Source organism: Microbacterium binotii, assembly GCF_021398715.1.
Classification (GTDB): Bacteria; Actinomycetota; Actinomycetes; order Actinomycetales; family Microbacteriaceae; genus Microbacterium; species Microbacterium binotii_A.
The window spans coordinates 2544062-2601732 of record NZ_CP090347.1; the positions used below are offsets into that span (position 1 = coordinate 2544062).

General features: G+C 70.3%; 46 protein-coding genes, 1 tRNA gene and 1 pseudogene (2 of these 48 running past the window's edge). 15 read left to right on the forward strand and 33 right to left on the reverse strand.

The features are described 5' to 3' along the window. Window positions 1-2634, reverse strand: the 5' portion of a protein-coding gene (locus tag LXM64_RS12545; RefSeq protein WP_419144839.1) for a cation-translocating P-type ATPase. 81 nt of this gene lie to the left of the window's left edge; the window shows 2634 of its 2715 coding nt (coding positions 1-2634); the start codon lies at window positions 2632-2634; the stop codon falls past the left edge of the window. Between the two features lie 131 nt (window positions 2635-2765). Between LXM64_RS12545 and LXM64_RS12550 the strand changes: the two genes are divergently transcribed. Next, window positions 2766-3731, forward strand: coding sequence for an acetylxylan esterase (locus LXM64_RS12550; RefSeq protein ID WP_234073488.1), 966 nt, complete (start codon window positions 2766-2768; stop codon window positions 3729-3731). A 35-nt stretch (window positions 3732-3766) separates the two neighbouring features. Here the strand turns inward: LXM64_RS12550 and LXM64_RS12555 are convergent, their stop codons facing one another. The 4 genes from LXM64_RS12555 to LXM64_RS12570 all read right to left on the reverse strand — a co-directional run bounded on the left by LXM64_RS12555 (window position 3767) and on the right by LXM64_RS12570 (window position 9652). Then, a complete protein-coding gene (locus LXM64_RS12555; RefSeq protein WP_234073489.1) occupies window positions 3767-5578 on the reverse strand; it encodes an ABC transporter ATP-binding protein in 1812 nt (603 codons plus the stop codon). Further along, window positions 5575-7383, reverse strand: a complete 1809-nt coding sequence (locus LXM64_RS12560; RefSeq protein ID WP_234073490.1) for an ABC transporter ATP-binding protein — start codon at window positions 7381-7383, stop codon at window positions 5575-5577. The genes LXM64_RS12555 and LXM64_RS12560 overlap by 4 nt, the downstream gene beginning before the upstream one ends. Before the next feature lie 290 nt (window positions 7384-7673). After that, window positions 7674-8165, reverse strand: coding sequence for a methylated-DNA--[protein]-cysteine S-methyltransferase (locus tag LXM64_RS12565; protein WP_137416266.1), 492 nt, complete (start codon window positions 8163-8165; stop codon window positions 7674-7676). Continuing rightward, on the reverse strand, window positions 8162-9652 hold the full coding sequence (locus tag LXM64_RS12570) for a DNA-3-methyladenine glycosylase 2 family protein (protein WP_234075479.1): 1491 nt from the start codon (window positions 9650-9652) through the stop codon (window positions 8162-8164). The genes LXM64_RS12565 and LXM64_RS12570 overlap by 4 nt, the downstream gene beginning before the upstream one ends. 236 nt (window positions 9653-9888) lie before the next feature. On the opposite strand from LXM64_RS12570, the gene LXM64_RS12575 reads away from it, so the two are divergent. Next, the gene (locus LXM64_RS12575; protein ID WP_234073491.1) at window positions 9889-11313 is read left to right on the forward strand and encodes a dihydrolipoyl dehydrogenase family protein; all 1425 of its coding nucleotides are present in this window, start codon (window positions 9889-9891) and stop codon (window positions 11311-11313) included. A gap of 90 nt (window positions 11314-11403) precedes the next feature. Here the strand turns inward: LXM64_RS12575 and purH are convergent, their stop codons facing one another. Genes purH through LXM64_RS12590 form a run of 3 tightly spaced genes read right to left on the reverse strand, consistent with a single transcriptional unit; the run spans window position 11404 to window position 14960 of the window. Next, window positions 11404-13011 carry a bifunctional phosphoribosylaminoimidazolecarboxamide formyltransferase/IMP cyclohydrolase gene (gene purH / locus LXM64_RS12580; protein WP_234073492.1) on the reverse strand — a complete coding sequence of 536 codons (1608 nt, stop codon included), beginning with the start codon at window positions 13009-13011 and terminating at the stop codon, window positions 11404-11406. A 32-nt stretch (window positions 13012-13043) separates the two neighbouring features. Continuing rightward, the gene (purN, locus tag LXM64_RS12585; protein WP_137416263.1) at window positions 13044-13634 is read right to left on the reverse strand and encodes a phosphoribosylglycinamide formyltransferase; all 591 of its coding nucleotides are present in this window, start codon (window positions 13632-13634) and stop codon (window positions 13044-13046) included. Window positions 13635-13643: 9 nt separating this feature from the next. Next, entirely contained in the window at window positions 13644-14960 is a 1317-nt protein-coding gene (locus LXM64_RS12590; RefSeq protein WP_234073493.1) for a DUF6350 family protein, read from the reverse strand. A 111-nt stretch (window positions 14961-15071) separates the two neighbouring features. Here LXM64_RS12590 and LXM64_RS12595 point away from each other — a divergent pair, with 111 nt between their 5' ends. Then, window positions 15072-16520 (forward strand): NCS2 family permease, encoded by a 1449-nt coding sequence (locus LXM64_RS12595; protein WP_234073494.1) that lies wholly within the window; start codon window positions 15072-15074, stop codon window positions 16518-16520. 99 nt (window positions 16521-16619) lie between these two features. Here LXM64_RS12595 and LXM64_RS12600 read toward each other — a convergent pair whose 3' ends face one another. From LXM64_RS12600 to LXM64_RS12615, 4 genes are all read right to left on the reverse strand, one after another. Beyond that, window positions 16620-17060 carry a nitroreductase family deazaflavin-dependent oxidoreductase gene (locus tag LXM64_RS12600; RefSeq protein ID WP_234073495.1) on the reverse strand — a complete coding sequence of 147 codons (441 nt, stop codon included), beginning with the start codon at window positions 17058-17060 and terminating at the stop codon, window positions 16620-16622. Window positions 17061-17141: 81 nt separating this feature from the next. Continuing rightward, entirely contained in the window at window positions 17142-18044 is a 903-nt protein-coding gene (sucD, locus tag LXM64_RS12605; RefSeq protein ID WP_234073496.1) for a succinate--CoA ligase subunit alpha, read from the reverse strand. Between the two features lie 27 nt (window positions 18045-18071). Further along, window positions 18072-19238: an ADP-forming succinate--CoA ligase subunit beta gene (sucC, locus tag LXM64_RS12610; RefSeq protein WP_234073497.1), complete on the reverse strand. Its 1167-nt coding sequence runs from the start codon at window positions 19236-19238 to the stop codon at window positions 18072-18074. A 100-nt stretch (window positions 19239-19338) separates the two neighbouring features. After that, window positions 19339-20868, reverse strand: a complete 1530-nt coding sequence (locus tag LXM64_RS12615) for an FAD-dependent oxidoreductase (protein WP_234073498.1) — start codon at window positions 20866-20868, stop codon at window positions 19339-19341. Window positions 20869-20968: 100 nt separating this feature from the next. Here LXM64_RS12615 and LXM64_RS12620 point away from each other — a divergent pair, with 100 nt between their 5' ends. Continuing rightward, entirely contained in the window at window positions 20969-21637 is a 669-nt protein-coding gene (locus tag LXM64_RS12620; protein ID WP_234073499.1) for a TetR/AcrR family transcriptional regulator, read from the forward strand. 124 nt (window positions 21638-21761) lie between these two features. On the opposite strand, the gene LXM64_RS12625 is transcribed toward LXM64_RS12620, so the two are convergent. Beyond that, entirely contained in the window at window positions 21762-22910 is a 1149-nt protein-coding gene (locus tag LXM64_RS12625) for a pyridoxal phosphate-dependent aminotransferase (protein ID WP_234073500.1), read from the reverse strand. Window positions 22911-23004: 94 nt separating this feature from the next. Between LXM64_RS12625 and LXM64_RS12630 the strand changes: the two genes are divergently transcribed. From LXM64_RS12630 to LXM64_RS12640, 3 genes are all read left to right on the forward strand, one after another. Beyond that, window positions 23005-24228, forward strand: coding sequence for an acyl-CoA dehydrogenase family protein (locus LXM64_RS12630; protein ID WP_234073501.1), 1224 nt, complete (start codon window positions 23005-23007; stop codon window positions 24226-24228). A 70-nt stretch (window positions 24229-24298) separates the two neighbouring features. Beyond that, on the forward strand, window positions 24299-25474 hold the full coding sequence (locus LXM64_RS12635; protein WP_234073502.1) for an AI-2E family transporter: 1176 nt from the start codon (window positions 24299-24301) through the stop codon (window positions 25472-25474). Window positions 25475-25507: 33 nt separating this feature from the next. Continuing rightward, window positions 25508-26515, forward strand: a complete 1008-nt coding sequence (locus LXM64_RS12640; protein ID WP_419144868.1) for an ATP-dependent DNA ligase — start codon at window positions 25508-25510, stop codon at window positions 26513-26515. Between the two features lie 4 nt (window positions 26516-26519). On the opposite strand, the gene ligD is transcribed toward LXM64_RS12640, so the two are convergent. The 3 genes from ligD to LXM64_RS12655 all read right to left on the reverse strand — a co-directional run bounded on the left by ligD (window position 26520) and on the right by LXM64_RS12655 (window position 31118). After that, on the reverse strand, window positions 26520-27542 hold the full coding sequence (ligD, locus tag LXM64_RS12645; RefSeq protein WP_234073504.1) for a non-homologous end-joining DNA ligase: 1023 nt from the start codon (window positions 27540-27542) through the stop codon (window positions 26520-26522). A gap of 76 nt (window positions 27543-27618) precedes the next feature. Beyond that, window positions 27619-28647, reverse strand: coding sequence for an SseB family protein (locus LXM64_RS12650; RefSeq protein WP_234073505.1), 1029 nt, complete (start codon window positions 28645-28647; stop codon window positions 27619-27621). A gap of 44 nt (window positions 28648-28691) precedes the next feature. Continuing rightward, window positions 28692-31118 (reverse strand): ATP-dependent helicase, encoded by a 2427-nt coding sequence (locus LXM64_RS12655; RefSeq protein WP_137416251.1) that lies wholly within the window; start codon window positions 31116-31118, stop codon window positions 28692-28694. 280 nt (window positions 31119-31398) lie between these two features. Between LXM64_RS12655 and LXM64_RS12660 the strand changes: the two genes are divergently transcribed. Next, window positions 31399-31471 (forward strand) — tRNA-Met (locus LXM64_RS12660). Window positions 31472-31509: 38 nt separating this feature from the next. On the opposite strand, the gene ykgO is transcribed toward LXM64_RS12660, so the two are convergent. Then, window positions 31510-31632 (reverse strand): type B 50S ribosomal protein L36, encoded by a 123-nt coding sequence (gene ykgO, locus LXM64_RS12665; protein WP_137416250.1) that lies wholly within the window; start codon window positions 31630-31632, stop codon window positions 31510-31512. Between the two features lie 77 nt (window positions 31633-31709). On the opposite strand from ykgO, the gene LXM64_RS12670 reads away from it, so the two are divergent. Then, on the forward strand, window positions 31710-32693 hold the full coding sequence (locus LXM64_RS12670) for a GTP-binding protein (protein WP_234073506.1): 984 nt from the start codon (window positions 31710-31712) through the stop codon (window positions 32691-32693). Here LXM64_RS12670 and pntB read toward each other — a convergent pair whose 3' ends face one another. From pntB to LXM64_RS12700, 6 genes are all read right to left on the reverse strand, one after another. Next, on the reverse strand, window positions 32694-34094 hold the full coding sequence (pntB, locus tag LXM64_RS12675; protein WP_234073507.1) for a Re/Si-specific NAD(P)(+) transhydrogenase subunit beta: 1401 nt from the start codon (window positions 34092-34094) through the stop codon (window positions 32694-32696). Further along, window positions 34091-35629 carry a Re/Si-specific NAD(P)(+) transhydrogenase subunit alpha gene (locus LXM64_RS12680; RefSeq protein ID WP_234073508.1) on the reverse strand — a complete coding sequence of 513 codons (1539 nt, stop codon included), beginning with the start codon at window positions 35627-35629 and terminating at the stop codon, window positions 34091-34093. The genes pntB and LXM64_RS12680 overlap by 4 nt, the downstream gene beginning before the upstream one ends. Window positions 35630-35743: 114 nt before the next feature. Continuing rightward, window positions 35744-36727 (reverse strand): arsenic resistance protein, encoded by a 984-nt coding sequence (locus tag LXM64_RS12685; protein WP_419144840.1) that lies wholly within the window; start codon window positions 36725-36727, stop codon window positions 35744-35746. A 19-nt stretch (window positions 36728-36746) separates the two neighbouring features. Beyond that, window positions 36747-37790 (reverse strand): ABC transporter permease, encoded by a 1044-nt coding sequence (locus LXM64_RS12690; RefSeq protein ID WP_234073510.1) that lies wholly within the window; start codon window positions 37788-37790, stop codon window positions 36747-36749. Beyond that, the gene (locus tag LXM64_RS12695) at window positions 37787-38734 is read right to left on the reverse strand and encodes an ABC transporter ATP-binding protein (RefSeq protein ID WP_234073511.1); all 948 of its coding nucleotides are present in this window, start codon (window positions 38732-38734) and stop codon (window positions 37787-37789) included. Before LXM64_RS12695 ends, LXM64_RS12690 begins: the two co-directional genes overlap by 4 nt. 41 nt (window positions 38735-38775) lie before the next feature. After that, window positions 38776-39762, reverse strand: coding sequence for a glycerophosphodiester phosphodiesterase family protein (locus tag LXM64_RS12700; RefSeq protein WP_234073512.1), 987 nt, complete (start codon window positions 39760-39762; stop codon window positions 38776-38778). A 167-nt stretch (window positions 39763-39929) separates the two neighbouring features. On the opposite strand from LXM64_RS12700, the gene LXM64_RS12705 reads away from it, so the two are divergent. Next, window positions 39930-40841 carry a Bax inhibitor-1/YccA family membrane protein gene (locus LXM64_RS12705; RefSeq protein ID WP_234075480.1) on the forward strand — a complete coding sequence of 304 codons (912 nt, stop codon included), beginning with the start codon at window positions 39930-39932 and terminating at the stop codon, window positions 40839-40841. Between the two features lie 285 nt (window positions 40842-41126). On the opposite strand, the gene LXM64_RS12710 is transcribed toward LXM64_RS12705, so the two are convergent. The 6 genes from LXM64_RS12710 to LXM64_RS12735 all read right to left on the reverse strand — a co-directional run bounded on the left by LXM64_RS12710 (window position 41127) and on the right by LXM64_RS12735 (window position 47276). After that, window positions 41127-42482, reverse strand: a complete 1356-nt coding sequence (locus LXM64_RS12710) for a glycosyltransferase (RefSeq protein ID WP_234073513.1) — start codon at window positions 42480-42482, stop codon at window positions 41127-41129. Window positions 42483-42555: 73 nt separating this feature from the next. Next, the gene (gene guaA, locus LXM64_RS12715; protein WP_234073514.1) at window positions 42556-44136 is read right to left on the reverse strand and encodes a glutamine-hydrolyzing GMP synthase; all 1581 of its coding nucleotides are present in this window, start codon (window positions 44134-44136) and stop codon (window positions 42556-42558) included. Further along, on the reverse strand, window positions 44133-44618 hold the full coding sequence (locus LXM64_RS12720) for a DUF3817 domain-containing protein (protein WP_234073515.1): 486 nt from the start codon (window positions 44616-44618) through the stop codon (window positions 44133-44135). The genes guaA and LXM64_RS12720 overlap by 4 nt, the downstream gene beginning before the upstream one ends. 49 nt (window positions 44619-44667) lie before the next feature. Further along, window positions 44668-45501 carry an SURF1 family protein gene (locus LXM64_RS12725; RefSeq protein ID WP_234075481.1) on the reverse strand — a complete coding sequence of 278 codons (834 nt, stop codon included), beginning with the start codon at window positions 45499-45501 and terminating at the stop codon, window positions 44668-44670. A gap of 13 nt (window positions 45502-45514) precedes the next feature. After that, entirely contained in the window at window positions 45515-46630 is a 1116-nt protein-coding gene (locus tag LXM64_RS12730; RefSeq protein WP_137419048.1) for a GuaB3 family IMP dehydrogenase-related protein, read from the reverse strand. A gap of 34 nt (window positions 46631-46664) precedes the next feature. Then, window positions 46665-47276, reverse strand: a complete 612-nt coding sequence (locus LXM64_RS12735) for a TetR/AcrR family transcriptional regulator (RefSeq protein ID WP_234073516.1) — start codon at window positions 47274-47276, stop codon at window positions 46665-46667. A 79-nt stretch (window positions 47277-47355) separates the two neighbouring features. Here LXM64_RS12735 and LXM64_RS12740 point away from each other — a divergent pair, with 79 nt between their 5' ends. Next, entirely contained in the window at window positions 47356-48792 is a 1437-nt protein-coding gene (locus LXM64_RS12740) for an MFS transporter (protein WP_234073517.1), read from the forward strand. Between the two features lie 84 nt (window positions 48793-48876). Here the strand turns inward: LXM64_RS12740 and LXM64_RS12745 are convergent, their stop codons facing one another. Further along, the gene (locus LXM64_RS12745) at window positions 48877-49542 is read right to left on the reverse strand and encodes a TMEM175 family protein (protein ID WP_234073518.1); all 666 of its coding nucleotides are present in this window, start codon (window positions 49540-49542) and stop codon (window positions 48877-48879) included. A 70-nt stretch (window positions 49543-49612) separates the two neighbouring features. Further along, window positions 49613-51115: an IMP dehydrogenase gene (guaB, locus tag LXM64_RS12750; protein ID WP_137416236.1), complete on the reverse strand. Its 1503-nt coding sequence runs from the start codon at window positions 51113-51115 to the stop codon at window positions 49613-49615. Window positions 51116-51510: 395 nt separating this feature from the next. Here guaB and LXM64_RS12755 point away from each other — a divergent pair, with 395 nt between their 5' ends. From LXM64_RS12755 to LXM64_RS12770, 4 genes and pseudogenes are all read left to right on the forward strand, one after another. After that, window positions 51511-52878 (forward strand): branched-chain amino acid ABC transporter permease, encoded by a 1368-nt coding sequence (locus LXM64_RS12755; protein WP_234073519.1) that lies wholly within the window; start codon window positions 51511-51513, stop codon window positions 52876-52878. Window positions 52879-52881: 3 nt separating this feature from the next. Further along, window positions 52882-53865, forward strand: a complete 984-nt coding sequence (locus tag LXM64_RS12760; protein ID WP_234073520.1) for a branched-chain amino acid ABC transporter permease — start codon at window positions 52882-52884, stop codon at window positions 53863-53865. Continuing rightward, window positions 53858-54868 (forward strand): ABC transporter ATP-binding protein, encoded by a 1011-nt coding sequence (locus LXM64_RS12765; RefSeq protein ID WP_137416234.1) that lies wholly within the window; start codon window positions 53858-53860, stop codon window positions 54866-54868. The genes LXM64_RS12760 and LXM64_RS12765 overlap by 8 nt, the downstream gene beginning before the upstream one ends. Then, window positions 54865-55614: pseudogene (locus LXM64_RS12770) on the forward strand (ABC transporter ATP-binding protein); the annotation flags it as partial. The gene LXM64_RS12765 and the pseudogene LXM64_RS12770, both read left to right, overlap by 4 nt. 461 nt (window positions 55615-56075) lie before the next feature. On the opposite strand, the gene LXM64_RS12775 reads toward LXM64_RS12770, so the two are convergent. Further along, entirely contained in the window at window positions 56076-57389 is a 1314-nt protein-coding gene (locus LXM64_RS12775; RefSeq protein WP_234073521.1) for an ABC transporter substrate-binding protein, read from the reverse strand. A 159-nt stretch (window positions 57390-57548) separates the two neighbouring features. Further along, window positions 57549-57671 carry the final stretch of an EamA family transporter RarD gene (rarD, locus tag LXM64_RS12780; RefSeq protein ID WP_234073522.1) on the reverse strand. The gene runs 831 nt beyond the window's last position, so the window shows 123 of its 954 coding nt (coding positions 832-954); its start codon lies off the right edge, out of view — the gene reads right to left on this strand; it ends in the stop codon at window positions 57549-57551.

The following is a 57671-nucleotide window of genomic DNA, read 5'->3' on the forward strand; positions in this document are numbered from 1 at the left end:
CAGCAACCACTCGCCGCCGCTCAGGCTCGTCGTCATCAGCAGGTTCTGGGCGAAGCCGACCTCGACGCAGACGACGGTCAGCGCGACGGGGATCCACATCCATTTGAGCGCATCCGCCCATGGCGCCGTGAATCCGGATGCGGGGTCCCGCCGCATCGCCATCCCCGCCAGCACGGAACCCAGACTGATGACGACGAACGTCATCGTGACCGGGACCGACGCTTCGGCGGTGCGCGCCTCGCCCGGCGCCAGCAGGAGCGCGGCCAGCGCGGTGACGAAGATGCTGCCGCCGTACACGAGCCACTGCGTGATGGAGCCGCGGTTCGCGAGCGTCTGACGCACGTCGCGGGGCGGTCGGGACATGATGCCGTCCGGGTCGGGTCCGAACGTGATGGTCAGAACGGGGAAGAACGTGATGAAGGTGCTGAGGAAAATGACCATGAGCGGCGTGAGGGGCACGCCGTTGTTGATGTCGAGGACGCTGGCGGCCAGGAAGAGCAGAACGAGCGAGAACAGCGTCGACATCTGGTACCGGACGTAGCCGACGATCTTCTCGTAGATGCCGCGACCCAGCCGGATCGCCTCGACGAGGGTGCCGAAGTCGTCGTCCGTCAGGATCATGCGCGCCGCCTGCTTCGTGACCTCGCTCCCGGAGCCCATGGCGACACCGATGTCGGCCTGTTTGAGGGCCGCGGCGTCGTTGACCGCGTCGCCGGTCATCGCGACGATCTCACCGCGCTCCTGCAGGAGGCGGGCCACCCGCAGCTTGTCCTCCGGAGTCACACGGCCGAACACGTGCAGCTCGGGCAGACGCGCCGACAGCTCCGCATCGCTCAGCTCGCGCAGCTCCGAGCCGCTGATGGCGCCGGGACCGAGGCCCAGCTCGTCGCCGATCGCGGCCGCCGTGACGGCGTGGTCCCCGGTGATCATGCGCACCTCGATGCCCGCCCCCGCCGCGATCCGCACCGCCTCGATCGCTTCGGGGCGCAGGGGATCGACGATGCCGACGAGTGCCACGAACACGAAGTCGTCCGAGAAGCCCATCGGATCGGCGATCGCCGCCTCCCGCTCGGCGTTCAGGATGCGGTAGCCGAACGCCAGCACGCGCAGCCCCTCGCCCGAAAGCCGGGCGTTGGCCGCGAGGATGTCGTCGCGCGCGTCCGCGATGGGCACGACCCCCTCCGCGGTGAGCGCGTGCGCGCAGCGATCGAGGACCACATCCGGTCCGCCCTTGATGGTCGCGACGAACGCGCTCGCGCCGTCCCACGGCACGTCATGGCAGGTCACCATGAACTTGTACGCCGAGTCGAAGGGCACCTCCGCCACGCGCGGATACAGTCGCCGCGTCTCCTCGGCATCGGCGCCGAGCTTGGCCGCGAGCACCACCAGGGCCGCCTCGGTCGGGTCGCCCACCACCGTGCCCGCATCCGACACCGTCGCGTCGCTGTTGAGGCACAGCCCGTACGCGAGCGCCGTGAAGTCGGGCACCTCGAGGCCCGCGGCATGACGCAGGGCGCCTGCCTTGCGGTAGCCCTCGCCCTCGACCGAAAACCACTGGCCGCGGGCGTAGAGGCGGCGAGCGGTCATCTGGTTGAGCGTCAGCGTTCCGGTCTTGTCGGAGTTGATCGCGGAGGTGGCACCGAGCGTCTCGACATCGCTCAGATTCTTGACGACCGCCCGGTGCTCGGCGAGCTGCTTGGCACCGTACGAGAGCATCACCTGCACGAAGGTCGGCAGCCCGGAGGGGATGGCGGAGACCGCCATGGCGATCCCCACGAGCAGGACCGTCTGGATCGACTCGCCGCGGGCGAATCCCAGCACGATCATGATCGCGACGGCACCCCACGCGATGAGCCCCAGCACCTTCGTGAGCCCGTCCAGCTCCCGTTGCAGAGGGCTCCGCGTGCCGACGACGGCCGTGAGCATCCCCGCGATACGGCCCATCTGGGTCCGCATGCCGGTCTCCGTCACGACCATCACGGCGGTCCCGCGCGTGAGGCTCGTGTTCTGGAAGAGCATGTTCTCGCGGTCACCCAGCGCGACGTCGGCGTCGGCCAGCGTTCCCGCATCCTTCGGCACCGGGGCGCTCTCCCCCGTCAGCGCCGACTCCTGCGTCTCGCAGGTCGCGCTGCGCACGATGCGGCCGTCCGCCGGGACGAGGTCGCCGGCCTCCAGGTGGACGACATCCCCGACGACGACGTCCGTCGCGTCGGTCTGGCGCAGCGTGCCCTGGCGGAGCACCCGCACCTGGGGGATCTGCAGTTGGGAGAGGGCGTCGACGCTGCGACGCGCCGCGAGCTCCTGCCGTGTACCGAGCACCACGTTCAGGCCCACGAGCAACGCCACGACGACGGCGACGGAGGGCTGCGCGATGAGGATGCTGACCACGACGACGCCGATGAGCATGAGGTTCATCGGGTCGGCGAGCTGACGCAGCGCGATGGTCACCGCGCGGGGCGAGGGTGGCGCGGCGATCGCATTGGGGCCGCTCTCGGCCAGTCGCCTGGCCGCCTGCGCGTCCGACAGCCCCTCGCCGATGTCCGTGCCGAGCTCGGCCGCCACACGGTCGGCATCCATCGCCCACCACACTGCGGTTTCGGGCTGCGCGTCCGTCGGTATCTCTGTGCTGCTCATGCCCCACCTCCCCGATCGTGATCATAGCGACGGCGCGGGATGCGGCCACCGCGTCACTCTCGGCGGATGAGCACCCCATTCTCCGGCCGCGGTGCCGCGGCGAGAACCCCGATGCCCCTATCGTGATGCTCATGCCGCGCTTCGACATGGATCCGCACGCCCTCCGCGAGTATCGGCCCGAGGTGCGCGAGCCCGCAGACTTCGACGCCTTCTGGGCCGAGACGATCGCCTCGTCCCGAGCCGCGGGCGAGGAGGTGCGCTACCAACGGGTCGCGTCGCCGTTCACCCTCGTCGACGTCTACGACGTCACCTTCAGCGGCTACGCGGGCGAGCCGGTGCGGGCCTGGCTGACCGTGCCGGCCGGCGCTGACGAGCCGCTCCCCGCGGTCGTCGAGTACAACGGGTACGGCGGAGGACGAGGACTCGCAGGCGAGCGGCTCGGCTGGGCCAACGCCGGCTACGCGCACCTGCTGATGGACACCCGCGGCCAGGGCTCGATGTGGGGAACCGGCGGTGACACCCCCGACCCGCACGGCACCGGCCCGTCGGTCAGCGGCTTCATGACGCGCGGCATCGAGGATCCCGCCCAGTACTACTACCGTCGCGTGTTCACGGATGCGGTGCGCCTGGTGGATGCGGCGCGCACACTCGACATCGTCGACGCCGACCGCGTCGCGGTGTGCGGAGGCAGCCAGGGCGGCGGGATCGCGTTGGCCGCGGGCGCACTGTCCGAGGGACTCGTCGCGGTCATGCCCGATGTACCGTTCCTCTGCCACTTCGAGCGGGCCGTGGGGCTCACGGACGCGGATCCGTACCAGGAGATCGTGCGCTACCTCGCGGTGCACCGCCACACCGAGGAGCGCGTGTTCACCACGCTGTCCTACTTCGACGGGGTGAACATGGCGCGCCGGTCCGAGGCGCCCGCCCTGTTCTCGACGGCGCTGCACGATCAGACGTGCCCGCCCTCGACGGTCTTCGCCGCCCGCAACCACTACGCGGGCGAGGCGGACATCGAGGTCTACCCCCACAACCAGCACGAGGGCGGTCTCATGTACCAGTGGTTCTCCCAGGCGGAGTTCCTCGCCGCACGCGTGTGAGTTCGGGATGCGGCGGGCCGCCGCATCCCGAACCGTCACACGAGCGAGTCGCGCCAGGCGGCGTGCAGGCGCGCGAACGTGCCTGTGCCGCGGATGAGCGCCTCGGGCGCGTCGTCCTCGACGATGCGCCCGTGCTCCATGACGAGCACGCGATCCGCGATCGCGACCGTCGAGAGGCGGTGGGCGATGATGATGGCCGTGCGATCTGCGAGCAGCGTCCCGAGAGCCGACTGGATCTGACGCTCGCTCGGGATGTCGAGCGAGGCGGTCGCCTCGTCGAGGATCAGCACCGCTGGGTTCGCCAGGAAGGCCCGCGCGAATGAGATCAGCTGGCGCTGTCCCGCCGACACGCGGCCGCCGCGCTTGTTCACGTCGGTGTCGTAGCCGTCGGGGAGCGCCTCGATGAACGCGTGTGCGCCGACGGCCATCGCCGCATCCCGCACCTCGTCGAGGGTCGCGTCCGGCTTTCCCAGCGCGATGTTGTCGGCGACCGTGCCGCTGAACAGGTACGCCTCCTGCGTGACCATGACGATCGCGCGGCGCAGATCCGCCGAGCCGAGCGTCCGCAGGTCCACGCCGTCCAGCGTCACGGCACCGCGGGTCGGATCGTAGAAGCGGGAGACGAGCTTGGCCAGCGTGGACTTCCCCGCCCCCGTGGTACCGACCAGGGCGATCGTCTGACCCGCCGGCACATCCAACGAGAAGTCGGGCAGCACGACGCGCCCGTCGCCGTAGCCGAACGCCACGTCGTCGAAACGGATGGCGCCGCGCGGGCGCTCCAGCGCGACGGAATGCACGGGCTCGGGAACCGTGGGCTCCTCCTCCAGAACGCCCGACACCTTCTCCAGTGCCGCTGCCGCCGACTGGTAGGAGTTCAGGAACATCGCCACCTCCTGCAGCGGCGAGAAGAAGTTGCGCACGTACAGCACGGCGGCCAGCAGCACACCGATCTCCAGCGCCCCACCGGCGACACGGATGCCGCCGAAGAGCAGGACCGCTCCGAGACTCAGTGTCGAGATCGCCATCAGCCCGGGCTCGAATGTGCCGAACAGCCGGATGGAGCGCATGTTCACGTCGCGATACTGCTCGCTCAGCTCGCCGAACTCGACGTCGCCGCGCTTCTCCTTGCGGAACGCCTTGACCGCACGGATGCCGGTCATGGTCTCCACGAAGTGCACGATGACCTTCGCGCTGATCACGCGCGACTCGCGGTAGACCATCTGCGAGCGGCGGTAGAACCAGCGCATGAGCAGGCCGAGCGGGATGCCCATGACGATGAGCACGACCCCGCTCTGCCAGTCCAGCAGCAGCAGGGCGATGAGCGTGAAGGCGCCGAACAGCACTCCCGAGACGAGCTCGTTGAGGCCGCCGTCGAGGAGCTCCCGGATCGTGTCGAGGTCGCTCGTCTGCCGGGAGATGATGCGCCCCGACGTGTAGGACTCGTGGAACTCGAGGCTCAGCCGCTGCGTGTGGCGGAAGATGCGGGTGCGGAGGTCCAGCATCACCGCCTGTGTGAGGCGTGCCGCGACCACCGCGTACCACCCGATGAGGGCGGCCCCCAGCAGCCCGGACACGAGATAGACGGCCACCACGCCGATCGTGGGCAGCCAGTCCAGCTCTTCCAGCACCGCCGGCAGCGCGTTGTCGATACCGAATGCGATCAGCGCCGGACCGACCACGCGCAGCGCCGTCGAGACGACGAGCACGACGGCGGCGAGGACGAGCTTGCCGCGCAGCGGCGCGACGAGCGAGCCGAGCAGCCGCATCGAGCGGCGCCGGATCTCCCGGCTCTCGGCGCGGGTGTAGTCGGAGCGGTCTTCGCCGCTCGTTCCCGTGACGGTACTCATCGCACCTCCTCCTTCTCCTGCTCGTCCAGACTCGAGATCACGTGCCGGTAGTGCGCCGAAGAGCGCATCAGCTCGCTGTGCGTGCCCACCGCGGTGACCCGGCCGTCCTCCAGCAGGGCGACGCGGTCCGCGAGCGCAACGGTCGAGGGCCGGTGGGCGACGATGAGGGCGGTCGTGTCGGCCAGCACCCGACGCAGCCCCTCCTCCACGCGTGCCTCCGTGTCGACGTCGAGAGCCGACAGCGGGTCGTCGAGCACGAGCACCGACGGCCGCGCGGCGACCGCACGGGCCAGGGCCAGACGCTGGCGCTGGCCTCCGGAGAGACTCAGCCCCTCCTCCCCGATCACGGTGTCCACGCCGGCGGGCAGACGCTCGACGAACTCGGCCTGGGCGACCTCCAGCGCTTCGCGCAGCACGCGCTCGCCCTCCGGCGAGGCCGCATCCAGGTCGTCGCGTCCGAGCAGCACGTTCTCGCGCACGGAGGAGGAGAAGAGCGTCGCCTCCTCGAACGCCATCGAGATGTGCGTGCGCAGCTCGGCCAGGGTGAGGTCCCTGACATCGACACCGTCCAGCGTCACGCGCCCGCCGGTCACGTCGTACAGACGGGTCGGCAGGGTGGTCAGGGTCGTCTTGCCCGACCCGGTGAGCCCCACGAGCGCCATCGTCTCGCCCGGCTCGAGGGCGAGGTCGATGCCGTCCAGCAGGTCGCGCTGCGCGTCCGGTGCGTCCTGGTAGCGGAAGTGGACGTTCTCGAACACGAGCCGACCCCGCGGGTTCTCGAGCGAGACCGGCGTGGCGGGGTCGTCGATCGTGACCTGCTCGTCGAACACCTCGAACACGCGGTCGGTGGCGGTGCGCGCATCCAGGAGGAAGGAGAAGAGGAAGCCGATCGACTCCATGGGCCAGCGCAGCACCGTCGCCATCGCGAAGAAGGCGAACAGCTGGGCGACCGAGAGCTGGCCGAGCTGAGCGAGCACGATCCCCGCCGCCAGACACAGCGCGAAGGCGATCTCGGGCAGCAGGACGAGCCAGAACCAGATCAGGCCGATGGCTGTGGCCTTGCGCAGCTCGGTCTGGCGCAGCGTCTCGGCCTGGCGCGCGAACTTCGCGAGCGCGTGGGATCCGCGCCCGAACGCCTTCAGCACGCGGATGCCGTGCACGCTCTCCTCGACGGCGGTCGCGAGGTCTCCCGCCTGGTCCTGGCTCTGGCGGGCGAGCACGCCGTACTGCTTCTCGAAGCGGTACCCGGCGTACCAGAGGGGCGCCGAACACAGCAGGAAGATCGTGCCGAGCACCCAGTGCCACTGGAACAGCAGCACCGACCCCAGCGCGATCGTGAGCACGTTGACAACGAGCAGGATGACGCCGAAGGCGAGCCAGCGTCGGATGAGGCTGATGTCCTGCATCATGCGGCTGAGCAGCTGACCCGACTGCCACCGGTCGTGGAAGGCGACGGGGAGTCGTTGCAGACGCGCAGCGAAGCCGGTGCGCAAGGCGTACTCGACCTTGGTCGAGGGCGCGAGCACGAACCAGCGACGCCCCCACACGAGGGCGGCCTCGGCGAGCCCGAGCCCGATGACGGCGAGCGTGCCCCAGAGGATCTGCGTCGGATCGGCGGAGGCGATCGGACCCGCGACGACGCCCTCGAGCACGAGCGGGATCATCAGGGCGACGACGCTGGCGGCGAGCGCGCTGATGGCGCCGAGCACGAGCGGGCGCAGCACGGGACGAACGAACGGCAGGAGCCGCGCGAGGGCGCGAAGCGTGGACGGTTCGGTGGACGAACGAGAGGGTGTGGAACTCATGATCCTCGAAGAGAGCGTGCGACAGCTGTGCCGCAGAAGGACGAGGTCGCGCGCAGAGGTGCGGCGGCTCGGAGAGGGAGAAGGCCGCTCACTGGCGGCGGGCGGCAGCTACGCGAAGCGCGCGGGCACCGCGAGGACGGCGGGGATTACCGCAATGGCGAATGCCTGAGTCATATCGTCCTCCTCGAGTGCACGGATGCCGCGGCGAGTGCGCGCGACAGCCCTCCAGCCTATGCTGTGTGTTCCCTGAGCGCAACGATCAGTTCAGCGTGGACATTCCCACGCGCGGATCAGGCGGCCTCTCGGGCGAGCAGACTGCGTTTGACGTCGACGCCCCACGCGAAGCCGCCCAGCCCGCCGCCGGTGCGGAGCACGCGGTGGCACGGCACGAACAGGGCCGGCGCGTTACGCGCGCAGACGGATGCGGCGGCGCGCACCGCGCGGGGACTGCCCAGCGCCGCGGCGAACTCCGCATACGTGAGAGGCTGCCCCGGCTCGATACGTCGCAGCATCCGCCAGCCGGCGAGCTGCCCCGCGGTGCCCGTCTGGTGCACCTCGACCTCGTCGATGGCCCGCACGTCTCCGCCGTAGTACGCGGCCACCGCATCCAGGGCGTCGACCGCGCCCTCGACGATCCCGACGGGTCGGTCCGCCGCGCGCACGCGGGCGACGATCACCTCGTGGTCGGCGCTCCAGCCGGAGGCGAGGACACGCTGCCGATCGTCGACGAGAGCGGTGAACGCTCCGTCGGGGGTGGCGATGGTGGCGATGTGCGCGGTCATGCGATGCGGCTCTCGTTCGGGAGGTGGGCGGGACGGGGAATCTGCGCGGGCACGGCTGCGACGGCGGCCCAGAGGTGCGCGGTCAGGTAGCTGCGCCAGGGTGCGGCACGGACGGACCAGGCGGTCAGGGCGCGAGGATCCGCGGGGAGCCCGAGCCGGGCGGCGCCCGTGCGCACGGCGACGTCGCCGGGGAGGAACACGTCGGGATCGCCCGTGACCCGCATCCGCACGTAGTCGGCGGTCCACGGTCCGATCCCGGGCATCGCGAGCAAGGCCGTGCGCTGATCGTGGGCGTCACCGCCGGAGTCGAGAACGAGCGAGCCGTCGGCGAGGGCGCCGGCAGCGCCCACGATGGCCCGGATGCGGGCCGCGGGTCCGCGCAGCACCTCCGCGCCGCGCTCGGCGATCACCGCCATGGTCGGGAAGAGCAGGTCGGTGCCTTCGTGGGCGGGCACCCGCTCCCCCAGGTGCTGCGCGAGAGCGGCGAGGGCCGTGCGCGCCGCGGCGACGGTGATCTGCTGGCCGACCATCGCGCGGATGAGCATCTCGTGCGGGTCGGCGGCACCGGGGACGCGGATGCCGGGAAGCGCGGTCACACGCGCAGCGAGCTCGGGATGTGCTGCGAGCGCCTGATCGACGGCGAGCGGATCCGCATCCAGGTCGAACAGCCGACGCACCCTCGTGACCAGTTGCGGCAGGTCGGCGAGCTGTGAAAGGCGGGCGCGGAGGCGTAGCGCGTCTCCGTCGCGGCGCACCTCGAACCACGCGTTTCCGCCGGCCAGGCGCAGGGTCCGCGCGAAGGTCGTCGCCGTGACGGTTTCCACTCCCGGGAGCGCACGGGCCGTCATCCAGCCGAAGATACCGTCGTCGTCGATCGGACGCCGGTGCGCGAGGAGCAGATCGATCTCACCGGGGGTCGCGCGGTTCTCGGACCTCCGGCGCGCGCGCAGCGCGAGCGGTGTCATCCCGAACACCTCGCGGACGGTGTCGTTGAACTGCCGCACGCTCGCGAAGCCGGCGGAGAAGGCGACGTCTGCGGCGGCCAGGTCCGTGCCGACGAGGAGCATCCGCGCCGTGTGGGCACGATGGGCCCGAGCGAGCGCGAGCGGTGGTGCGCCGAGCTCGGCGGTGAGGATGCGGCCGAGCTGCCGCGACGAGTAGCCGAGGCGGCGGGCGAGCCCCGGCACGCCCTCGCGCTCGATGACGCCGTCGGCGATGAGGCGCATGGCGCGCCCGGCGACGTCGCCGCGGAGGTCCCATTCGGGCGATCCGGGCGCGGCCTCGGGCAGGCAGCGCTTGCAGGCGCGGTAGCCCGCCTCGTGGGCGGCTGCGCTCGTCGGGTAGAACGTGACGTTCTCGGCGCGCGGGGTGCGCGCCGGGCAACTGGGACGGCAGTAGATGCCGGTCGTGTGCACCGCGGTGACGAACTGGCCGTCGAAGCGCGCGTCCCGCGCGTCGATCGCGCGGTAGCGCTCGTCGAAGGTCATCGCGGAGGTGGGCACGTCCCCAGCCTGTCATGCCTCCCCGACACCGGCTCGCGGTTTTCGGACACGGCAGCGTGGCCCGTGCCGCCGCGCCCGAGGCGGCGCACCCCGTGCCGCGCGGGGTGGCATCTCTTCCCGCCCGAGGGCAACAGGGCCGGCCACCGGCGGCACACGCACACCCGCGAGGGCGGGGGCGCAAGCGGGGGCCCAGGGTGGACGTGACGGAGTAGCGTCGCAGCATGAGCGAGCAGACCTACGACCTCATCGTCATCGGCGCCGGCCCCGTCGGCGAGAACGTCGCCGACCGCGCCGTGCAGGGCGGGCTCACCGCCGTCATCGTCGAAAGCGAACTCGTCGGCGGTGAATGCTCGTACTGGGCGTGCATGCCCTCGAAGGGACTGCTGCGGGCGGGGGCGGTGCTGCGCGAGGCTCGCGACGTCGACGGCGCGAAGCAGGCCGTGTCTGGATCCCTCGACGTCGCCGGCGTCCTCCGCCGTCGCGACACCCTCACGCACGACTGGAACGACTCCTCGCAGGTCGAGTGGCTCACGGGCGCGGGCATCGACCTCGTGCGCGGCCACGCTCGCCTCGTCGGCGTCAAGCAGGTCGAGGTGGCGGATGCGGAAGGCGCCGTGACCCGCCTGACCGCCCGCCACGCCGTCGCCGTCTGCACGGGCACGGCGGCACTCCTGCCCGACACCCCGGGGCTCGCCGACATCGCTCCGTGGACGAGTCGGGAGGCGACCAGCGCACAGGAGATCCCCGCATCCCTCGCCATCATCGGCGGCGGCGTGGTCGCGGCGGAGATGGCCACGGCGTACGCAGACCTCGGCGCCGAGGTCACGCTCGTCGTGCGGGGTGCGCTGCTGGCCGCCAACGAACCGTTCGCCGGTGATCTCGTCGGCCGCGCCCTCGAGGAGCGGGGCGTGCGCATCCTCCGCCACACGAACGTGGTCTCAGCGCAGCGAGTCGGCGACGAGAAGGAGCTGGAGCTGTCGGACGGCACCCGCATCCGCGCCACCGAAGTGCTCGTGGCGACCGGACGCGTGCCGCGCACCGAGGATCTCGGACTGGATGCGGTGGGCCTGACGCCGGGCGAGTGGCTCTCCGTCGACGACACGATGCTCGTGACCGGGACCGACTGGCTGTACGGGGTCGGCGACGTCAACCACCGCGCCCTGCTCACCCACCAGGGCAAGTACCAGGCGCGCGCCGCGGGCGACGTCATCGCCGCCCGCGCGACCGGCGCCGCCGTCGACGACGCCCCCTGGGGCGCGCACGTCGCAACGGCCGACCACGAGGCCGTCCCCCAGGTGACCTTCACCGACCCGGAGGTGGCGTCCATCGGGTTCACCGAGGCGTCCGCGAAAGCCGCGGGCCGCCGCATCCGCGTGCTGGACTACGACCTCTCGTGGATCGCCGGCGCCGCTACCCGCGCCGACGACTACCGCGGGCAGGCGCGCGCCATCGCCGACGAGGATGCGGGCACGATCATCGGCGCCACGTTCGTCGGCGAGGATGTGGCCGAGCTCCTCCACTCGGCGACGATCGCCGTCGTCGGTCAGGTGCCGATCAGACGCCTCTGGCACGCCGTGCCGTCGTATCCCACGCTCAGCGAGGTGTGGCTGCGGCTGCTCGAGGCCTACGGCCGTCCCAGCGCCTGAACGTCCTCCCGCAGGAGGACAACCGCCCCGCAGGACGATCCGGAAGGGATCGTCCTGCGGGGCGGTGATGTCCTGCGAAAGCGCCGGGACTCAGTGGTAGAAGTGGCGCTCTCCCGTGAAGAACATCGTCACGCCGCGCTCGCGGGCGAGGGCGATCGTCTCGTCGTCGCGCACGGATCCGCCCGGCTGCACGATGGCGGAGACTCCCGCATCCAGCAGGACCTGCGGTCCGTCCGAGAACGGGAAGAAGGCATCGGATGCGGCGACGGAGCCGACCGCCCGGTCGCCCGCCCGCTCGACGGCCAGACGGCACGAGTCGACGCGGTTGACCTGCCCCATCCCGATGCCGACGGTGGCGGAGTTCTTCGCCAGCACGATCGCGTTGGACTTGACGGCGCGGCACGCCTTCCAGGCGAAGATGAGGTTCGTCATCTCCTCGCCGGCCGGGCGCTCGCCCGCGACGAGCTCCCAGTCGGTCGCGACGGACTCGATGTCGTCCGGGAAGCGGTCGGCGTCCTGGAGCAGCAGGCCGCCCGAGACGAGGCGCACGTCCATGCGCTCCTGCTGCCAGTCGGCCGGCAGCTGCAGCACGCGCAGGTTCTTCTTCAGACGGAACAGCTCCAGCGCCTCCGGCTCGAAGGCCGGGGCGACGATCACCTCTGTGAAGATGTCGCGCAGGTTCTCCGCCATCTTCAGCGTGACCGTGCGGTTGGCCGCGATCACACCGCCGAAGGCCGAGACGGGATCGCACTCGTGCGCCCGCAGGTGCGCACTCGCGATCTCGTCGAGCGCGTTGGGCGCCGACACGGCGATGCCGCAGGGATTGGCGTGCTTGATGATCGCCACCGCGGGCTTGACCATGTCGAAAGCGGCGCGCAGTGCCGCATCCGCGTCGACGTAGTTGTTGTACGACATCTCCTTGCCCTGCAGCTGCAGTGCCTGCGCGATGCCGTGCCCGCCGGTGCGGGTGTAGATCGCCGCGCGCTGGTGGGAGTTCTCGCCGTAGCGCAGCGTCGCGAGCCGCTCGGCCTTGATCGTCAGGTGCGCGGGCAGCTGCTCGCCCTCGGCGAGGGTCTCGTCGGCGAACCAGGTCGCGACGGCGCGATCGTAGTTCGCGGTGTGGGCGAAGGCACGCGCCGCGAGCTCCTTGCGCTGAGCGAGCGAGGTGCCGCCGGCGGCGATCGCGTCGATGATCGCGGGGTACGACTCGGGCGAGACGACGATCGCGACGTTCGCGTAGTTCTTCGCCGAGGCGCGCACCATCGCGGGCCCGCCGATGTCGATCTGCTCGACCACGGCGTCGCCGGATGCGCCGGATGCGACCGTCTCGACGAACGGGTAGAGGTTCACGACCACGAGCTCGAAGGGCGAGATGCCGAGATCGGTCAACTGCTCCTCATGGTGCGCGAGGCGGAGGTCCGCGAGCAGACCCGCGTGGACGCCCGGATGCAGGGTCTTCACCCGCCCGTCGAGCGACTCGGGGAATCCGGTCACGCTCGAGACGTCGACGACGTCGTGCCCGGCGTCGCGGATGGTCTGCGCCGTGGAGCCGGTCGAGACGATCTCGACGCCGGCGGCGACCAGCGCTTCGGCCAGACGCAGCAGGTCGGTCTTGTCGCTGACCGAGACGAGCGCGCGGCGGACGGGAACGACATCGCGGTCGCGGTAGAGGGACGGATCGTGGCTGGGCCCGGCCATGGGACTCCTCGGGGTGGGGCGGTTGCGGTGGGTCAGACGGCGGATGCGGCGAGGTCGAGCTCGCCGGTGGCGATGCGGCGAACGACGTCGATGAGCAGACGTCGTTCGACGGGCTTGATGCGTTCGTGGAGCGCGGACTCGTCGTCGCCCGGGTGCACCGCGATGCGCTCTTGGGCGAGGATCGGACCGGTGTCGACGCCGTCGTCGACGACGATGACGCTCGCTCCGGTCTCGGCGGCGCCCGCAGCGATCGCGTCGCGCACGGCGTGGGCGCCGGGGAACTCCGGCAGGTAGGCGGGGTGTGTGTTGATCAGGCGCGGACTCCACGCGGCGACGACCGACGGCGGCAGCAGGCGCATGAGCCCCGAGAGCACGACGAGGTCGGGCTGCCAGACGCGCAGCTGCCGATCGAGCTCCTCCCCCCAGGCCTCGCGCTGGTCGGCGCCCTGCCAGGGGATGACGAAGCTCGGGATGCCGAACTCCTCGGCGTGCGCGAGACCGGAGGCTTCGCGGTCGGCGCCCACCACGATCACGCGGGCCGGGAAATCGGCTTCCGCCGCGGCCTCCAGCAGGGCTCGGAGATTCGAGCCGGTGCCGGAGATGAGAACGGCGACCGTGAGCACCCGCACAGTCTAGTCGCGCGCCGCATCCGCCCGCTCGGCGCCGTCATCCGCGCCTGGGCGCGCGCCCGTCAGCCGCGCGAACACACCCGGCTCGGATGCGGTCGCCGCCGCCTCGTCGACGCGCCGACGTGGCGAGAGCAGCAGGATCGCCGCACCCAGCCCCACCTCGACGCCGATGGCGACGCCCACGGCGACGGCGTCCGGGCCGACGGCCGACAGCCTCCCGGGTCCCATGCTGCCGCTGGCCAGGACCGCCATCAGGGCTGTGGCGAGCCCGGCCAGGGCGGCGATCGACAGCGTGAGCGTCACGAGGATGCCGGTGCTCTCCGCATCCGCCGTCGAGCCGCGCGGGCCGAGGCGGGATCGGGTCGCCCAGCCGGCGACGGCTCCGACCGCGATCGGCAGCAGGGCGAACAGCAGGTACCAGCTGCTGGCCCCCTCCGGCAGCACACCCAGGATGGGAACGCCCGGCAGCACGCCGAGCTGCGTGCCCGCGGGCGAGACGACGCTCCCCGCGCCGAGCCCGACGCCGGGGCCCGCGACGAAGGACAACGCCCAGACGAGCAGGGTCGGCAGGTACAGCAACTGGGCGAGCGCGAGGACCGCGGCGCCGCCCGCATCCAGGTTGCCCGCCTGGGAGAGCGCGACGATGTTCGGAGCGCGCACGATGAGGGCGACACCGAGGACCGCGGCACCCACGGCGACCAGCCCCGTCACGGCGATCGCCCCGCCGCGCACGGCGAGCTCGGGCACCTCCGGCCACGCGCCTCGGGCGCGATCGAGCCGGGCCCGGACGGCGTCGACAGGTCCGTCGTCACCGTCGACCCAGGCCCGGTGGAGAGCGCCCGCGAGCACACCGGCGGCGTAGTACGCGGTGGGATAGCAGATGGCGCGCCAGAGATCGGTGCCGGCAAGCGGCGCCTGCGAGGTGACGGCGATGCCGGCCGCGAGCGCGGCGAACACGAGCGTTCCCGTGAGCGCGCCGCTCCACGGCGCCCCGGCGCGACCGGCGCGGGCTCCCGAGCGCCCGCCGAAGAGCAGGGTGAACGAGGCGAAGGCCAGGGGGGCGAGCGAGAGCGTGAAGCTCGCGAGGGTGGGATCGACGCCCAGCTCGACGACGTAGACGTCGGGAAGTGTGATCGCGACCGGAACCGAGTGCCCGAACTGCCAGATGGTCGCGGCGCTCTGCCAGATCGCGGAGAGATCTCCCGAACCGAACGCGACGAACCAGAAGACCGTCAGCGGGGCGCCTGCGACGGCGAGGCCGACGGCCGCCGCCACGACGGCGTCGAGGGCGGAGAGGAGAAGGACGAGGACGCGTTGCATGGCCCCCTGACCCTACCCAGCGGACCTTTGCGTGACCGTCCCCCACGCCGCCCGCATCTGCCACGGCGCCGCCACATCGCGCAGCGGGCCGCATCCGACTACTCTCGTCGGGTGCACCACCCCCGTACCACCAGCGTCTCGTCCACCTCCCCCGGCCGTCTCGACCGCTTCTTCGGCATCACGGCGCGCGGCGCCACCGTCGGCGGCGAGATCCGCGGCGGCGTCGTCACCTTCGTGGCGATGGCCTACATCGTCCTGCTGAACCCGATCATCCTGTCCGGCGGAACGGATGTGGCAGGCGACACCCTCGGCTTCGCCCAGGTCGCGGCGACCACCGCGCTCACCGCCGGCGCGATGACGATCCTCTTCGGCCTCGTCGCCCGGTTGCCCTTCGCGTTCGCGGCGGGCCTCGGCATCAACTCGTTCCTCGCCGTCAGCGTGGTGGGCGAGGTCACCTGGCCCGAGGCCATGGGTCTGGTGCTCATCAACGGCCTCCTGATCGTGCTGCTGGCCGTGACCGGCCTGCGACGGCTCATCTTCGATGCCGTGCCGATGGCGCTGAAGACCGCCATCACGGTCGGCATCGGTCTGTTCATCGCCTTCATCGGCTTCGTCGACGGCGGACTCGTGCAGAGCACGGGCCTCGCGTCGCCTCCCGTGGGCCTCGGCGTGAACGGCTCGATCGCCACCGTCCCGACGCTCCTGTTCGTGCTCACGCTCGTCACCATCGCGATCCTTCTCGCCCGCAAGGTCAAGGGCGCGATCCTCATCGGTCTCGCGGGCGGCACCGTCGTCGCGGTCATCGTCGAGGCGATCTGGCACCTCGGCGCCCGCGCCGACGGCAACGCCGGCGGATGGGGGCTCAGCGTGCCCGAGATCCCGGCATCTATCTTCAGCCTGCCCGACCTCAGCCTCGTGGGTCAGGTCAGCTTCGGTGCCTTCGACCGCATCGGAGTGCTTGCGGCCGCGATGCTCGTGTTCACCCTGCTGTTCACGAACTTCTTCGACGCGATGGGAACGATGACGGGCCTCTCGCGCGAGGCGAACCTCGCCGATGAGCGAGGCAACTTCCCGCGCCTGCGCTCCGCGCTCGTGGTCGAGGGCATCGGCGCCGTCGCGGGCGGACTGACCTCGTCGTCCTCCAACACGGTGTTCATCGAGTCCGGCACCGGCATCGGCGAGGGCGCCCGCACGGGCCTCGCGAACCTCGTGACCGGTGGGCTCTTCCTGCTGGCCATGTTCGTGACGCCCTTGACCACGATCGTGCCGAGCGAGGTCGCGTCGGCCGCCCTGGTCGCCGTGGGCGCACTCATGATGAGTCAGATCCGCCACGTCGATCTCACCGACGTCTCGGTGCTGATCCCGGTGTTCCTGACGATCACGGTCATGCCGCTGACGTACTCGATCGCCAACGGCATCGGTGCGGGCTTCGTCAGCTGGGTCGTCATCCGCTCGCTGTCGGGCCACGCCCGCCGCATCAGCCCGCTGCTGTGGATCGTCGCCGCCGGCTTCGTCGTGTTCTTCGTACGCGGACCGATCGAGGCGGCCCTCGGCGGCTGAGCCACCACCTTCACGCCGAGCGAGCATCCGTTCGTCGATCGAGCACTCAATGTGGTGCTCACTCGGCGAACGGATGCTCGTTCGCGTGTGTGCGGGCGCTCAGGCCTCGCGCGGCTCCAGCACGAAGATCGCGATCTGACGGTCGGTCTTGGTCTGGTAGACGGCGTAGTCGGGCCACACGGCCACCGCGCGTTCCCACCACAGCTCGCGTTCGTCGCCCTCGAGCTCGCGCGCGGTGTAGTCGCGCTTGACGGCGCCGTCCTGCAGCTCGACGTGCGGATGCTTGCGGATGTTGTTTCCCCAGGCGGGCTCCTCGGGCGCTCCGCCCTTGGAGGCCACGACGAGGTAGTCCCCGTCGTGCTCGACGCGCATGAGCGCAGTCTTGCGCAGGCCACCGCTCTTGGCTCCGACAGTGGTCAGCACGATGATCGGAACACCGCGCAGCTCACCGCCCTCGGCACCGTTGGTGGCTTCGTAGAGCTCGGCTTGCGACCGGGCCCACTCGGACGTGCTCGGCTTGTACTCCCCTGTCAGCGGCATGCGTCCAGGCTACTGCGGCGAGATACGACGAAGGGCGGATGCGGGGCCTCGGCCGCCCGCATCCGCCCTTCGTGAGGGGTCTTACAGAGCCTGGATGATCTCGCGCATGAGGGCGGCGGTCTCGGACGGCGTCTTGCCGACCTTCACGCCCGCGGCCTCGAGCGCTTCCTTCTTGGCCTGCGCGGTGCCCGCGGAGCCCGAGACGATGGCGCCCGCGTGGCCCATGGTCTTGCCCTCGGGCGCCGTGAAGCCTGCGACGTAGCCGACGACGGGCTTCGTGACGTTCGCGCGGATGTAGTCGGCGGCGCGCTCCTCGGCGTCGCCGCCGATCTCGCCGATCATCACGATCGCCTTGGTCTCGGGGTCGGCCTCGAACGCCTCGAGCGCGTCGATGTGGGTCGTGCCGATGATCGGGTCGCCGCCGATGCCGATGGCGGTCGAGAAGCCCAGGTCGCGCAGCTCGAACATCATCTGGTAGGTCAGCGTGCCCGACTTCGACACGAGACCGATCGGGCCCTTGCCGGTGATGTTGGCGGGCGTGATGCCCACGAGCGACTCACCGGGGGTGATGATGCCGGGGCAGTTCGGGCCGATGATGCGGGTCTTGTTGCCCTTCTCGATCGCGTAGGCCCATGCTTCGGCGGAGTCTCCGACCGGCACACCCTCGGTGATGACCACGAGCAGCGGGATCTCGCTGTCGATGGCTTCGATCATGGCGTCCTTCGTGAACGCCGGCGGCACGAAGGCGATGGAGACGTCGGCGCCCGTGGCCTCGATGGCCTCGGCGACGCTCGCGAAGACCGGCAGCTCGACGGGGTTGCCGTCCTTGTCGGTGTGCGAAACGGTCGTGCCGGCCTTGCGTGCGTTGACGCCGCCGACGACCTGGGTGCCCGCCTTCAGCATCAGAGCGGTGTGCTTGGTGCCCTCGCCGCCGGTGATGCCCTGGACGATGACCTTGGAGTCCTTGTTGAGGTAGATCGACATGTCTGTGTCCTTATCCGATGCGGGCGATCAGGCGGCGGCCAGCTCGGCGGCCTTGTCGGCGCCCTCGTCCATGCCTGCGGCGAGGGTCACCAGCGGGTTGTTCGCCGCGGCGAGGATCGCGCGGCCCTCTTCGACCTGGTTGCCGTCCAGGCGCACGACGAGCGGCTTGGTCGCGGTGTCGCCGAGGATCTCGAGCGCCTTGACGATGCCCTCCGCCACGGCGACGCACGAGGTGATGCCGCCGAAGACGTTGACGAAGACGCTCTTGACCTGCGGGTCGCCGAGGATGACGTCCAGGCCCGCCGCCATGACGGTGGCGGAGGCGCCGCCGCCGATGTCGAGGAAGTTCGCGGGCTTCACGCCGCCGTGGTTCTCGCCCGCGTAGGCGACGACATCGAGCGTGGACATGACGAGACCCGCTCCGTTGCCGATGATGCCCACTTGGCCGTCGAGCTTGACGTAGTTGAGGCCCGCAGCCTTGGCCTTTGCCTCGAGCGGGTCTGCCGCATCCTTGTCCTCGAGCTCTTCGTGCTCGGGGTGGCGCACCTCGGTCGCGTTGTCGTCGAGGGTGACCTTGCCGTCGAGGGCGATGATGTTGCCGCCTCCGTCGAGGATGAGGGGGTTCACCTCGACGAGGGTCGCGCCCTCGCCCGTGTAGACGGCGTAGAGCTTGACGAAGACGTCAGCGACCTTCTCGACGAGCTCCTCGGGGAAGTTCGCCGCGCGGGCGATCTCGAGGGCCTTGGTCTTGTCGATGCCGGTGAGCGCGTTGACCTCGATGCGCGCGAGAGCCTCGGGCTTCTCGACGGCGAGCTGCTCGATCTCCATGCCGCCCTCGACGCTGGCCAGCGACAGGTAGGAACGGTTGGAGCGGTCGAGCAGGACCGAGAAGTAGAACTCCTTCTCGATGGATGCGCCCGCGGCGACCATGACGCGCTTGACGACGTGGCCCTTGATGTCGAGGCCGAGGATGGCCTTGGCAGCCTCGTACGCCTCGTCGGGGGTCTTCGCGACCTTGACACCGCCCGCCTTGCCGCGACCGCCCGTCTTGACCTGCGCCTTGACCACCACGACGCCGCCGAGCTTCTCGGCTGCCGCCTTCACCTCCTCGGGGGTGTCCGCGACGATGCCGGCGAGCACCGGCACCTCGTACTTCTCGAAAAGGTCTCGTGCCTGGTACTCGTACAGATCCACTGGGCTTCCTTCGCTGGTCCGAGGGAGGGTGACGCAAAACGTCTCGACGTCGAGATATCGACCAGTCCCCCAGCCTACTCCCCGTGCGCGAGTGCTCCGTTCACGCTTGTGCAGACGACGGCGGCCGCAATCGCCGCAGATCCGACAGCGCGGGACCCTCGATCCGGCGCCCGTCGGGCGAGAAGCGCGAGGCGTGCAGCGGGCAGTCCCACGTGCACTCCGCGTCGTTCCACTTCAGCACGCCTCCCAGATGCGGGCAGACCGCCGAGACCGCGCGGACCTCGCCGTCGACCCTCGAGACACCGACGGGGCGTCCCGCATCCGCACCGACGACGCCCTTCCCCTCCGAGGGGATGCGGGGCGGATGCCGGAGCGCTCCGACCCAGCCCTGGACCGCCTGCCCGCCGACCTTGGCGTTCTCCGCCGCACCTGTGGCGAGGTCAGCCGGCACGGTGATGCGGGTGCCGAGCCTGCGCATCCAGTCGGCGCGCTCGTTCTCGCCGACACCCTCGATCTCCGCCGCGATCCGCAGAGCGGCGGCAGGGCCATTGGTGAGACCCCACTTCGCGTAACCCGTGGCGAAGCGCACCCTGCCGCCGGTGCGAGGCATGACGCCGACGAACGGGATCAGGTTGTGGGAGGTGTAGTCCTGTGCCGACCAGCGGTGGGTCGGCACCGCCTCCGGCACGTGACGCCGCGTCCAGGCGATCAGCTCCGCGATGCGCGCGCGTTCGGATGCGGCGCGCCCGACGGGGTGTCCGCCGCCGCCGACGATGAGCCGCGTCTGCTCCCACCGACCATCGCGCTCGGACACGGTGCGCACCGATCTGCTGGGGGCGTCCGCGGAGAGGAACATGCCCTCCGGGAGGGCCACCTCCTCCGGCACGGCGAAGGCCACGGCGTACGAGCGCATCGCCGACACCTTGGCGAAGTACAGCCCGCGATCGAGCACCGCCGCACCCGTCGCCAGCACGACGCTCTCCGCCGTCATGTCACCGCGGGCCGTGTGCACCGTCGGCCTCCCCGATGTCGAGACCCCCGTCGCCCGCACGCCGGTGTGCAGCGTGCCGCCCGCGGCGAGGAAGGCCGACGCAAGGGCATGCGCGGCCGCATCCGGATCCATCCCCAGCTGGCCGTCCAACGCGACGGCGAAGCGGGCCGGGAACGGCAGGTCGAGCTCATCAGCCGCGGCCCACCGAACCGGCAACCCGGCCTCCCGGGCGGCCTCGAACTCCTCGCGAACCCGGGCACGGCCGGCGTCGTGCTGTGCGTACGTGAAGGCGCTGCGCGCCTCGTACGGCAGGCCCACGCGATCGGCGAACGATCGCAGCCAGAGCTGCCCGTCCTGGTTCGCCTGCACGTACGCGCGCACCAGGGAGGGCGAGTGGTGGGAGCGCAGCGCGGACAGTTGCGTCCCTTGCAGCAGCGACACCTTGCCCGTGTTCGCGCCCGTCGCGAGCCCGGCGACCTCGCGCGCCTCGAGCACCACGACCTCGCGCCCGGACTCGGCGAGCAGCAGCGCCGTCGCGAGCCCGGTGATGCCCGCTCCCACCACGACGATCTCGCGTTCACCGGGGACGAACGGCGTCGCGGGGACGGTGCGAGCGTGCTGCTTCCAGAGGGACTCCATGCGGCGCAGTCAACGCGTCCGGCGCCGGATGTCCGCGGGGCTTGACACGGCGACGGAGTCGACGGGAGGACGCGGGAGCAGGTCTAGGCTTGCTCCGCAGATGAGTGAGACAGCTTCCCCCTCAGCCGCGCGTGACGATGTCGTCGCCGCGGCCCTCGACCTGTTCGCGCGGCAGGGTTTCGAGGCGACCTCGGTGGACCAGATCGCCCAGGCCGCCGGCATCTCGCGCTCCACGTTCTTCCGCCAGTTCGGCGGGAAGGACGACGTCGTCTTCGCCGATCACGAGCTCCTGCTCGACAAGCTGCGCACGTATCTCGCCCGGCCGCACGAGAATCCCTGGGAGGCGGTCTGCGAGGCCTCGATGCAGGTCTACCGTCACTTCGCGGCGGACCCCGAGCTCGCCCGCCGCCGCTACACGGTGGTGCGCGACGTGCCGGCGCTGCGCGACCGCGAGATCGTCACCGTCTTCCGGTACGAGCGGCTCTTCGACGAGTACCTGCGCACGGCGCTTCCCGGCCTCGACCCTCTGGACGCGGTGAGCTTCGCGGCCCTCGTCACCGCCGTGCACAACCACGTGCTCCGCCGGCTGCTGCGCGGACCCAAGAAGGTCCCCGCCTCGGCACTGCGCCGAGCGCTCGACGACTGCCTCGACAAGTTCGGGGTCGGCGAACGGCCCGCGGCCGCCGACGACGACGTCGTGGTGGCCGTCTTCCCCCGCCGCATGCCGGCCGCGGAGGTCGCCCGCCGCCTCCGCGACGACCTGCACTGAGCGTCGCCGCGGCGCGACGCCTGCACGATCCGTGGTCCAGGAGTCCCCTGATGTGTCGGATGCGGCATCCCACCCCGCATCCGCCGTGCACGCGTCACGGCATCCGGCGCGGACCGAGCGCGATTCAGGGCGCGGGCAGCAGCGACAGCCCGTGGAGCAGGTCGCCGCGCGAGGCGGCCGCGCACACGCGCACCCACCCCTCGCCCGAAGCACCGAAGGCGGATCCGGGCGCGAGAGCGACGCGCTGCGTCCGCAGGAACTGCTCCGCCCACGCCCCGACGTCGCCGCCGGTCGCGTGGCGCAGATCGATCCACAGGTAGAACGCGCCGTCGGGCACGCGATAGGCGATGCCCCGCTCGTCGAGCAGCGCGGTCGCCGCATCCAGGTTCTGGCGATAGTGGGCGCGGGCCAGGGTGATGTTGCTCTGGTCGCCGGTGAGCGCTGCCACGCCCGCGCGCTGATCGGGTACGGCCACACACGCGATCATGGCCTCCTGCACCGTCCGGAGGATCTGGTCCATACCGAGCGGGGTGATGAGGAAGCCGACCCGCACCCCCGTCATGGCGTACGACTTCGAGAGGGAGAACACTCCCAGCACCCGGGGCTCGTCGCTCAGCGCGTCGAGCGCCGTCAGGCTCACGTGCGGCTCGCCCCACGTGAGCTCCGCGTAGACCTCGTCGCTGATGATCCACAGGTCACGGCGGCGCGCGAGTTCGAGGATCCCCCGTGCGAGCTCGGCATCGATGACCGTGCCGAGCGGGTTCGACGGCGAGTTCACCACGATCGCCCGCGTCCGCGGGGTGATGAGGGCCTCGATGCGATCGAGCTCGGGCAGGAAGTCGGCCTCCGGGCGCAGCGGGTACGGGACCGGTACCGCGCTCAGCATCCGCGGACTCATCGAGAACGTCGTGTATCCGGGATCAGGCACGAGCACCTCGTCGCCCGGGCCGAGGACCAGGCCCATCGCCTGATGCAGCGCCTGCGTCCCACCCACGGTGACCCAGACCCGTTCCGGCGACAGGGCGGCGCCGTGGTTGGCGGTGAAGCGCTCGGCGAACGCCTTGCGCAGCGCCGGGATGCCGGCATTGGCCACGTAGTCGGTCTCGTCCGCCTCCCACGCGCGCGTGGCCGCATCGATGATGTGCGCCGCCACGGGGACGTCGGGTTCGCCGACCGCGAGCATGGTGACGTCTTCGAGGGTGAGCGCGATCTCGAAGATGCGACGGATGCCGCTGGGAGGAACGGATCGCAGATGGTCGCTGAGGGCCGGCACCCGCTCAGGCTAACGCGTTGCTGCGGCGTACCCGCTTTGTGGAACTGAGTACCAGAATTGGCGAGACAGCGTGCCACGCGGCTATCGTGTGCGCATGACCTCTCTGCCGGGCGACACCGCCGCCGCCTACGACGTGACCGGACGCCTGGACACCGACTACTACGCCGTGTTCGCCGACATCCCCGCCGTCGACCGCGCCGTCTGGGACCGCGCGAAGGGCTACGTCGACGAGGTCGGCGATCGCATGGTCGCCGCCTGGGACGACAGCTCCTACCCGCTGGATCTCGTCGCCCGTCTGGGAGAGCTCGATCTGTTCAACGACGGTATCGAGCACCCCTCCCTCACGCACTTCTCGCCGCTGGCCGCGGGCCTGGTCAACATGGAGGTGTCGCGGGGGGACGGATCGCTCGGCACGGTGATCGCGGTGCAGGGCGGTCTCGCCCTGCGCACCCTCGCCCTGTTCGGCTCCGCCGCGCAGCAGGAGCGGTGGCTCGAGCCGCTTGCGCGGGGCGAGGTGCTGGGCTCCTTCGCCCTGACCGAGCCCGACCACGGATCGGACTCCGTCTCGCTCGAGACCGTCGCCCGGCGTGACGGCGACGACTGGGTCCTGCGCGGCGCGAAGAAGTGGATCGGCAACGGAGCGTCCGGCGGCATCACGTTCGTCTGGGCACGCGTGGACGATGCCGCCGCCGACGAGCACGGCGCGGTGCGCTGCTTCCTGGTCCCGCAAGACACTCCGGGCTACACCGGCACGGTGATCGCCGGGAAGGCGTCGCTGCGCGGCATCCACCAGGCTCACATCGCGCTCGATGACGTGCGCCTGCCGGCGGATGCGGCGCTGCCCGGCACCCGGAGTTTCAAGGACGCGTCGACGGTGCTGTACTCCACCCGCTCCGGCGTGGCGTGGTCGGCACTCGGGCATGCCACGGCCTGCTACGAAGCCGCACTCTCCTACGCGCAGCAGCGCGTGCAGTTCGGCAAGCCCCTCGTGAAGTTCCAGATGGTGCAGGAGCGGCTCACGCAGATGCTCGACGAGCTGACGGCGATGCAGCTCTACTGCCGACGCATGGCGGATCTCGAGACCGCGGGCGCACTGCGGCCGACACAGGCCTCCCTCGCGAAGTATCACAACACCCGCGCCGCGCGCCGCATCGCCCAGACCGCACGCGACCTCATGGGCGGCAACGGCATCCTGCTTGAGAACCGCGTGATCCAGCACATGGCCGACATCGAGGCCATCCACACCTACGAGGGCACCGAGAGCGTGCAGGCCCTGCTGATCGGACGCGACGTCACGGGCACCGGCGCCTTCGTCTGAGCCCCTGCCGCTTCGACACCCGCGCGTCAAGACGCAGGCGCCGGGGGGATGCGGCCGATACGGTCGTCGCATGGGACTGTTCCGCCGCGCACCGCAGGAGGTGACGCTCACCTCCCGGGAGGTCGAGCTCACCGCACACCGGGCTCCGTGGAGCCTCTGGGGAGATGCGTTCGGGCGCCTCGCGATCCGCGGTCTGCAGATCATCGTGATCGTCGCGATCCTGGCCGGAGCCATCTGGGGCATCCGCCAGGTCACGGTCGTCGTCATCCCGCTCATCCTGGCCCTCATCTTCGCGTCGGCCTTCGCGCCGGTCATGACCTGGATGCGGCGCAAGGGCGTGCCCTCGATCCTGGCGACCCTCCTGACGCTGCTCACCGTCGTCGTGCTGCTCACCGGGCTCGGTTGGATCATCGTGTGGGCGGTACGCGACCAGTGGGACGACCTCTCGTCGCAGGCGCAGGGCGGCTTCCAGCAACTGCTCGACTGGGTCCACACGCTGCCGTTCGCCCCGACATCCGCGCAGATCGACGAGTGGATGGGGCAGCTCGGCGACTTCGTCACGAGTGCCCAGTTCGGCAGCGGCGCCCTCGCCGGCGTGAGCGCCGTCGCGAGCTTCGTCACCGGGTTGGTCCTGATGGTCGTGATCCTCTTCTTCTTCCTGAAGGACGGCCCGCGGATGTGGGAATTCCTGCTGCGCCCGTTCCACGGCACGTCCTATGTGCGTGCACGGCGCATCGGCGACAAGTCGGTACAGGTGCTCGGCTCATACGTGCGCGGCACGGCGGCGGTCGCCTTCGTCGATGCCGTCGGCATCCTCATCGGTCTGCTCATCCTGCAGGTGCCCCTCGCCATCCCGCTGGCGGTCCTGGTGTTCCTGCTCGCCTTCATCCCGATCGTCGGCGCCGTGACCGCCGGCGCACTGGCCGCTCTGGTGGCGCTCGTGGCCAACGGACCGGTCATCGCGCTGATCGTCGTGGGCGTCGTGATCGCGGTCAACCAGCTCGAGGGCAACTTCCTGCAGCCGGTGCTCATGGGCAGGTCGATGAAGCTGCACTCGTTCGTCGTCCTGGTCGTGCTGGCCGGCGGCACGGCGATCGGCGGCATCCTCGGCACACTGCTGGCCGTACCGCTGACCGCTGTCGTGTGGGGCATCATCCAGGTCTGGGACGGCCCCGACACCCCGGCGAAGTGGGCGAGACCCAAGAAGCGCGAGCAGCGCGTCGCGGCGGGCGACGCGACGGCCTGAGGAGCGCCCGTGCGGTACGAGATCCCCGCTCCCATGCTCGCCAAGGCGGTCAAGGACGTCCCTGATGCGGCCGGCTGGAGCTTCGAGCCCAAGTGGGACGGCTTCCGAGTGCTCGCCGCGTGGGACGGGGAGAGCGTGGAGCTGGGATCGCGGGGCGCGAAGCCGCTCACCCGTTACTTCCCCGAGCTGGTGGAGGCGCTTCCTCGGGTGCTGCCCGAGCCGTGCCTCATCGACGGCGAGATCGTCATCCCGACCGGCCCCCCGGGCGCGCAGCGGCTGGACTGGGAGGCGCTGAGCCAACGCATCCACCCCGCAGCCTCCCGCGTCACGAAGTTGGCGGACGAGACGCCCGCCCTGCTCATCGCCTTCGACCTGCTGGCTCGCGGCGACCGCGATCTGCGCGACACACCGTTCGCCGAACGTCGCGCCGAGCTCGAGGACCTGTTGGCAGGTGTCGAGCCTCCCGTTCACCTGACCCGGACGACCGCCGATCCCGCGACCGCGCAACGCTGGCTCGCGGAGTTCGAGGGCGCGGGTCTGGACGGCGTCGTCGCCAAGCGCCTCGACGACGCCTACCAGCCGAACAAGCGCACGATGCTGAAGATCAAGCACGCCCGCACCGCCGACGTCGTCGCGCTCGGCTACCGCGTCCACAAGAGCGGCGTCGGCGTGGGCTCGCTGCTGGTGGGGCTCTACGACCACGAGGGACGCCTGCGCAATGTGGGCGGCGTGTCGGCGTTCACGGACGCGCGGCGCCGGGAGCTCGTCGACGAGCTGGCGCCGCTGGTCGAGCGCGACGAGACGGGTGAGGCGGTGACGGGCGAGACCGAGCGGTCGCGATTCGCCGCATCCAAGGACGTGTCGTTCGTGCGGCTGCGCCCGGAGCGGGTGCTCGAGGTGCGCTACGACCAGCTCGAGGGGATGCGGTTCCGCCACACCGTGCAGTTCGAGCGCTGGCGTCCCGACCGCGAAACGTCATCCTGCACCTTCTCGCAACTGGAGCAGGTCTCGGCGTACGACCTCGGCGACGTGCTGGACTGACGGATCACTCCTCCGGACGCGCACGGCTGGGCTGCACCCGCGGCGGCTCTCCGGGCATCTTCGGGAACTCGGGCGGGAAGGGCAGCTCGCCGAGGCCGTCGTCGAGGTCGCGCTGCCACCACTCGAGCAGTGTGTCGATACGTCCGGGATTGCGGGCGATGTGCTCCCACGGGTCGCCGATCTCCGCGAGGCGGCGAGGCACGGTGCGCACGGTGAAGGCGTGGGGGTCGACGGTGGGCAGCTCGTCCCAGGTGATCGGGGTCGCCACCGTCGCATCGGGTAGCGCCCGAGGACTGTATGCGCCGGCCATCGTCCGGTCGCGATTGGTCTGGTTGAAGTCCACGAAGATGCGCTGCCCGCGCTCCTCCTTCCACCAGTTCATCGTCACCCGCTCCGGCGCGCGGCGGGCGAGCTCCCGACCCGCGGCGATCGCGGCGTGGCGCACGTCGAGGAACTCGTGCGTGGGCTCGATCGGGCAGAAGAGGTGGATGCCGCGGTTGCCGCTCGTCTTGATCCAGGAGTCGAGACCGGCCTCCGCGAGCACCTCGCGCATGAGCGGAGCGACGGCGGCCGCATCCGAGAAGTCCGTGCCCGGCTGAGGATCGAGATCGATTCGCAGCTCGACGGGGCGGTCGGGGTCGGCGGCGAGCGAGGCCCACGGGTGGAAGACCACCGTGTTCATCTGCACGGCCCACACCAGTGCCGCGGGCTCGGTGAGCACGACCTGCGGATGGCTGCGCCCGCTGTTGTAGGTGACGGTCACCGCGTCGACGTAGTCCGGGGTGCCCTTGGGCGGGTTCTTCGAGAAGAAGGACTCGCCGTCGATGCCGTCGCGGTAGCGCTCGAGCGACACCGGACGATGTCCGTTCGCACGCAGGAACGGCTCGGACACGGCCAGGATGTAGTCGACGAGGTCGCGCTTGGTGATGCCCGCGGCGGGCCACACCTCGCGGGACGGACTGGAGACGGAGATCTCCCGGTCGCCATCGGGCCCGGGGACGATCACCGTGGTGCGTTCGCTCGCCATGCCCCGACCCTAGGGGCGCAGGCTCGCGCCCCGCATCCCCTTGCGCTTCTCGGCGCGCGTCGCTCGGATGCGGGCGTCAGACGCCGAGGGCGAGCACCGGCGCGAGCTGCGCGCGGCTGAGACGGATCCACGGGCCGGCGGGGTTCACGATGACGCCCGAGATGCCGTCGTCGGAGCGTAGCGCGCGGGCGAGCTGTTCGGGCGTGACCTTCGCCGGCTGGTCTCCGCGGCCGAGAGCGACGAGCTCCAGCGGGTGGGAGAAGAGCTCGAGGATGCGCTCGCCCTCCGTCGTGCGGAGTTCGGCGATGCCGATGCGGTCGCCCTCGCCGCGTCGGGCTGCGACCCAGACGGGCGCGTAGGTGAGCGCGTCGGCGACGTCGCCGGCCGTCTCGTCGGTGCGGTCGGCGGCGAGCAGCGTCTTCACCGCCAGGTGTGGGTCGAGATCGGCGAGGGCCTTCTCGATCAGGGGCTTGGGCAGGATGGCGGAGCCGGGGCGCGACGCGTGGTCGACGGCGATGCCGCCGAATTCGCCCGCGACGATCTGGCGCAGCAGGCTGATGACGGGCTGGGCCAGCGCCGAGGTGGACGCGTCGCCGTCGGCACGCACCGCATCCTGCAACGCGCGGCCGCTGGAGTACACGAGCATGTACTTCTGCTCCTGGTACGTGATCACCGAGGTCGGCAGGTTGTCGCCCTTGGCGAGGAGCTCGCGGGCGTCGCCCTGCACGCGGATGTAGACGTGCCCCTGCAGCAGCTGGCGCGCCACGTTCATGAGCTCGACCGGCTGCGCCTTCTCGGGGAGCGCCGCGAGGGCGTCGCGCAGCAGGACGTTGTCGCGCAGGCCAGGCACGGTCTCGAGGTCTTTCGATGCCTCCGCGGCGGGCGAGGCGAGGTGCGGCGGCCTGGCGGCGGCCATGGCCGAGACGCCCTCGGGCATGGCCGGGGCGGCGTCCGGCGTGCGGTTCTCACCGAAGGTGCTGACCGAGATCGGCACGTGAGGGACGTTCTCGGCCGGCGCGTCCGGCGTCGCCTCGGCCGCAGCGGACGCGGCAGCATCCCGTTCGGGTTCTTCGGAGGGCTTGGGTCGGCGCGAGAAGAGTGCCATCGGGCCAGCCTAACCGCGCGGCGCGGTGCGCGCCGGGGTGTGACTCAGATCTTCTCGATCGGCGCGATCTTGATCAGCAGCTTCTTGGCTCCGGCACTGTCGAAGCGCACGTGCGCGATCCTCTTGGCCCCCTCGCCCGTGACCGCGTCGATGCGTCCCTCTCCGAAGTCCTCGTGCCGGATGCGGTCGCCCGCCGCCAGTTCGAGCTCGCTGTTGTCGCGCACCTTCGCCGGGATCTTGTTCGCGAAGCGCTCGAGCGAGGTCGACTTGGGCAGCAGCGGCGGGTTGTCGTCGCGACGCGAGCCCCACCCGCCGGGGCGTCGGGCGTTGAGGGCTCGCGACTGTGCGCCGCCGCGCGAGTTGACGTCGCCGGGAGACTGGCGCCAGTCGATGAGCTCGGCGGGGATCTCCTGCAGGAAGCGGCTCGGCATCGCTACCGTGACCTCGCCGAACTGCGCGCGGGTCATCGCGAGTGTGAGGTGCAGGAGCTTGCGCGCTCGAGTGACGCCCACGTAGAACAGGCGACGCTCTTCGGCGGGGCCGCCGGGCTCGTTCGCCGAGATGCGGTGCGGGATGAGGTCTTCTTCGACACCGGTGAGGAAGACGGCGTCGAACTCGAGGCCCTTCGCGGTGTGCAGGGTCATGAGCGAAACGGAGCCCGATGCGTCGTCGAGGTCATCGGCGTCGGCGACGAGCGCGACCTCGGTGAGGAAGTCGCTGATCGTGCCCTGCGGGTTGTTGCGGGCGAACTCGCGCGCCACGGCGACGAACTCGTCGAGGTTCTCGAGGCGGGCCTCATCCTGCGGGTCGCGGCTGGCACGCAGCGCGTCCGAGTAGCCGCTCTTGCTCAGCAACAGCGACAGCGCCTCGGCGACGGCGGTGGGCGGCGCATCCTGCCCCTCGGGCAGCAGCAGCGCCGTCGCCTCGGTGAGCACGCGGTCGAGCTGGGTGATCGCCGCCTGGATCTTGGGCCCGACACCCAGCGCCTCCGGCGAGGCGAGCGCCTCACGGAACGTGATCTGGTTGTCCTCCGCGAAGCGCGCGATGGCCGTCTCGGTCACGTCGCCGATGCCGCGACGCGGCTTGTTCAGGATGCGGCGCACCGCCATCTCGTCGGCGGGGTTCGCCACCGCGATCAGGTAGGCGAGCGCGTCCTTGATCTCGGCGCGCTCGTAGAACTTCGTGCCGCCCATGATCTTGTACGGCAGGGCGGAGCGGATGAAGATCTCTTCCAGCGCGCGCGACTGCGAGTTAGTGCGGTAGAAGACGGCGATGTCGGAGTACGCCGTGCCGGCCCGGTGGATCTTCTCGATCTCGTCGGCGACGAACTGCGCTTCGTCGTGCTGCGAGTAGCCGGTGAAGCCGACGATGAGCTCGCCCGCACCCACGTCCGTCCACAGCTTCTTGTCCTGCCGGTCGAAGTTGTTGCGGATGACCGCGTTGGCCGCCGACAGGATGTTCTGCGTCGAGCGGTAGTTCTGCTCGAGCAGCACGACCTTCGCACCGGGGAAGTCGCGCTCGAACTCGCTGATGTTGCGGATGTCGGCGCCGCGGAAGGCGTAGATCGACTGGTCGGAGTCGCCCACCACGGTGAGGGATGCGGCCTCCACCTCCGGGGCTTTGTCGGGCTCGAAGATCATCATGCCGCCCGCGGAATACGACTCCCCCTCGCCCGAGACGGGTCGGGTGAGCTCACGGATGAGCGAGTACTGGGCGTGGTTGGTGTCCTGGTACTCGTCGACGAGGATGTGGCGGAACCGACGGCGGTACGTGTCGGCCACCTGCGGGAACGCGCGGAAGAGGAAGACGGTCTGCGCGATGAGGTCGTCGAAGTCGAACGCGTTGGCCCGGCGCAGGGCGCGCTGGTAGTCGCCGAAGACTTCGACGAACACCCGCTCGGCGGGGTCGCTCATGTTCGCCTGCCGCGCGTAGCCCTCCGCATCCTGCAGCTCGTTCTTGAGCTTGGAGATACGGCTCTGGACCGCGGCGGGGGTGAGACCGAACGCGTCGGCCTCGTGTTCTTTCACGAGCCGCTTGATGAGTGCCCGCGAGTCGCCGGAATCGTAGATCGTGAACGAGCTGGTGAACCCGAACTGCTGCGCCTCACGGCGGAGGATGCGGACACAGGCGGAGTGGAAGGTCGAGATCCACATGCCGCGCGCGCTGTCGCCCACGAGCTGTTCGACGCGCTCGCGCATCTCCCCCGCCGCCTTGTTCGTGAAGGTGATGGCGAGGATCTGGCTCGGCCACGCTTCGCGCGAGCGCAGCAGCGAGGCGATGCGATGGGTGAGTACGCGGGTCTTGCCGGAGCCGGCACCGGCGACGATGAGCAGCGCCGGCCCGCGATAGATGACGGCCTCCCGCTGCGGGCCGTTGAGGCCGGCGAGGAGGTCGGCGTCGGGACGTGCGGAATCGCCGGCGGGGCGAGCGCCGTCACCGCCGATGATGAGGGGCGTGGAGGCGTCGGTCATGTCGCCTCAAGTCTAGGCGCGACCGACGACACCCGCCCGGGTCGGCGGTCGCGCCCGCCCCCCTCTGGCGCTGATGCCGCGACATCTGCACGGCCGATGGTCAGAGGGTCACCACATCCGCCCCCTGCGACCACACCAGCCCCAGCGATCGTGCAGGCGTCGCAGTGTGGCGGTGTGGAGGGCCATGCTGCACCCCGCGGCCTTGTGACGCGGTGACGCACGGGGTCATCTTGCGACATGCACTGGCGCGGGTCGGAACCCCGGGTTAGCGTCGAGACATCGCGGCGATCCGGGTGGTCCCGGGCTCCGGTTCATACCCGGGAGCGTTGCGGGTTCGACTCCCGCCGTCGCGTCTACATCTCTCCGACTGCGGATGCCGCACGCCCCCTCCTCAGCCCTGCCTCCCCTTGAAGCGGGGGTTGAGCTTGTTGATGACGAACACCTTGCCACGCCGACGCACGACCTGGGCGCCGGGCTGGTTCTTCAGGGACTTGAGCGAGGCACGGACTTTCACAGCGACTCCTTATTGATAACGGTTCTCAACAACAGGTTATGCTGGGTGCTCCGCCCGAGCAACTGGAGAGGACCGGCATGGAATCGATCCCTGTCGCCATCACCGGGGTGTGCGCACCCGAACGCCACCTCTTCGCCGAACGTGCCGCCGCGGCTCTCGGCCGCCGCCTGGTCTGGGCCTACGGCGGCCCCCGGCACACGAGCTCGCACCGTCCGCAGGGAATCTGGGCCGGAGGGGGCGATCAGCTCGCCCTCTTCGACTGCGCCACCGACCTCGATCCGCTGCACTTCAGCGGCGCGTTCGACACCCCGCCCGCGCTGGTGTGCGTCATCGACGCGCCGCACATGGTCCAGGACCTGCGCGACGGTTCCACCCTGCGCTCGGACGCCCCGCCCGGCGACGACCGCGGCGACCACGGCGCCCGCGCGCGGCAGGCGGCGGCGTTCATCGAGAGCGCGCACGTCATCGCGTTCGTCAACTGGGAGGGCGTCGAGACGGCGAGGCTCGCGATGCTCATGGCGCTCGCCTCGCATCTGAATCCCCTCGCCCGCATCCGGCTCACGCGCAGCCCGCACGAGGACGTCCGCGCGGCGCTCGCAACGGACACCTCGACCCCCGTCGGTGAGCGCGCCGGATGGGTGCGGATGCTGAACGAGGAACACGATCCGCACATGACGGATCGTCGCGTGACGACCTTCCGCTACGAGCAGCTCCGACCCTTCCACCCGGAGCGCCTCGTGCGCGCCCTCGACGAGGAGATCGACGCGCGCCGGTGGGGACTCGTGCTGCGCTCGGTCGGCTTCTGCCGCCTGGCGACCCGCCAGGGCACGCTCGCGCGCTGGGAGCAGGTCGGCTCCGCCATGTGGCTCGACCCGCTCCACACGCGCGAGGCCTACAGCTGCATCGGGCAGGAGATCGCCGTCACCGGGCTCGATCTGCACGCGGGGGCGGTCGCCCGGGCTCTCGATGACGCCGCCCTGACGGATGCGGAGATGGATGCCGGCCCCGAGGCCTGGGAGCGGTTCGCCGACCCGCTGCCGGCCTGGCCCGTCGAAGCCTGATCAGAGCGCGCGCAGGATGTCTTCCACGCGCTGCTTCGCGTCTCCGAAGAGCATCTGCGTGTTCTCCCGGAAGAAGAGCGGGTTCTCGACGCCCGCGTAGCCGGACGCCATCGAGCGTTTGAAGACGACGACCTGGCGCGCCTCCCAGGCCCGGATCACCGGCATCCCCGCGATGGGGCTCGAGGGGTCTTCGGCCGCCGAGGGGTTCACCGTGTCGTTGGCGCCGATCACGAGCACGACCGAGGTCTGCGCCAGGTCGTCGTTGATCTCGTCCATCTCCAGCACGATGTCGTACGGCACCTTCGCCTCCGCGAGGAGGACGTTCATGTGCCCTGGCAGTCGGCCGGCGACGGGGTGGATGCCGAAGCGCACCTCGACCTCCTTCGCCCGCAGCCGCTCGACCAGTTCGGCGACCGGATACTGTGCCTGCGCGACGGCCATGCCGTAACCCGGCACGATCACGACGCTGTCGGCGTCGGCGAGCATCTCCGCCACCGCCTCCGCATCCGTCTCCCGATGCTCGCCGGCCTGAGCCGCCTGCGCGGATGCGGCCGGCGCGCCGAACCCGCCCGCGATGACGGCCAGCAACGAGCGGTTCATCGCCTTGCACATGAGGAAGGAGAGGTACGCGCCGGAAGACCCCACGAGCGCGCCCGTGATGATCAGCAGATCGTTGTCGAGGAGGAATCCCGCGGCAGCCGCCGCCCAGCCGGAGTAGCTGTTGAGCATCGAGACGACCACCGGCATGTCGCCGCCGCCGATGGAGGCGACGAGGTGCCAGCCCAGCGCCAGGGCGAGCACGGTCACCCCGATCAACAGGCCCAGCGTCGGGGTGACGATGTACCAGATCGTGAGGGCGGCGAACACGATCAGCGCGCCGAGGTTGAGCGCGTTGCGCCCCGGCAGCGCGAGCGGCTTCGAGGGCATCCGACCCGAGAGCTTGAGGTACGCGACGAGGGAGCCGGTGAAGGTGACGCCGCCGATGAACACGCCGACGAAGACCTCGCCGTGATGGATGTCGCGGAGCGCCCCCGTGAGCCCGCCGTCGTGCAGGTGCCCGTTCCAGCCCACGAGCACGGCCGCAAGCCCCACGAAGCTGTGCAGCAGTGCGATGAGCTCCGGCATCCCGGTCATCTCGACCGAGCGGGCGCGCCAGAGTCCGATCGCGGCTCCCACGGCCACCGCGGCGACCAGCAGTGGGAGCCCGAGGGCCGCGGCGCCGGATGCGAAGGCGCCGGTGGTGGCGACGACGACCGTCGCGACCAGCGCGATGGCCATGCCTGCGATACCCGACGCGGCGCCGGCACGCGCGGTCTCGTGACGGCTGAGCCCCGCCAGACTCAGGATGAAGAGGATGGCCGCGACCAGGTAGGCGGCGTTCGCAACGGCGTTCGCGGTCATCGCTCCGCCCCCTTCGAGAACATCGCGAGCATGCGACGGGTGACGGCGAAGCCGCCGAAGACGTTGATGCTGGCCAGCAGCACCGCGATGGCGGCGAGGATCTGCACGATCGGCTCCGGCACCGTCAGCTGCGTGATCGCGCCCACCACGATGATCCCCGAGATGGCGTTCGTCACGCTCATGAGGGGGGTGTGCAGGGCGTGGTGCACCTTGCCGATCACGTAGTAGCCCACGACGATCGACAGCGCGAGCACCGTCATGTGCTGCGGCAGCGGCGCCGGCGCGAAGGTCACGACGGCGAACAGCGCGAGGGCGGCCAGAACGAACAGCAGGAGCTTGCGTCCACGCCGCGGCGGAGGCGGTTCGGCGACGGATGCGGCGGGAGCCGGCGACGCGGCGGGTGCTGCGGACACGGCGACCGGCGGCGGCGGCCAGAGCACATCGCCCCCTGCAGCGACGGTCACCGAACGCTGCACGACATCGTCGAGGTCGAGGACGAGGACGCCGTCCTTGCCCGGCGTGAGCAGCCGCAGCAGGTTGAGCACGTTCGTGCCGTAGAGCTGCGACGACTGCGCGGGCAGTCTTCCCGCCAGGTCGGTGTACCCGAGGATCACGACCCCGTTGTCGGTCACGACACGCTGGTCCGCGACCGAGCCCTCGACGTTGCCGCCGTGCCCTGCCGCCATGTCGACGATCACGCTACCGGGCCGCATCCGCGCGACATCCTCCGCCGTGATCAGCCGCGGCGCGGCGCGCCCCGGGATGAGCGCCGTGGTGATGACGATGTCGACCTCGGCCGTCTGCGCGCTGTAGAGCTGGGCGGCGGCGTGGTCGTACTCCTCGCTCGTCGCGCGCGCGTAGCCGTCGCTCGAGACGGTCTGGGCGGGCACCGTCACCGGGAGATACTCGCCGCCGATCGAGCGCACCTGGTCGGCGACCTCGGGGCGCGGGTCGGTCGCGCGCACGATCGCGCCGAGGCTGGATGCGGTGCCGATGGCCGCGAGGCCCGCGACGCCCGCGCCTGCGACGAGCACCTTGGCCGGCGGCACCTTGCCCGCGGCGGTGACCTGACCGGTGAAGAAACGACCGAACTCGTTCGCCGCCTCGACCACGGCCCGGTAGCCGGAGATGTTGGCCATCGAGCTGAGGACGTCCATCGACTGGGCGCGCGAGATGCGGGGGATCGCGTCCATCGCCAGCGCCGTCACGCCGTGCGCCGCCAGCCGGTCCACCAGATCGGGGTTCATGGCGGGAGCGAGCTGGGTGATGAGCACCACACCCGCACGCAGCCGGGCGATCTCGTCCGCGCTCGGCACGTCCACACCGAGCACGATGTCGGCACCCCAGGCTTCAGCCGTATCGCCGATCGTCGCCCCCGCGTCACGGTAGGACGTGTCGGGGAACGCCGCACGCGCGCCGGCTTCCGATTCGACGACGACGTCGTAGCCGAGGGCGATCAGCTTGCCGACGGTCTGCGGCGTGGCGGCGACGCGGTTCTCACCCTCGCCCTCCGAGACGATGCCGATGCGGGTCATGGAGCGACTCCTCGTGCGGGGCGGGGCGGTGGGGGCGCGGCGTGCCGCTGCTCTCATCCGAGCACGCCGAGCCCCGTCCGCACCAGCGCGACGACCGTGCGAAATCCGTCGCGGTCAGTGCACGCGGGCCGCTCGCGGCCGGAACAGCGCCACGAGGACGACCATCACGACGAGCTCGACGAGGGTCTGCGTCACGACCACCAGTGGCGCGAGCGACAGGGATGCGGGCAGCGCCAGCGCGAGCGGAAGGACCACGAGGGAGTTGCGCGTCACCCCGCTGAACGTCGTCGCGATCCGTTCGGGTCGCCGCATCCGAGCGATCTTCGCCACGAGCAGCCCCAGGACGGCGGTGATGGCGGCGAACGCGACGAACAGCGGCACGAGGGCCGCGAGGCTGGCGAGGCGCTCCCCCACCGCGTGCACCTGCGAGCCCACGACGACCGCGAGCACGAGCATCATCAGCGGGACCATCGCACCGAGCACACCGGTCTCGAGGATGCGGACGGGTCGCAGCCTGCGCGCGAGCAGCTGGGTGAGGGCGGCGAGCGCGAGCGGCAGCACGATGAGCAACAGGAACGCCTCGACGAACGGGCCGGGCTCGATCCCGCCGACGAGCTCGGGGCCCGCCATGACCCAGAGATAGCCCGGCAGCAGCACGAGCTGCGCGAGCATGAGCAGCGGCGTCGCGGCCAGCAGGCGTTCCCGCGCCCCGCCGGCCAGGTGGGCGAACACGATCACGTAGTCCACGCAGGGGGTCAGCAGCACGAGAAGCACTCCCGCGAGCAGGGCCGCCTCGTGCGCCACGACGCGCGACAGGGCGAAGACGACGATCGGTACGAGCACGAAGTTCAGCACGAGCACCGCGGCGAGAAAGCGCCCGTCGCGCAGCGCCCGTCCGATGCGGGCGAACGGCACCGCGAGGAACGTGGCGTACAGGAGGACCCCCAGCGCGGGCGTGATGGCCGCTTCGAGCGTCGGGGCGATCGCGGGCGCCGTCAGCCCGACGACGACGCCGAGAGCGATGGCGGCCAGATAGAGCACGACCTGGCGGCGCTCCGCCCACTCACCCCATCCGCGCACGACTCCAGCCTGCCGCATCCGCGCGGACGAACGTCGCTCAGGCGACGCGCGTGCCCGGGGGCAGCGACCGCGCCGGCGTCCGCGTGCGGCGGTAGCCGCCCCAGAACAGCAGGCCCGCGACCACAAGTTGCACGCCGAGACCCACGAACCAGCTGGGAGCGAGACCCGCGGTCTGCTCCTCGGTGCTCGGGTAGGGCCGCTCGGGGTTCTCGCAGCCGTCGTTGCGCACCTCGGTCTCCGGCGGGATCTGGGCCATCCGGACGCTCGAGGCGATCTGGCCGAAGAGGTCCCGCGGATACCCGTTGCGGTCGTACACCGTCGGGGTCGCGTCGGCGATCACGACGAACGGGTTGGCGGCGAGAACCCACCACACCCGATCGAAGCGCGGCACCTCGGTCGTGTACGTCTCCCACGGGCTGCACGAGACGACCCCGCCGCTCATGTCGTACTCCGAGCCCCATCGGGATGAGGTGGTCACCTCGGTGCGCGAGGAGATGCCGCCGAGGCCGAACACGATGAGCGTGCCCACCACGAAGGCGGCCATGACCAGGTAGGTCGACGCGACGGAGAACAGCGGACGCGCCAGCAGCGCACTCAGTCCCACGCCGATCGCGGCGAAGATCGCGATCTCCAGGATCAGCACCAGCAGCGACACCGCGAGGGATGCGGGCGCGACGCCGCCGGCGACGGTCGCCGCGATCAGGAACGGCACGGCGACGGCGAGGAACGCGAGGCCGGTGATCCAGGCGGCGAGGAGCTTTCCGAACACGATCTCGGCCGTGGTGGCCCGCGTCACCTGGACGGCGGCGAGTGTCGCCGATTCCCGGTCGCCGTTCACCGCGTTGCCCGCGACCGTCGGGGCGACCAGCAGCACCAGGAGCATGACCATGTAGACGATGACCGAGTAGATCGCACCGCCCGGTCCGTCGCTGCCCGACCACATCCCGAAGGCCAGGAAAGAGAGGACGGTCACGCCGAGCAGGATCACGGCGAAGACGCCCAGCAGCACGTACCAGGCCACCGACCGCACCCGCTGGGTCAGCTCCAGGACGGTGATCGTCCACAGTCTCGACGCGTTCATGCGTCCTCCTCCTCGGATGCGGGGCGGCCACTCGCCGGGCCGGAGAGATCCATGAACGCCTGCTCGAGGCGGCCGACCGCCGGGGCGAACTCGGTCACGGCGATGCCGGCATCCAGGATCGCCCGGAGCCCGTGGGCGGCCTCCGCCTCTCCGGCGAAGCCGACGACGAAGGCGTCCCGGTCTCGACCGATGTCCTGTGGGCGACGCCCGAGCGCCGCGGCGAACGCGACGGGTGTCGGCGGCTCCCCCCACACGCGCAGCCGCCACGGACGCACCGCCGCCGATGCGGTCGGCGCGGCGACGGAGGTACCGTCGCGGAGGAAGACGGCGTCGTCGACGAGTTCCTCGAGTTCGGCCAGGACGTGGCTCGAAACGAGCACGGTGCGTCCCGCAGCGGCGAAACCGCGCAGCAGCCGGCGCAGATCGATGCGCGCCTGCGGATCCAATCCGGATGCCGGCTCGTCCAACAGGAGCACCTGCGGGTCGTGCACCAGGGCGCGGGCGAGACCGAGGCGCTGCTTCTGCCCGCGCGAGAGCACACGGGCCGGTGCGCCCGCGAGCGGCCGGAGACCGACGTGGTCGAGGAGGGCGTCGGCGCGCGCGCCCGCATCCGCCTTCGTCATCCCGTAGAGGCGCCCGGTCATGACGAGCGTCTCGCGCGCCGTCAGCGCACCCCACGCGCCCAGCGCGTCCGGCATCCAGCCGAGGACGCTCCGCGCCGCCGCCGGATCCTCTACGGGGTCGATGCCGTGGATGCTGATCGTGCCGGAATCGGGGCGCAACAGCGACGCGAGCATGAGCAGCAGCGTGGTCTTGCCCGCTCCGTTCGGTCCGACGAGCCCGGTCACGCGCCCCGGCTCGGCGACGAACGTGGCACCCCTCACCGCCTGCACGGAACCGAAGGAACGGGTGACGTCACTCGCGACGATGCCGGTCGAGGTCATGGTTCGACACTAGGGGGCGGTCGGAGCCGCCCGCACGGGTGTCAGCGAAAGAAGGCGACTCCGAGATCGGCGTGATCGACGAAGACCCCGTCGAGCCCCGCCTCGCGCAGCAGGTCCCACTCGCCCTCGTAGTCGCCGAAACGCGCCGGGTCGCTGCCGACGCGGAACTGCCGCGACAGGAAGCGGTTCTCCGGTCGAGCCGTCCAGGTGAACACTCGCAGACCGCGTTCCTGGGCCTCGGACACCACGGAGGCGGGACGCGTGATGCGACCCAGGGCGTTGGGCACGAGGATCAGCTTCTTGTCGAGGCTGATGCCGTCGAACCTGCCCACGAGCGCGTCGAGTCCGCGCGGCGAGACGATGTCGCGGTAGGTCGGCGCGTCCGCGCCGAGGGCGACGAGCAGGTCGACGGGCGAGCCCTCTGCCTCGATCAGGTGGATGTAGGTGCCGGGAACACCGCGTTCGCGGAGCGTGGTGAGCACGGTCGGCTCGAAGGACTCGAAGGTCAGGGGCGCTCCTGCATCCAGCCACCCCGCCTGTGCGAGGTCGCGTTCGAGGAGCGGAACGAGATCGAGCCCGATCGCCTGGAAGTAGGCGGCGTGCTTGATCTCCAAGACGAGGCCGATCGGGCGCGCCGCCGCGCCGATGATCTCGAGCAGGTCGACCAGCCGCAGGATCGGCTCCGAGTCGTCGTGCCTCGCGCTCAGCGGTCGGATGCGGGGCAGTCGCTCACGACAGCGCAGGGTGGACAGCTCGTCCCACGTGAAGTCCTCGGTGAACCAGCCGGTCATCGAGTGGCCGGCGAACTGCTTCGTGCGCTTCAGGTGGGCGAACTCGGCTCGGTCGGCGACGTCCGTGGTGTCGGAGATCTCGTTCTCGTGCCGGATCACCAGCACGCCGTCGCGCGTGGCGACCACATCCGGCTCCAGCGCGTCGACGCCCTGCACGATGGCGAGCTCGTAGGACGAACGGGTGTGCTCGGGCAGATAGCCGGGCGCACCGCGGTGGCCGATCACGAGAGGAGACATCGCGCCCAGGCTAACGGCATCCGCTCGACGCGCATGCCGACAGCGACGTGCTCGTGTCCGGCTCAGAGTTCACTCACAGCGATACCCTCCCCGCCCGCGGAAACACTGGGATATCGTGGGTGCTGCGGCACCGTGCCGCCACCTGACACTGGAGTGTGACCCTGCCGATGGCTTCGTCCAACCCCGCGTTCAACAACCCTGCATTCCAGGACCCGCGTGCCGTGAAGAGCTACCCCGGGGGCTCCAACGCGGCGGGGATCGGTCTGACCCCGCCCCCCGCGTCGACGGTGACGCCCGGTCAGCAGGCCGGCCTCGAGGGCGCGTTCGCCGCCCCGCCGGCCGGTGCCGCCGACACCGGACGCATGACGGTCGAGGACACCGTCCACAAGACGGCGGCGCTTTTCGCCGTGCTCCTGATCGGCGCCGTGGCCGGCTGGTTCGTCACTCTCGGCGGCACGCTGCTGCCGCGTGAGGCCACCACGCTCGTCGTCGCGCCGATGATCATCGGCGCCCTCGTCGGCTTCGTGCTCTCGCTCGTGGTGATCTTCGGCTCGCGCAAGAAGGTGCGCCCCGCGCTCATCTTCGCGTACGCCGCGTTCGAGGGAATCTTCGTCGGCGCGATCTCGGCGTTCTTCGAGGTGCAGTGGCCCGGCATCGTCATCCAGGCGACCCTCGCGACGGTCGCCGTCGTCGGCGTGACCCTGGCCCTCTTCGCGAGCGGCAAGATCCGCGCCTCCAAGCGCGCCACCAAGATCTTCCTGATCGCGATGGTCGGCTACCTCGTGTTCAGCCTGCTGAACGTCGTGCTGATGCTCTTCGGCGTCTTCCCCGCGGGCCAGATGTTCGGCCTGCGCAGCCAGGAGGTCTTCGGTGTTCCGCTCGGTCTGATCCTCGGCGTCTTCGTCGTGATCCTCGCCGCCTACTCGCTGGTGCTCGACTTCGACTCGATCCAGCAGGGCGTGCGCAACGGCGCTCCCCGCCAGTTCGCCTGGATGGGCGGGTTCGGCATCATGGTGACGGTCGTCTGGCTGTACCTGGAGATCCTGCGCATGATCGCGATCCTCCGAGGCAACAACTAACGCTTCCGCGCATCGAAGGGCCGTCCCTCGGGGCGGCCCTTCGTCGTCGCGGGCGGAAGTCCCCCGCCCTGCCGCGCCCGCCCGCCCACCCGGCCCGGCCCGGCCCGGCCCGGCCCGGCCCGGGAACCTTCCCCTGTCGCAGATCGCGCCTCCCGCCTCGATCTGTGACAGGGGAACGGGCGATGACCCGGCTCGCCTGTCCCAGATCGCGCCGCGCGCGTCGATCTGTGACGGGCGAGGCGGGGTGTGGGAGCCCGCGGAGGGCGCCGCGACGACCGGGACGGGTCAGCGCGTCGCGAGGATGCGGCGGACGAGGGCGGCGAGGTCGTCGCGGATGCGGGAGGGTGCGAAGTCGGCGGCACGCTCGAGCGCGATCCGCGCCGCGCGCTCGCGTGCGCCCGGGTTCTGCAGCAGCTCGACGACCGCATCCGCGAACGCGCTCTCGTCGCCGTCGGGTACGAGCACGCCGCCACCCGTGGCGAGCTGGTCGCGCGGACCGTAACGCACGTCGTACGACACCACCGGAACCCCGCGGCTCATGGCCTCGAGCGCCGCGAGTCCCTGCCCCTCGAACGCCGTCGTCTGCACCATGAGCGCCGCGCCGTCGAACAGCGCCGGACCCGCATCGCTGCGTCCCTCGAGCGTGACGGATGCGGCCAGCCCGCGCTCATCGATCAGGCGCTGCAGATCGTCGCGGAGCGCCCCGTCCCCCCAGATCTCGAGCCGCGCATCCGGTACGGCGGCGATCACGCGACTCCATGCCCGGATGGCGTGATCGATGCGCTTGCCCGGGGCGAGACGCCCGAGCAGGACGACGCGGTGCGGGTCGGTCGGTGCCGGCTCATCGACGGCGGAAGGCGCCGCGTTCGGCAGCACGGTCGCCCCCGGATGCGCGCCGAACCGCGCTTCGGCATCGGCGCGCTGCTGCGCGGTCGGCCAGAGAACAGCGTCGAAACGATGCGCGACGGCGAACCACCGGCGCCAGAGATCGTTGACCGGTGCACCCGGACCGTAGGGCGAGGAGAGGTGCGTGGTGTGGATCGTGTGGACGATTCTGACCCCGTGCGGCGGATCCGCCGCGAGCAGTTCGCCGAGCTGACGCGACTCGCAGACCAGGACGATCGGCTGCGCGAGCCCGGCGACCACGTGGGCGAGCCACGCGAGGTAGAGCCCGCCGAACCCCGACAGGATGCGGTCGCCGTCGGGCGCGTGCACGACGACCGCGGCCTTCGTGAGGTGCCAGTCGGAGTCGCCGGCGATCACCGGCAGCGCGAGGAGCGGCCGGCCCGCCGCATCCGGGATCTCTCGGTACGCGACACCGGGTGTGGACGCCCCCGGTGTCGCGGCGTCGAACAGCCACCGGGGATCGGCTGCGGCGTCGTCGAAGAGGTTGCGGAACGCATCGACGGATGCGGCGGCGCCGACGGCGACGAACGCCTCTCGGTGAGCCGCGTGGTCGGTCGGCGTTCCGGGGTCGACACTGAGCAGGTGGACCCGGGCTCCCGCGTCGGCGAGGAGCCGCGCGCGCTGGAGCGTCGCGACCGTGTAGCCGCCGTCGAGTCCGGGGATCAGCCGCGACGTGAGCACGAGCGCGGTCACGCCCTCGAGCGGTACCGCGTCACCCCCGACCGCCTCGTTCACCGCCCGAACGCTCCGAACAGCCTGCTCAAGGGGGTGCGGGACGCCGAAGCGGAGCCGATGACCGGCCCCGAACTCACTCCCACTCGATGGTCCCCGGGGGCTTCGACGTGACGTCGAGAACCACGCGGTTGACGTCGCGCACCTCGTTCGTGATCCGGTTCGAGATCTTCGACAGGACGTCGTACGGCAGACGCGTCCAGTCCGCCGTCATCGCGTCCTCGCTGGAGACGGGGCGCAGCACGATCGGATGCCCATACGTGCGTCCGTCGCCCTGGACACCGACCGAGCGCACGTCGGCCAGCAGCACGACCGGGCACTGCCAGATCTCGCCGTCCAGCCCCGCCTTGGTCAGCTCCGCACGCGCGATGGCGTCGGCGTCCCGCAGAATCTCGAGACGGTCAGCGGTGACCTCACCCACGATGCGGATGCCGAGGCCGGGGCCCGGAAAGGGCTGGCGTGCCACGATCGCCTCCGGGAGGCCGAGATCGCGGCCGATCTGGCGCACCTCGTCCTTGAACAGCGTGCGCAACGGCTCGATGAGCTCGAACTGCAGGTCTTCGGGCAGACCGCCCACGTTGTGGTGGCTCTTGATGTTGGCCGTGCCCGCCCCACCGCCCGACTCCACGACGTCGGGGTAGAGCGTGCCCTGCACGAGGAAGCGGATCGGCTCACCATCGGCCGCCGCCTCGGCGACGAGGTCACGCTCGGCCGCCTCGAAAGCGCGGATGAACTCGCGCCCGATGATCTTCCGCTTCTGCTCGGGGTCGCTCACGCCCTCGAGGGCGGAAAGGAACTGTTCGCGCGCGTCGATGGTGATCAGGCGCACACCGGTCGAGGCGACGTAGTCGTTCTCGACCTGCTCGCGCTCGCCCTTTCGCAGCAGTCCGTGATCGACGAAGATCGCCGTGAGCTTGTCGCCCACGGCCTTGTGCACGAGCGCCGTCGACACCGCGGAGTCGACACCGCCGGACAGCGCCGAGATGACCCGGCCCTCGCCGACCTGCGCGCGGATCTTCTCGACCTGCTCGGCGATGACGTTGCCGCTGTTCCAGTCGGCACCCAGGCCCGCGGCCTTGTGGAGGAAGTTCTCGAGCACGGTCTGGCCGAAATCGGAGTGCTTGACCTCGGGGTGCCACTGCACGCCGTAGAAGCGACGCTCATCGTTCGCGAAGGCGGCGACCGGCGTCGCCGCGGTGCGCGCGAGCACGTCGAAGCCCTCGGGCGCACGGGAGACCTGGTCGCCGTGGCTCATCCAGACGTTCTGCTCGGCCGGGGTGCCGTCGAGCAGCGTCCCCTCGGTGACGATCGTCGCGTCGGTCGCGCCGTACTCGCGCAGCCCCGTGTTCGCAACCTCGCCGCCGAGCGCCTGCGCCATGACCTGGAAGCCGTAGCAGATGCCGAGCGTGGGGACACCGAGATCGAAGACCTCCGTGTCCAGCGCCGGCGCGCCGTCCTCGTACACCGACGACGGCCCACCGGAGAGGATGATGCCCACCGGGTTCTTCGCCGCGATGTCGGCGGCGGATGCGGTGTGCGGCACGATCTCGCTGTAGACGCCGGCTTCGCGCACGCGGCGGGCGATCAACTGCGCGTACTGGGCGCCGAAGTCGACGACCAGGACGGGGCGCTGGGAGGTATCGGTCTGCTCGGTCAACGGCTGCTCTCTGTCGCGTCGGCGGATGCGGGATGAGCCTCGGCGGCTTCACGGACCGCGAGGTAGCGCTTGACGTCACGGGCGACGATCGCCTCCATGACGAAGGAGAGGAAGGGCACGACGCCGCCCGCGGCGAGCAGCAGCAGACGCCAGAGCGGCCACCGCATGAGGCTCCACACTCTGAAGCAGGCGATGAGGTAGACGACGTAGAACCAGCCGTGCACGATGAGGATGCCGAGCGACAGATTGACGCCGTCGCCGGTGGAGATCAGGTCGCCCTCGGGACCCGGCACGACCGGCGCGAACCACAGGAATCCGCCCGATCCGCCGAGGAAGAGCTCGACCGCGAGAGACGGCGTGTACTTCAGGATCATCTCGGTGACCAGCAGGAGCAGGCCGATGCCGGTGATCACGGAGCAGATCTGGTAGAACCGCAGCGCCTTGCGGATCGCCGGGAAGGTGGCGAGTTTCGGGGCGGGCATGGGTCCAGTCTAGTCGGGCGGCAGAGGGCTCGCCCGAGCCCGGCGAGGCTCAGGCCTCGACGGACTGGGGGGCTTCGAGCTCCTCGAGTTCTTCGAGCTCCTTCTCCCACGCATCCTTCGCGAGGCGGTACCAGAGGTAGAAGGCGAAGCCGGCGAAGATCACCCACTCGGCGGCGTAGAAGATGTTGAGCCAGTTCACGGAGGATCCCGCATCCGGCGCGGGTGAGTCGATGTCGGCGAGGCCGCCCATCGGGTCGTCCGCCACGACGAACTGCCGGTAGACGTCGGTGTCGCCGATGTCCTGCCAGCGGCTCAGCAACGCGGCGGGCGACATCCGCGTGATCTCCCACGGATCGCTCTTGGGCGGCGGCACCGGCCCTTCGTCGGCGACGATCCGCCCCGTGAGCGTGACGGCCTCGTTCGGGTCGGTGCTCTTCGCGAGCGTCTCGGCGACCGCATCAGCGTCGTCCCGCGAAGCGGCCCAGCCCACGGCGACTGCGAGCGACGCATCCGGATCGACGGCGCGCAGGTGCGCGGTGACCCAGTATCCCTCGACGCCGCCGTTGTACCGCGAGGCGACCACGACGAAGTCGCTCGGCACGAGAGTGCCGCTGACCTCGACGCGCTGACCGATGAGCGGATCGGTCAGGTACTCCCCGGGAATCGCGACGTCCTGGATCGGCATGACCTGCTCGGTCGCACCCTCCTCCCGCGGCGCCGTGTCGATCGCTCGCGCGAGCTGCCATTGGCCGAGCCACGCGAACACCGCCGCGACGGCGAGGCACAGCAGCAGCATCGCGATCCATCGCCCGCGCAGCATGACCTCCCGCAGGGTGGGCGGGAAGACCTCGGGAAGATCGTCGGATGCGGGTGAGCTCACGATGGAACGGCCGACCTCAGCGTCCGTAGGGCGCAACGACGACCTCGACCCGCTGGAACTCCTTGAGGTCGGAGTATCCCGTGGTGGCCATCGACTTGCGCAGCGCCCCGATCAGGTTCGCGGTGCCGTCGGCGACCGGCGCCGGCCCGTAGAGCACCTCTTCGAGCGAGGCGACCTGCTCGACCTTGACGCGGTTGCCGCGCGGCAGCTTGGTGTGGTGCGCCTCCGGGCCCCAGTGGAAGCCCTGACCCGGAGCATCCGTCGCCCGGGCGAGCGCGACACCGAGCATGACGGCGTCGGCGCCCATGGCGAGCGCCTTGACGATGTCTCCCGACGTGCCCACGCCGCCGTCGGCGATCACGTGGACGTAACGGCCGCCGGACTCGTCCAGGTAGTCGCGGCGCGCGCCGGCGACGTCGGAGACCGCGGTGGCCATCGGAGCGTGGATGCCGAGGGTCGCGCGGGTGGTCGAGGCCGCGCCCCCACCGAAGCCGACCAGCACACCCGCCGCACCCGTGCGCATGAGGTGCAGCGCCGCGGTGTACGTGGCCGCTCCGCCGACGATGACGGGGACGTCGAGGTCGTAGATGAACTTCTTGAGGTTCAGCGGCTGGTCGACGGAGGACACGTGCTCGGCCGAGACGGTCGTGCCGCGGATGACGAAGAGGTCGACGCCGGCAGCGACGACGGTCTCGTACAGATCCTGCGTGCGCTGCGGTGTCAGCGAGCCCGCCACCGTCACACCCGCGGCACGGATCTCCGCGAGTCGGTCACGCACGAGCTCGGGCTTGATCGGCTCTGCGTACAGCTCCTGCATCCGGCGCGTCGCGTCGACGGACGAGAGCGTCGCGATCTCTGCCAAGAGGGGCTCCGGGTCGTCGTAGCGCGTCCACAGGCCCTCGAGATCGAGCACGCCCAGCCCGCCGAGCTGGCCGAGCATGATCGCGGTGCGGGGACTCACCACGGAGTCCATGGGAGCACCGAGCACCGGGATGTCGAACGAGAAGGCGTCGATGGTCCAGGAGGTCGAGACGTCCTCCGGGTTGCGCGTACGACGCGAGGGAACCACGGCGATGTCGTCGAAGGTGTATGCGCGCCGGGCCCGCTTGGCGCGGCCGATCTCGATGTCCATGCTCACCCCACCAGCCTAGCCGCCACCGCGGACGTCACCACGGCTCGTCCACGCGCGGGGCGAGGGCGAGCACGGTTGCCTTCTCCGTGGGGAAACACGCCGAGAACAGGTCGGTGATCCGCGGATCGACCTCGGCCGCGTCGGCGAGTCGCAGACCGATCATCGTGTTCAGCATCATCCCCTGCGCCAGGAACGCCTGCGCCCGCTCCGCCGGGAAGCCCAGATCGCGCAGATACGCCCACACCCGCGCGAAGCCGTCGCGCGCCCGCGGACCGATGACCGGGTGGGAGCCGAGGAGGAACGCGTGCGAGAGGGTCTGATGAAGACCTCGCACACTGAGCAGACCGATGTACTCGTGGCCCATCCGCGCCTCGATCTCATCGTCGAGGCCCTCGCCCGCCGCGCGCTGGAAGGCCTCGAACAACAGCAGGAGCGTCTCATCCAGCGCGGCGAGGAAGAGCTGTTCCTTCGTGCCGAACAGCCGCACGACATAGGGCTGCGAAACGTCCGCCGCACGCGCGATGTCATCCGTCGTCGTGCCGACATACCCCTTGGCGCCGAACACGGCGATCGCCGCCGTGAGGATCAGCGCCCGGCGCTCGTCCGAACTCAGGCGCTTCTTGGACGTCATCGTTCCGGAAGCCATGTTGACATGTTATCAGTCGATAACTACAGTCGCCTCAGCTTAGTAATCATTCGATTACAACAGGAAAGGACGACTCTCCATGTCGAGTCCCTCACGCCCGTTCGCCCTCGTCGTCGCCGCGACATCGCTTCCGATGTTCATGGCGACGCTCGACAACCTCGTCATGACCAATGCCCTGCCGGTCCTCCACACCGAGCTCGGCGCGAGCGTCGAGCAGTTGCAGTGGTTCGTCAATGCGTACACGCTCGCCTTCGCATCGACGATCCTTCTGGCCGCCGCCCTCGGCGACCGGCTCGGCCGGCGGTCCGTCTTCCTCGTCGGAATCGCGGTCTTCGGGATCGGGTCGGTGCTCGCGGCCCTCAGCACAGACCCGACGCAGCTCACCGTCGCCAGAGCCGTCCAGGGCTTCGGCGGCGCGGGCGTCCTCCCCCTCTCCCTCGCCCTGCTCTCCGGCGGAGTGTCCCCGGAGCGACGTCCGCTCGCCATCGGAATCTGGGGCGGGGTCTCCGGACTCGGCGTCGCCGTCGGGCCGCTCGTGGGCGGTGCCGTCATGGAGGGCTGGAACTGGCAGGCCATCTTCTGGCTGAACGTGCCCGTCGCCATCGTCGCGATCCCCCTCGCCCTCGCCGCGCTCCGCAACGACCGCGGCGAGCGCGCGCGCATCGACGTCGTCGGCACACTCGTGTCCGGCGTGGGCGTGCTCGCTCTCGTCCACGCGATCGTCCGCGGCAACGACGATGGATGGGGCTCCGCATCCGTCGTCGCCGAGATCGCCGCGGCCGCCGCCCTCATCGTGTTCTTCCTCGTCTGGCAGTCGCGCGTGAAGGCTCCGCTCATGCCGCTCCGGCTCTATCGCGACCGCTCGTTCACGCTGACCAACATCGTGGGCTTCGCGTTCAGCTTCGGCACCTTCGGCGCGGTCTTCCTACTCATCCAGTACATGCAGGTCGCACAGGGCTCGTCTCCGCTCGAAGCCGCGCTGCAGACCACGCCGTGGACCATCGCCCCGATGTTCGTCGCGCCGCTCGCGGGCATCTTCTCAGGACGCATCGGCACGCGCGCGCTCATGGTGGCGGGACTCGCCCTCCAGGCCGTGGCGCTCACCTGGATCGCCACGATCCTGTCGACGTCGCTCGGCTACCCCTCGCTGATCGCACCGTTCCTGCTCGCCGGAATCGGCATGGGACTCGTGTTCGCCCCCTCGGCGACGGCGCTGCTCGCCACCCTCGGGCTCGTCGATCACGCCAAGGCGTCCGGAGTGAACTCGACCCTTCGCGAGATCGGCGTGGCGCTGGGCACCGCCGTCATGACCGCGATCTTCGTGGGCGCGGGCGGTCAGCTCCTGCCCGATGCCTACGTGGATGCGGCCCGGCCCGCCGTCTACGTCGGGGCCGCCGTGCTGGTCGTCGCCGCCGTCGCGGCCCTCTGGCTGCCTGCCGGCCGCTCACCGCGCCACACCGCTGAGACCGAGTCCGCATCCGCGTCCGCGCGCGACGAGGTCGGGGTCGGGGTCTGAACACGGACCGGACTCCTGCACGACGCGTCCTTCCGGCACCGAACCCGGGGAATCAGGCGCTGCTGCAGGAGTTCGGTCGCGCCGTCACGCGGCGGCGGCGCCGTCCGGCGGCCCGCCTCGTTCCGCCGTGGCACGCGAGCGCGACAGCAGGCGCGTGAGCGGACCGTCGGCGAGGAACAGCAGGAAGGCGAGCGAACCGGCCAGCGGGCTGAAGGCGACGACACCGGCGGAGATGATCAGGGCACTGAGCGCTCCGCCGCCCTGGATGCGGGCCTCGGAGAGCGGGAAGTCGGGCATCGACCGGTCGCGGGTGTGCATCGCCCACGCCCACTGCGCCCAGCTGCATCCGATCGCCAGGAGGAAGTTGATCGGCAGCAGCATGCGCCCGAGCGTCAGATCGGCGAACTCGTTGTTGATGGTGGACGTGAACGGCACGAGCACGATGAAGAACAGCCGCGCCGAGTTGATCCACGTGCCGAGCGTGTCGATGCGGGAGATGTGCTCGAACTGCTCGACGTGCGCCCGCCACATGAGGCTCAGGATGAGGAAGCTGACCAGGAAGGTGAAGAAGGGCTGTGACATCCCGACCAGCGCCGCCCACAGGTCGGCATCGGAGCGCACCCCGTCGAAGGTGCGGGCGGTGAGATCCAGCACCAGCAGGGTCGCCGCGATCGCGAACACGCCATCGGTGTAGGCCTCGAGCCGCCGCGTCGAGACGGTCGCCTCGGGGTGCTGACGTCGCCGGATCACGAGCGTCAGCGTAGCGTCGGCAAGCGAAACGCCGCACCCCGTCGGGATGCGGCGTTCCGAGCGCGTTCGATCAGCGCTTGTAGTTGGGGGCCTCGACCACGATCTGCACGTCGTGCGGGTGCGACTCCTTGAGACCTGCCGGGGTGATCCGCACGAAGCGGCCCTTCGCCTTGAGCTCCTCGACGGTGCGCGCACCGACGTAGAACATCGACTGCCGCAGACCTCCCACGAGCTGGTAGGCCACAGCGGACAGCGGCCCGCGGTAGGCGACCTGACCCTCGATGCCCTCGGGGATCAGCTTGTCGTCGTTCGGGACATCCGCCTGGAAGTAGCGGTCTTTGGAGTACGAGGTCTTCTTGCCGCGCGTCTGCAGCGCGCCCAGCGATCCCATGCCGCGGTACAGCTTGAACTGCTTGCCGCCCTGGAACACGATCTCGCCCGGCGACTCGTCGGTGCCGGCGAGGAGCGATCCCAGCATCACCGTGTCCGCGCCCGCGACGAGGGCCTTCGCGATGTCGCCCGAGTACTGCAGGCCGCCATCGGCGATCACCGGCACGCCGGCCTCGCGGGCGGCCTGGAAGGCCTCCCAGATCGCCGTGACCTGCGGCACGCCGACGCCCGCGACGATGCGGGTCGTGCAGATCGAGCCCGGACCGACGCCGACCTTGACCGCATCCACGCCGGCGTCGATGAGCGCCTGCGCGCCCTCGCGCGTCGCGACGTTGCCGCCGATCACGTCGATGTCCGCGAAGGAGGGATCGGCCTTGATGCGACGGACCATGTCGATGACCCCGGCCGACTGCCCGTTGGCGGTGTCGACGACGAGCACGTCCACGCCGGCGTCGCGCAGCGCCTCGGCACGCTCCCAGGCGTCGCCGAAGAAGCCGATGGCGGCGCCGACGCGCAGGCGTCCCTGGTCGTCCTTCGTCGCGAGCGGGTACTTCTCGCTCTTGTCGAAGTCCTTGATCGTGATGAGGCCGGCGAGCTTGCCCTCCTCATCGATCAGAGGCAGCTTCTCGACCCGGTGCTTCGCGAACGCGGCGATCACATCGCCGGCGCTGACGCCGACGGGAGCGGTGATGAGGTTCTCGCTCGTCATCACGTCGCGGACGTAGGTCGTGCGGCGCTCGAAGCCGGAGACGAAACGCATGTCGCGGTTCGTGATGATGCCGACGAGATGCCCCTCCTCGTCGACGACGGGCAGACCCGAGATGCGGTACTGCGCACAGAGGGCGTCGACCTCTTCCACCGTGGCGTCGGGAGTGGTGGTGACGGGATCGGAGATCATGCCCGACTCGCTGCGCTTGACGCGGTCGACCATCGCGGCCTGATCGGCGATGGAGGCATTGCGGTGCAGGATGCCGAGGCCGCCCTCGCGGGCGATCGCGATCGCCATGCGCGCCTCGGTGACGGTGTCCATCGCGGCCGAGATCAGCGGTGTCGCCACCGTGATGCGGCGGGTCACGCGCGATGAGGTGTCGGCCTCGCTGGGGATGACATCGGTGTGCCCGGGAAGCAGCAGGATGTCGTCATAGGTCAGTCCGACGAAGCCGAACGGGTCGTGGTTTTCCATCGCGCTCTCCTCCCCCGCCGGCACTCGCGGATGCGGCGGGTCGCCTTAGACGTCAGACGCGGGAGCAGGCCTCTCAGCCCGGCCGATCGCGGCCGGAGCGAGGGTTTCCCGTCGTCTGTCGATTGTAAGCGGCCACGGATGCGGATTGTTCCCGCATCCCCTCTCGCGCGCCCCCGCCCGCGAGCTCCTGCCTCTCCACAGGGGCGAGGGACGGCGGGACGGCCGATTGCGGATTACGTAGGCTCAGACGGCACCCGGTGACGGAATCCGTCGACGAGGCGATCGTGGCCGGGGCGTGTCCTCGCTGAAACACGACGGACACAATACGCTCGTAGCGTCGTCGTCATTGCCGATGCCGACCGCATCCTGGGTGCGTGTCCCCGACTGGAGGTTCCGTGGTTTCCACCACTGCGACCGAGAGACGATCCCTACCCGGGATTCTTCTCCTCTTCGCCGCGCTCATCGTCGCGCTGCTGACCTTTATCCCCACCGCGGCTCACGCCGAGACGACCGATGACGAGAGCGCGATGCAGACCGAGGTCTGCGCCCCCAGCGCCACCGTCGGCTGCCTCTCCGGCACGCTGCGCGACGCCGGCAAGGGAGTCGTGGTCTCGGCCACCGGCCCCGGCGGCACCGTCTCCACCGAGACCGACGACGACGGCCGCTGGTCGCTGAGCGTCGAGCAGCCCGGTGAGTACTCGGTCACGGTCGACGCCGACACGCTCCCCGAGGGCGTCACCCTGAGAAGCGACGAGCCGCAGGTTCGGAGCGTGACGCTCGGCGCCAACACCGCCGCACTGTTCTCGCTCGAGAGCTCGGGCGGCGACACGGGCGACGGCGGTGGGACCTCCGGCGGCAGCGCGAGCGCGGACACCGGATTCAACTGGGACCGTCTCGCTCAGCAGGCGGCGTCCGGCCTCCGACTCGGACTGCTCCTCGCACTCGCCGCGGTGGGTCTCTCTCTGATCTACGGCACGACCGGCATCTCGAACTTCGCCCACGGCGAGCTCGTCACCCTCGGCGGTCTCCTCGCGTTCGTCTTCGCGAACCTGCTGGGGCTCAACATCTGGCTCGCCGGCCTCATCGTCATCGTCCTGTGCGCCGCGTTCGGCTACACGCAGGATCTCGCGATCTGGAAACCGCTGCGCAAGAAGAGGCTCTCGCTGACGCAGCTCATGATCGTGACGATCGGTATGTCGCTGGCACTGCAGTACGTGTTCCAGTTCTTCATCGGCGCATCGACCGTGCGCATCGTGATGGCCAACCCGAAGCCGGTGCAGATCGGTCCGGTCTCACTCAGCCAGGACTCGCTGATCGCCATGGGCATCGCCGTCGTCGTCCTCGTCGCGGTCGGCCTCTTCCTGGTCAAGACCCGCGTCGGTCGGGCCACCCGCGCCGTGAGCGACAACCCGGCACTGGCCGCCGCATCCGGCATCAACGTCGACGGTGTGATCCGCCTGATCTGGACCGCATCCGCGGCGCTGGCGGGCCTCGCCGGCATCCTGCTCGGTCTCGTTCTCAACGGCATCAACTGGATGACGGGCATGCAGCTGCTGCTCCTGCTCTTCTCCGCAGTGACCCTCGGCGGCCTCGGAACCGCCTTCGGCGCCCTCTTCGGCGCCCTCATCATCGGCATGACGGTCGAGTTGACGAACATCTGGCTGCCGGGCGACTTCAAGTACGCGACCGCCCTGCTGCTGCTGATCCTGCTGCTGCTGGTGCGACCTCAGGGTCTGTTCGGTCGCAAGGAACGGGTGGGCTGACACATGGAATTCCTGAACCTGCTCACACAGATGGCGGCAAGCGCCATCTCGCCCGCGACGGCCGCCTTCGCCATCGCCGCGATCGGCCTGAACATCCACTTCGGCTATACGGGTCTGCTCAACATGGGCCAGGCCGGCTTCATGCTGCTCGGCGCCTACGGATTCGCCGTGTCGATCGGCGCGGGCCTCGGATTCTGGCCCTCGTTGCTGATCGCGATCATCGTGGTCGTCATCTTCAGCCTCATCCTCGGTATCCCCACGCTGAAGCTGCGCGGCGACTACCTCGCCATCGTCACGATCTCGGCCGCCGAGATCGTGCGCATGGTCGGACGCTCCTCGATCATGGGTCCCATCACCGGCGGCTCGAACGGTCTCCCCGGTGCGACCTACCGCGACCCGTTCAACGAGCTGTCGTTCCTGCCGGACGGCTCCACCACCATCCTCTGGTTCACGTACGAGAACAACGGCGTGAGCGGATGGTGGATCCGCCTCGTGGCCTGGGCGCTGGTGGGGATCTTCCTGGTCCTCGTGTGGCTGCTCATGCGCAGCCCGTGGGGACGTGTGCTCAAGGGCATCCGTGAGGACGAGGATGCCGTGCGCAGCCTCGGCAAGAGCGCCTACTCCTACAAGATGCAGGCGCTGGTGCTCGGCGGCGTGCTCGGCGCCTTCGCCGGGATCATCTACGTCCTCCCGTCCTCGGTCCAGCCGGACGCACTGGGACGCTCCACGACGTTCTTCATCTGGACCGCGCTCCTGCTGGGCGGCGCCGCGACCATCTTCGGACCCGTGCTGGGCTCGATCCTGTTCTTCGCGGTGCGCATCTTCATCCAGGGGGTCACCGACATCGTCGTGCCCGACTCGATCATGTCCACCCAGCAGACCGATCAGTTCTCGTGGATCGTGATCGGCATCGCGCTGATGCTCCTGGTGATCTTCCGACCACAGGGCATCCTCGGCAGCAAGAAGGAGCTGAGCTTCAATGTCTGAGCCGATCACGGCGGCCCAGGCGGCCGCACAGGAGAGCCTGTCGCGTGTTGCGCAGACGCCCGGCGCGCCCAAGCCCGACCCGATCCTCGTCGTCGACAACATCATCCGCCGGTTCGGCGGCATGACGGCCGTCGACGTCGATCACCTCGAGGTGCAGCGTGGCGCCATCACGGCGCTCATCGGCCCCAACGGCGCGGGCAAGACGACGTTCTTCAACCTCATCACCGGCTTCGACAAGCCGACGAGCGCGAAGCGCGCCTTCGGGGGCCCGCCCGCCGACAAGGCGGCCAGATGGTCGTTCGACGGCCGCACCCTCGGCAGCACGGCCGCTTCCAAGGTCGCCCGCAGCGGCATGGTGCGCACCTTCCAGCTCACCAAAGCCCTCTCACGCATGACGGTGCTCGACAACATGTTGCTCGGCGCCCGCGACCAGCCCGGCGAGAACATGGCCGTCGCCCTCATCCCCGCGCTCTGGCGCAAGCGGGAGAAGGAGATCACCGAGAAGGCCATGGATCTCCTGCAGCGCTTCAAGCTGTACGAGAAGCGGGAAGATCTCGCGGGCTCCCTCTCGGGCGGACAGAAGAAGCTGCTCGAGATGGCGCGTGCGCTCATGAGCGACCCGAAGATGATCATGCTCGACGAGCCCATGGCGGGGGTGAACCCCGCACTCACGCAATCGCTGCTGGGCCACATCCAGGCCCTGCGTGACGACGGCACCACGGTGCTGTTCGTCGAGCACGACATGCACATGGTGCGTCACATCTCCGACTGGGTCGTGGTGATGGCGCAGGGCGCCATCGTCGCCGAGGGCCCGGCAGGCGAGGTCATGAATCAGCAGGCGGTCGTGGACGCGTACCTCGGTGCGCACCACGACACCGACCTCGGTGACGACTCGCTGCTCGATACCTCGGTCATCCAACAGCTCGAAGCCGAGGCGGAGGCCGCGGACGCGGCGGCCGAGCGGCAGATCGACGAGGCGCTCGGAAAGGAGCACCGTTCATGACGAACGCGACCGAACCGGTCCTCGTCGCGAAGGACCTGCACGCCGGCTACCTGCCGGGGGTCAACATCCTCAACGGCGTGAACATCGTCGCCCACCCGGGTGAGCTCATCGGCATCATCGGCCCCAACGGCGCCGGCAAGTCGACGTTCCTGAAGGCGGTGTTCGGTCAGGTCTCGATCCGTGGCGGCTCCGTCACGCTGAAGGGAACCGACATCACCGGCTGGAAGCCCAACAAGCTGGTCTCGACCGGTGTGGGCTTCGTGCCGCAGACGAACAACGTGTTCCCCTCGCTGACGATCGAGGAGAACCTGCAGATGGGGATCTACCAGAAGCCGCGCAAGTTCCGGGAGCAGCTCGACAAGATCTTCGAGATCTTCCCGGTGCTCGCCGACCGTCGCGATCAGCGCGCCGGCTCTCTGTCAGGCGGCGAGCGCCAGTCCGTCGCGATGGCGCGCGCGCTCATGATGGACCCCTCGGTGCTGCTGCTCGACGAGCCCTCGGCAGGCCTGTCGCCCGTCCGCCAGGACGAGACGTTCATCCGCACCCGCCGCATCAACAAGGCGGGCGTGAGCGTGATCATGGTCGAGCAGAATGCGCGCCGCTGCCTGCAGATCTGCGACCGCGCGTACGTGCTCGACCAGGGACGCGACGCCTACACGGGCACGGGACGCGAGCTCGCCAACGACCCGAAGGTCATCCAGCTCTACCTCGGCACGCTCGCAGCCGACGTGGATGCCGACAAATCCGCATCCGCTGCCCCGGTCGCATCCGCGACCGCGGAGCCGGCTCCCGCGGGAACGGTGAGCCCCGATGAGCAGGTTCCGACGTCGGTGACGGCCGGCTCGAGCGCGGCGGAAGACCTGCCGCCGGGAGCCGAGCCCATGTCGGACCCGGGCGTCGAGCCCGACGCCGGCAAGGCCTGAGACCCGCGCGGCGCCCCACGCCGCCGCCACGCTCCGAAGGGGGCGGATGCACCCGCATCCGCCCCCTTCCCCTTTTCCGCGTCCCCTTCCCCCTCCGCCCCCCTCCCCTGCGCCCGGTCTGCTCTGCTCGCCTGTCACAGATCGCGGCGAGCGCGTCGATTTGTGGCAGGCGAGCAGGGGGTGGGACGCGCGGCGCGGGGAGGAAGGAGGGGACGGGGCCCGGCCGCGCACGCACGAACGCCCCCGGGCGGACCCGGGGGCGTTCGTGGGGATGAGCAGTCAGATCAGGACTTGCCCTCGACAGCGCTCTGCCAGACGGGCTTGTTGTCACCGTCGAACTTGTAGATGCCGATGAAGGCGCTCGAGGGGTCGTTCTTGTCGTTGAACGGTCCCGTGCCGGCGACACCCGTGTAGTGGATGTCCTTACCGCCGGCGATGAGCTCCTTGCAGTCCGCGTACGTCGAGCACTCCTCGCCGCCCGTCGCACCCGACACAGCGGCCAGGTTCGCCTGGATGGTGGCGGGGTCGGTCGCGCCGCCCTTCAGGGCCGCGAGGGCCGAGAGGATGACGGCGTCGTACGACTCAGCCGAGTACGAGTAGTCGTCGAGGGCCGAGCCCTCGACCGACTCGTGCCACGCCGAGGCCCGCTCCTTGAAGTCCTCGGCGGGGTTCGCGCCGGGGATCGTGCCCTGCGCGCCCTCGAGCGTTCCGGGCTCGAAGTCCTTCGAGAAGTCCGAGGTGTTGCCGTCCGTGTAGTAGGTGCGGGACATGTCCCAGCCCTGCGACACGAGCTCGGGGATGATCGCCTTGGTCTCATCGAAGGCGATGATCACGATCGCGTCGGGGTTGGTGGCCAGAGCCGCCGTCACCTCGGACGAGAACGTGGTCTGGCCGGGAGGGAACTCCTGACCCGCACCCTTGGCGCCGTAGGTGACCGAGCCGCCCGCACCGGTGACCGTCTCCTCGATCACGTCGCGCAGGCCCGTGCCGTACGCGTCGTTGAAGACGAGGAACGCGATGTTCGCGTTGCCGTCGCTCGTGATGAGCTGACCCAGCGCGGAACCCTGCACCGTGTCCGGCGGAGCGGTGCGGAAGTAGAAGTCGGAGTAGCCCGAGAGGGAAGCCGCCGTGTTCGCGGGCGAGATCTGGACGATCGGGCTCGCGCTCTTGGTGAGCTTGTCGACGACGTTCAGCGACACCGAGGAGGATGCGGCGCCGATCACGATCGAGACCTTCGCGTTGATGAGCTCGTCGGCCGAAGCGGAGGACACGGTCATGTCGTTGCTGTCACCGGAGTCGGTCCAGAACGTACATGCCTCGTCGCCCGCGGCGACGATGTCGTCGACAGCCAGGCCGACACCGGCGATCTCGGGCGGGCCGAGGAATGCCAGGGTTCCCGTGGTGGGCAGCAGGGTGCCGACCTTGAGGATGTCAGCGCTCGTGGTGCCGTCGGCGCAGTTCTGCGCCGTGTAGTCGCCACCTGCGTCTGAGCTGCCGGAGGGCGCTGCTTCGCCCCCGCCGGCACACCCGACGAGCGCAAGCGCCGAGACGCCCGCGAGGGCGGTCGCGGCAAACCACGCCTTCTTGGAGTGAACCATCTGGTTCCGTCCTTTCACTCTTCAATGCGCGACCTGGACGCCGCGTTGCGCCAGAAGCTAGCCGCGCATTGTTACGAGTGTGTTGTAGGCGCGCGTCGCGCACAGTCCTCGCACCCTTTCGCGACGAAATCGTTATGAATCACGCCGCTTTTCGACGCATTACGTCAATTCGGCCACGTCGGACGGAGCGTTCTGCAATCCTGCGCCCCTGCGCGCACGACGCGAGGCGATGATCGAATCCGCACTGAGCAGGATCAGAGCCGCCCACACGAGCGCGAAGCC

Coding starts and splice junctions, on each gene's coding strand:
- LXM64_RS12555 (WP_234073489.1), bottom strand. CDS start 5,578: ATGAGTACCGTCACGGGAACGAGCGGCGAAGACCGCTCCGACTACACC.
- ligD (WP_234073504.1), bottom strand. CDS start 27,542: ATGGCGAGCGAACGCACCACGGTGATCGTCCCCGGGCCCGATGGCGAC.
- LXM64_RS12705 (WP_234075480.1), top strand. CDS start 39,930: ATGGCTTCGTCCAACCCCGCGTTCAACAACCCTGCATTCCAGGACCCG.
- LXM64_RS12680 (WP_234073508.1), bottom strand. CDS start 35,629: ATGACCCGCATCGGCATCGTCTCGGAGGGCGAGGGTGAGAACCGCGTC.
- LXM64_RS12565 (WP_137416266.1), bottom strand. CDS start 8,165: ATGACCGCGCACATCGCCACCATCGCCACCCCCGACGGAGCGTTCACC.
- LXM64_RS12630 (WP_234073501.1), top strand. CDS start 23,005: ATGACCTCTCTGCCGGGCGACACCGCCGCCGCCTACGACGTGACCGGA.
- LXM64_RS12575 (WP_234073491.1), top strand. CDS start 9,889: ATGAGCGAGCAGACCTACGACCTCATCGTCATCGGCGCCGGCCCCGTC.
- LXM64_RS12655 (WP_137416251.1), bottom strand. CDS start 31,118: ATGACCGACGCCTCCACGCCCCTCATCATCGGCGGTGACGGCGCTCGC.
- LXM64_RS12685 (WP_419144840.1), bottom strand. CDS start 36,727: ATGCGGCAGGCTGGAGTCGTGCGCGGATGGGGTGAGTGGGCGGAGCGC.
- LXM64_RS12600 (WP_234073495.1), bottom strand. CDS start 17,060: ATGCCGCTGACAGGGGAGTACAAGCCGAGCACGTCCGAGTGGGCCCGG.
- LXM64_RS12570 (WP_234075479.1), bottom strand. CDS start 9,652: ATGACCTTCGACGAGCGCTACCGCGCGATCGACGCGCGGGACGCGCGC.
- LXM64_RS12615 (WP_234073498.1), bottom strand. CDS start 20,868: ATGGAGTCCCTCTGGAAGCAGCACGCTCGCACCGTCCCCGCGACGCCG.
- LXM64_RS12740 (WP_234073517.1), top strand. CDS start 47,356: ATGTCGAGTCCCTCACGCCCGTTCGCCCTCGTCGTCGCCGCGACATCG.
- LXM64_RS12760 (WP_234073520.1), top strand. CDS start 52,882: ATGGAATTCCTGAACCTGCTCACACAGATGGCGGCAAGCGCCATCTCG.
- LXM64_RS12635 (WP_234073502.1), top strand. CDS start 24,299: ATGGGACTGTTCCGCCGCGCACCGCAGGAGGTGACGCTCACCTCCCGG.
- LXM64_RS12620 (WP_234073499.1), top strand. CDS start 20,969: ATGAGTGAGACAGCTTCCCCCTCAGCCGCGCGTGACGATGTCGTCGCC.
- LXM64_RS12695 (WP_234073511.1), bottom strand. CDS start 38,734: ATGACCTCGACCGGCATCGTCGCGAGTGACGTCACCCGTTCCTTCGGT.
- pntB (WP_234073507.1), bottom strand. CDS start 34,094: ATGACCGCGAACGCCGTTGCGAACGCCGCCTACCTGGTCGCGGCCATC.
- purH (WP_234073492.1), bottom strand. CDS start 13,011: ATGGCCGGGCCCAGCCACGATCCGTCCCTCTACCGCGACCGCGATGTC.
- LXM64_RS12550 (WP_234073488.1), top strand. CDS start 2,766: ATGCCGCGCTTCGACATGGATCCGCACGCCCTCCGCGAGTATCGGCCC.
- LXM64_RS12730 (WP_137419048.1), bottom strand. CDS start 46,630: ATGGACATCGAGATCGGCCGCGCCAAGCGGGCCCGGCGCGCATACACC.
- LXM64_RS12670 (WP_234073506.1), top strand. CDS start 31,710: ATGGAATCGATCCCTGTCGCCATCACCGGGGTGTGCGCACCCGAACGC.
- LXM64_RS12765 (WP_137416234.1), top strand. CDS start 53,858: ATGTCTGAGCCGATCACGGCGGCCCAGGCGGCCGCACAGGAGAGCCTG.
- LXM64_RS12700 (WP_234073512.1), bottom strand. CDS start 39,762: ATGTCTCCTCTCGTGATCGGCCACCGCGGTGCGCCCGGCTATCTGCCC.
- LXM64_RS12640 (WP_419144868.1), top strand. CDS start 25,508: ATGCTCGCCAAGGCGGTCAAGGACGTCCCTGATGCGGCCGGCTGGAGC.
- LXM64_RS12735 (WP_234073516.1), bottom strand. CDS start 47,276: ATGGCTTCCGGAACGATGACGTCCAAGAAGCGCCTGAGTTCGGACGAG.
- LXM64_RS12560 (WP_234073490.1), bottom strand. CDS start 7,383: ATGAGTTCCACACCCTCTCGTTCGTCCACCGAACCGTCCACGCTTCGC.
- LXM64_RS12690 (WP_234073510.1), bottom strand. CDS start 37,790: ATGAACGCGTCGAGACTGTGGACGATCACCGTCCTGGAGCTGACCCAG.
- guaB (WP_137416236.1), bottom strand. CDS start 51,115: ATGGAAAACCACGACCCGTTCGGCTTCGTCGGACTGACCTATGACGAC.
- LXM64_RS12720 (WP_234073515.1), bottom strand. CDS start 44,618: ATGCCCGCCCCGAAACTCGCCACCTTCCCGGCGATCCGCAAGGCGCTG.
- sucD (WP_234073496.1), bottom strand. CDS start 18,044: ATGTCGATCTACCTCAACAAGGACTCCAAGGTCATCGTCCAGGGCATC.
- LXM64_RS12590 (WP_234073493.1), bottom strand. CDS start 14,960: ATGCAACGCGTCCTCGTCCTTCTCCTCTCCGCCCTCGACGCCGTCGTG.
- LXM64_RS12775 (WP_234073521.1), bottom strand. CDS start 57,389: ATGGTTCACTCCAAGAAGGCGTGGTTTGCCGCGACCGCCCTCGCGGGC.
- LXM64_RS12650 (WP_234073505.1), bottom strand. CDS start 28,647: ATGGCACTCTTCTCGCGCCGACCCAAGCCCTCCGAAGAACCCGAACGG.